Consider the following 57,671-nt stretch of genomic DNA (forward strand, 5'->3'; position numbering starts at 1 on the left):
GCGTTGCGCTCACGGTGGCGCGCAGGCCAGCGGCAGCAGCCTGGGCGCGCATCATCTCGACCATGCGCTCCAGCGCGGCCGGGTCGCTCGACGGCGATTCGCAACGCATCCAATCCGAGATGCCATCGACCAGTTGTTGGGTGGTGGTTTGCATAGTCTTGTTTCCTTGGTCTTTTCTGTTTTGACTTGATCTGATCAGGCTGTAGTACGCCCAGCCCATTGCGCCAGCCAGGCAGCGTCGGGCATGCGCCCTTCAAACCACCAGTGCGCGCAAACATGGCTCATGGCTTCGCCGTCGTGACCAATGCCGGCCACATCGTGCAATTGCCAGGCCAGCGGCACGCCCAGTTGCGCTGCAGCTTTTTGGCCGGCTTCAAAGTAGTGGTGCGCACGCGCAAAGCGGTGCGGGCCTTGGCGCAGGGCGGCGGGCTCGGCCGGCAAATTGGGATCACTGGTATCAGTGTCCTGGTCGCCCGCCAGAATGATGAGCGGCGTGGCCAGCAAGCGTGCCAGTGCATCGGCTGGCAAGCCGATATTGGCCAAGCCTTCGGGAAAGCTCAGGGTCGCATCGGGCAAGGTGTACCAGCCCGGGTTGCCCGCCACGACGCCGGCAAAACCTTGCGCACCCAAGGTGCTGACAAAGCGGTGCACAAACTGGCCGCCCGCTGAATGGCCGAACAGGTACAAAGGCTGGCTGCGCACAACGCCCAGCTCGCGCAACCGCTGCGCCAGGGTTTTGACGGCCTGGTACGACCAGTAAGCGCTGTCGCGCAAATCACCATCTTCAGTCCAGACACTGCCGTTGTTATAGCTTTCCACACCCGGCCAATGCTCGTTGCCGAAAGTGGGCGCAATGATCTGCAGGCCATAACGGTCTGCAGCGGGTATCCAGAAATCGCGGTAATCGTCGCCATTGCGCAGCACGCCATGCTGCACCAGAACGACGGGCGCATCGGCCGCTACGCCTTGCGGGCGATAGCAATGCAGCGTGATGGGCAGGTAGAGCGAGCCATTGCCCGCCTGCCAATCCAATGCAAAGCGGCCTTGCTGTTGGCTGAAATTTTGCAGAGTCATTTCCATGGATGCTTCTCAAACCGGGTCTTGCAAATGGCAGGCGCTAACGTGGCCGGGCGCAATCTCACGCAGCTGCGGCACTTCTTGCTTGCAACGCTCCATGGCGTGCGGGCAACGCGGGTGGAAAGTGCAACCCGAGGGCGGGTTCAGCGGCGACGGGATCTCGCCCTTGATGGGCACGAACACCCGCTTGCGCCGCGCCACATCGGGCACCTCGGCCAGCAAGGCCTGGGTGTAAGGGTGCTGTGCATTGCCAAAAATTTCAGCCGTAGGCGCCATCTCGACAATCTTGCCCAGGTACATGATGGCCACGCGGTCCGAGATGTGGCGCACCACGCCCAGATCGTGGCTGATGAACATGTACGTCAGCCCACGCTGTGCACGCAGATCCATGAACAGGTTGATCACCTGCGCCTGGATGGACACGTCGAGTGCCGCCACCGGTTCGTCGCAGACCAGAAAATCCGGCGTCACCATCAGCGCGCGGGCAATGCCGATGCGCTGGCGCTGGCCGCCCGATATCTGGTGCGGGAAGCGGCTGCGGTATTCGGTGGCCAGGCCCACTTCGGCCAAGGCGGCATCCACGCGAGCCGGGATTTCGCCCGCTGGCGCCAGCCGGTGCACCTGCAATGCCTCGCCCAGAATCTGCTGCAATTTCTGGCGCGGGTTCAGCGATGCCTGCGGATCCTGGAACACCATTTGCACGCCCAGCGTGTAGGCCAGGTGGTCCTTGCCGCCCAGGGTTTTAACGTCGCGCCCCTGGTAGAGCAGCTCGCCTTCGGTAGCAGGGTGCAGGCCGGCGACGACGCGGCCCAAGGTGGATTTGCCGCAGCCCGATTCGCCCACCAGGCCCAGTACTTCGCCTTTGGCGATTTGCAAGTTGACGCCGTTGACGGCGTGCACGGTGCGGGTTTGCGCCGGTTGGCGCGCCACCGCGCCGACAATTTTCTGCAGCAGATCGGGCGTGCTGACAAAGCGCTTGTGCACATTGCGCAACTCGATCACGGGAGGGGTATTGGTGCTCATGCGGCAGGCGCTTCCAAAGGATCAAAGCAGCGGAACTCGCGGCCCGGAATGGTGGTAACAGGCGGCTGCTCGGCCACGCACTGTGGCGTGGCGCGTGTGCAGCGCGGTGCAAACGCGCAGCCCGGCACGCGGCCCGAGAGGCTGGGCGCCATGCCATTGATTTGCGCCAGGCGCGCGCCCGGCGTGGCCTGCGCGGGCAGCGAGTTGAGCAAGCCTTGCGTGTAGGGGTGGCGCGGCGCATCCAGCACCTTGGCCACGGTGCCGGTCTCGACAATGCGGCCGGCATACATGACGGCCACGCGATCGGCCAGCTCGGCGATCACGCCCAGATCGTGCGTGATCCAGATGAGCGCCGTGCCTTGCTCCTGGCAGATTTGCTGCATGCGGTAGAGGATCTGGCCCTGGATCGTGACGTCGAGCGCCGTGGTGGGCTCGTCGCAAATGATCAGGTCCGGCTTGTTCAGCATGGCAATCGCAATCGCCACGCGCTGGCGCATGCCGCCCGAGAACTCGTGCGGGTAGCTGCGCAAGCGCTTTTCCGGCGCCGGAATGCCCACCATGGCCAGCGCCTCGACACAGCGCTTGATCGCGTCGGCCTTGGGCATTTTCTGGTGCGCGTTGATGGCTTCGAGCATCTGCTCTTCGATGCGCAGCACCGGGTTGAGCGTCATCAGCGGGTCTTGGAAGATCATCGCGATGCGGTCGCCGCGCAGCTTGCGCATGGCCTCGGGCGGCAGAGCGCGCAAGTCCTGGCCCTTGAACAGCACCTGGCCTTGCGTGACTTCGCCGGGCGCGTCGATCATGCCGAAGATGGAGAAACCGGTGACCGATTTGCCCGAGCCCGATTCGCCCACCAGGCCCAGAATCTCGCCCGGTTGCAGGCTGATATGGATGTCGCTGACCGCCGGCCATGCGCCCTCTTCGGTGTGGAACACCGTTTGCAGGTTGTGTACTTCAAGCAAAGGGGTAGTCATTACTTCCTCGGGTCCAGGGCTTCACGCAGACGGTCGCCGATCAGGTTGATCGACAAAATCAAGGCCAGCAAGGCGAGGCCGGGGAACATGCTGATCCAGTAGTCGCCCGACATCAGGTACTGAAAACCATTGGCGATCAGCAGGCCCAGCGAGGGCTCGGTGATCGGCACGCCCACGCCCAGGAAGGACAGCGTCGCCTCCAGCACGATGGCGTTGGCGATCTGGATGGTGGCGAACACCATCACCGGGCCCATGCAGTTGGGCAGCAGGTGGCGCGTCATGATGCGCCAGGCCGGAAAGCCCAGGTTCTTGGCCGCTTCGATGTATTCCTTTTTGCGCTCTTGCAGCGCCCGGCCGCGCATGATGCGCGCGTAATGCGCCCACTGCACCAGCACGATGGCGATCACCACTTTGTCCACACCGCGGCCCATGATGGCCAGCAGCACCAGCGCCACCAGAATGGTGGGAAAGCCGAGGATGAAGTCGACAATGCGCATCAGCACCGTGTCCACCCAGCCGCCCATGTAGGCGGCCACCAAGCCGACCAGGCTGCCGATGATGGTAGCCAGCGCCACCGCGCTCAGGCCCACCATCAGGCTGATGCGCAGGCCGTGCAAGATGGCCGAGAGCATGTCGCGGCCCTGGTCGTCGGTGCCCAGCCAGTAGGTCATGCCCGAGGCGGCTTTGGAGGCTGGTGGCAAGCGCCCGTCCATCAGGTCGAGCGCGCCCAGGTCATAGGGGTTTTGCGGCGACAAAAACGGCGCCAGCAGCACCACCGCCAGCAATACGATGAGCGCAATCACCGCGCCTTTGACGGACGGTTTGCTGCGCAGTTTTTTCAGAATGGCGCGGCGCTGCGGCGTGTCTTGCAAAGGCTGCGCGCGCGGGCTGCTGTCGATGGTCATGGGCGTTTTTTCCGGCTGCATCATTGCGCCTCCTGCAGCTGTACGCGGGGATCAAGCACGGCGTAGAGCAAGTCCACCACCAGATTGATCATCACAAAGATAAAAGTCACCAGCATCACGTAGGCCACGATGACCGGGCGGTCGAGCTTGTAGATGCTGTCGATCAGCAACTTGCCCATGCCGGGCCAGGCAAACACGGTTTCGGTGATGGTGGAATACGCCAGCAGGTGGCCGAATTCCATGCCGATGACCGTGACCACCGGGATCAGGATGTTGCTCAGAATGTGGCGCGTGAGAATGCGGCGCTCGCTGATGCCTTTGGCGCGGGCGAACTTGACGTATTCCTGCGTTTTGGCTTCCATGACGCCGGTAGCCGTCAAGCGCAGCACCAGCGCAATATTGGCCAAGGCCAGGTTGATGGCCGGCAGCATCAGGTGACGCCAGCCATCTGCGGTGAACAGCGAGAAAGGCACGCCAAAGACATCGACCGTGTCGCCCCGGCCCGAAGCGGGCAGCCAGCGCAGCCAGACGGCGAACATCAAAATCAGCATCATGCCCTGCCAGAAATTGGGCAGCGAGAAGCCGAGCACCGAGCCGCCCATCAAACTGCGGCCCAGCGGCTTGTCGTTGTACAGGCCGGCAATCAGGCCGAGGGGAATGCCGATCAGGCAGGTCATGCCAATGGCCACCAGCACCAGCTCGAACGTGGCCGGGAAGCGCTGCACGATCAGCTCGATGGCCGGGATGCCATGCACGAACGAGGTGCCCAGATCGCCCTGGAAAGCACGCACCAGAAAGCTCCAGTACTGCGCCCACACGGGCAGATCCAGGCCCAGGCGCTGAATCATGGCCTGGCGATCGGCATCGCTGGCCTCGGCGCTCACCAGCAGCTCGATGGGGTCGCCCACGGCATAGACTGCCATGAACACCACCAGCGACACCGCCAGCAGCACCAGAAAACTTTGCACCATGCGGCGCAGGATATAGACGATCACGTTGCGTCCTTCGTGGGCAGCGCCCAGGCAAGCCCGGGCCGCTGCAATAGAAAATCACAAGGCCCGCATTCCCACCCTTGGGCGCATGCGGGCCGTCAGCGCCATGGTGTTTGCCTCGGCGCGGCTGGTGGCGCTTACTTGGCCGGTTTGACCGAGGTGGCCAGCGTGTACTGGTCGCGGCGGCCTTCGTAGCTCAGGCCCTTTTTGAAGGCCCAGATGCTGCTCTCAAAGTGCAGCGGAATCAGCGGTACGTTGTCCAGAGCGATCTTGGTCGATTGCTCCAGCATCGGCTTGCGCTTGGCGGCGTCCACCGTCTTGGCGGCGGGGATGTAGACCTTGTCGAACTCGGCATTGCTGAAGCCGCCGTAGTTGCTGGTGCCCAGGCCCTTGGGCGAATCGGTCGAGGCCACCCACAGCTGGAACAGGCCCGAGGCTTCGCCGTTTTCCGACGGCCAGCCGCCCATGGCAAAGCTGAACTCGCGCTTGGCACGCTTGGGGAAGTAGATCGAGGCGGTCATCGCGTCGACCTTGGTCTTGATGCCGATGCGCGTGAGGTACTGCGCCACTGCCTGGGCAATGGCGGCATCGTTCATGTAGCGGTCGTTGGTGGACGACAGCGTCAGCTCAAAGCCGTTGGGGTAGCCGGCGTCGGCCAGCAGCTTCTTGGCGGCCTCAGGGTCGAACTTGATCTCGGGCACCTTGGCCAGGCCGCCGAACATGCCGTCGGGCATGTACTGGTTGGCGGGCGTGGCCATACCGTCCATCAGGCGCTGCACGATGGCCTTGCGGTCGATGGCCATGTTGATGGCCTGGCGCACGCGCAGATCTTGCAGCGGGTTCTTGCCATCAGGGGCGGTAACGAAAGGCGATTTGTCGCGGCCGATATCAGGCTGGAAGAACACCAGGCGCGTGGAAGGCGTGGCCACAAAAGCCAGCTTCTTGTCTTCCTTGATGCGTGCCAGATCGCGTGCAGCGGGGTTTTCGATCAGGTCGTAATCGCCCGACATCAGGCCGGTCAGGCGCGGGCCGGCGTTGGGCACGGCCACCATCTTGACGGTTTGCCAGTGGGCCTTGGGGCCCCAATAAGCGTCGTTGCGCTCGAGCGTGATGCCCGTGCCCTTGACATAGGACTTGAGCTTGAACGGGCCGGTGCCGATAGCCATCTTGCCGCTGTTGAAATCAGCCACCGTGGGCCAGGCGCCCTTGTAGCCGCAGCCTTCCTTGGGCGCGAAATGCAGCTTGGCGTTCTGGATGATGCTGCTCGAGATGATGGGCAGGCTGCGCGCAAACTCGGCCGGGATCAGCGGCACGGGCTCGCCGGTCTTGATGACCACGGTGTAGTCATCGGGCGTTTGCACGTCGGTGATGAGCTTGGTCGTGTCCATGTACGACTGCGACACGTTGGTCTCGTTGTTGAGCGTGCGGCAGATGGTGAACAGCACGTCTTGCGCGGTAAAGGGCGCGCCGTTGGAGAACTTCACGTCCTTGCGCAGCTTGAACTCCCAGGTCAGGTCGTCCAGGTTCTTCCACGAGGTGGCGAGCGATGGCGTCAGCTCCATGCTGGCGGTGCGGCCGACCAGCGAGTCATAGACATGGGCCGAGAACGAATCGTTCGTCGTCATCTTGTGGTAGTGCGGATCGGCAGCGGTAGGCTCGGAAGCCAGGCCGATGGTGAGGGTTTGTGCGTGCGCAGCGCCGATCAGCGTTGCGCCCAGCAGGGCGAGCGCCCGCTTGCTCAGGGGGAAGTTCATTGTCTGTCCTTTGGATCTTGCGGCCCGAAGCGGCGCTCTGACTGGCACCGGTTTCACAGCCAAAACAGCCGGAGGTCGGTACGCAAGCGCCCGCTTCCTCCAACTGCTGAAAAAGCAGGCACATTCTTACATGAAAATGACGCCGATCCCGCGCTGCAGCATGGCCGAGACTGGGCATTTACCCCATGAAAACAAGCCCCTCGCGCGCCAGCACCGGGCTTTAGTGCATAAGCCGAACAATGTTATGCCAGCTGCGCAACAATGCGCTCCCGCAGCCTGGGAATCCGTCCCGCTGCTTGAGCCGCGGCAGACCCTGCTTGCCGCGTGCCCAGCACTTGCCCCGACATAAAATCGCACCACCATGCGCCGACGCCTTCTTCTTTGCTCCACTTTGTGCGCTGCCACCTGGCTGGCAGGCTGCTCACTGCTCGCCCCGCGCAGCTACACCCTGACGCAAGCCGAGCTGCAAACCATGGTGGCCAAGTCCTTTCCGCGCCAATACCCACTGCTCGGCCTGCTGAGCCTGGAGGTATACGCGCCGACGCTGCAGCTCAAGCCCGAGGCCAACCGCATCAACGCCACCATGACCGCGCAGCTGAGCGGCAAGGTGCTGCGCCACAGCTTTGACGGCGCGATGGACCTGGATTTTGCACTGCGCTACGAGCCCAAGGACCACAGCTTGCGCGCCACCCAGGTGCACGTGAATTCGCTCATGATGACCGGCCTGCCCGACGGCATGAGTGAGATGCTGCAAGCCTACGCCCCGCGAGCTGCCGAGCAGGCGATGAATGACGTCGTCATCCACACGCTGCGTGACGAAGACCTGGCCAAGCTCGACAAGGCCGACCGTCTGCCCGCCACCTTCACCGTCACCAAGGACGGGCTGCGCATCGATTTTGAAGAAAAGCCGAAGACAGGCTCGTAACGCGTTCTGCTTTATGCTCTGCCCATTAGCGCAACAACGCCCTTTTGGAGAGACTGCATGAGCACCCTTGCCAACTTCAGCATCACCCGCAAATGGCCTGCCACCCGGCCCGATCTGCTGCAACTGTATTCGCTGGCCACGCCTAATGGCGTGAAGGTATCGATCCTGCTGGAAGAGCTGGGCATGCCCTACGAGGTGCACCAGGTCAGCTTTGAGAGCAGCGACCAGATGAGCCCGGAGTTTGTCGGCACCTTCCCCAACAACAAGATCCCGGCCATCATCGACCCCAATGGCCCTGGCGGCCAGCCGATCGCGCTGTTCGAATCGGGCGCGATCATGGTCTATCTGGCTGAAAAGACCGGCCAGTTCCTGCCGCTCGACCCCATGCTGCGCTACGACACTTTGCAGTGGCTGATGTTCCAGATGGGCGGCATCGGCCCGATGTTCGGCCAGGTCGGCTTCTTCAACATATACGGCGGCAAGGACTTCGAGGACAAGCGCCCGCTGATGCGCTACGTGAACGAATCCAAGCGCCTGCTCGGCGTGCTCGACAAGCACCTGGCCGGCAAACAGTGGATGGTGGGCGACGAGTACACGATTGCCGACATGGCCATCTTCCCCTGGATCCGCAACATGATCGTGCGCTACAACGCCGAAGAGCTGGTGGGCTGGGGCCAGTACCCCGAAGTCAGCCGCGTGCTCAGCCACTGGCTGCAGCGCCCGGCCGTGCAGCGCGGCCTGCTCATTCCCGCCCGTTGATCCCCGTGCCCGGCCTGCCGGGCGCCCACCTCAGGAGAGATTTTCCATGGCCGATGCCACCGAATTGCAGCGTTTCCCAGCCCGCGTCACCGACGTGGGCGGCGTACCCGTGCTCCGCGCCCTGCCCAACCGCGGCAAGCGCATGGTGGGCGCCTGGTGCTTTCTGGACCACGCCGGCCCCTCGCACTTTGACGAAGGCCCGGGCATGCAAGTGGGCCCGCACCCGCACACCTGCCTGCAAACCTTCACCTGGATGATCGAAGGCGAGGTGCTGCACCGCGACAGCCTGGGCAGCGAACAACCGATCCGCCCCGGCCAGGTCAACCTGATGACGGCGGGCAAAGGCATCGCCCACTCGGAAGAAAGCCTGGGCAAGCCCGATTTCCACGCCGTGCAACTGTGGATTGCACTGCCCAAAGAGCAGCGCTTCATGCCGCCGCGCTTTCAGCACTACCCGGTGCTGCCCAAGCTGACACAGCAGGGCCTGCAAATGACCGTGCTGACCGGCGAATGGCAAGGCCACACGGCGCCCACCGAAGTGCACAGCCCGCTCCTGGCCGTGGACATGGAAAACGCCCAGCCCACCAAGGCCACATTGGCGCTGCGCCCCGATTTTGAATACGGCGTGCTGTGCCTCTACGGCGACCTGCAAGTGAACGGCCAACCCGCGCCCGCCAACGATTTGATCTACCTGCCCGATGGCGGCAACTCGGTCGAGGTGCAGTGCGGCCCCAACTCTCGCTTTATTCTGCTGGGCGGCGAGCCCTACGAAGGCGGTGTGCTGATCTGGTGGAACTTTGTCGGCCAGAGCCAGGAAGAGATCGAAGGCTTTCTGGACAACTGGAATCGCGGCGAAGGCTTTGGCAACCCCGTGGCGTCGCCTCTCCCGCCGCTGGTCGCACCCAAAATGGAAGGCAAGCTGGTGCGCAAAACCTGAGGCGGTAACACAGTGCTTGCGCACTGGGAACCCCTGCCGCCGCCTTTCTGCTTTGATTGCTGAAAACTATTCATACCCCAGGCCGTGTTCACCAAGGACACGGCCTTTTTTCGTGCCCGCAAACAAATGTCATCACCATCGGCGATAGGCATTCTCTGACCCTTGTTACACCTTGGACATGGTGAGCGCTCGCGCACGTAAAGTCATCTACGCAACCATAATTACCAATAGATACAAGCAAGGTGATGCTTTTCTTCGACCGCTCTCTCAGCGGTGCGAAGCTCCCCCGGGCCCATAAACAGCGACAACGGCTGCCAGTTCTGCACTGGCAGCTGCCATAACAACCGTCTCCCGCCACATCGCCGCTTGTCCGGCCGCAGCCCTGTTCTGCGGCGTGTTCCACCCGTCCGGCCCAGCCGGGCGCAAGCACGATTGTGATGAAAAACCCTTTACGCCATTCCCTGCTGGGCCTCAGCGCCCTGACGTCTATATTGAGTGTGAGCGCTGGCGTCAGCGCGCAAACCGTGTTTGTCGACAGCTTTGGCGACAGCATAAGCCGCGTCAGCTCGCCCTACGTGCCCCAGGTCTACGTGCCGGCCAGCGACATGGCCGACAGCGGCGCCAACTTCAGCCACGGCAACAAGTTCTACCTGTTTGGTGATGTCGCCACGCCCGAGAGCAACAAAGACTGGCGCAACGCCCGCAACATCGACAACGGCTACTACGCCGTGGCCAACCCGGCCCACTTTGTCGACGGAGCGCCCGATGCCAAACAAGGCTGGTACATGTTCAAAAACCTGGCCATCGGCGACTACTCCGGCACTGACGCGGGCGCCACACCCGGCAGCCACGGCGCCGTCATGGCACTGAACGCCGGCCGCGTGAAAAACGAGTTCTACCGCCGCCCAGTACAACTGGACGCAGGCGCCAGCTACCGCCTGAGCGCTGCCTTTTACGTGACCAACCCCACGGTCAGCGTACGCTTTGAGGCACAGGAAACCAGCCAAGGCACGGTGCTCGGCCACAGCGACCCGATCAGCAAATATGCGCGCTCCACAAAATGGGAAGTGAGCAGCTGGAGCTTTACCGTGCCCGCCAACTGCGGCAGCGACGGCAACTACAGCGTATCGCTGCGCAACCTGAGCCAGGCCGACAGCGGCAACGATGTGTATGTGGACGATGTGAAGCTGGAAAAAATCGCCAGCGCCGGTGATGCGGTGGATTGCTCGCCTGAACCGGCCGTCACCATCAGCCCCAACAACGACAGCTACCGCTTTGGCGCCGAAGGCGGCAGCCAAGGCAGCGTGGTGGACAACGACGACAGCAATGGCCAAAAAGCCGTCATCGGCAGCAATGCCACACTGACCGCCTTGGCGCTGAACAAGACGCCGGCCAGCGGCTCCATCGTGATGAATGCAGACGGCTCGGTGACCGTGGCCCCCAGCACCACGCCCGGCATCTACGAATACCGCTACGAGCTGTGCAGCTTGCCCGCAACCACGCCCTTCGCCACCTGCAAAGAAGCAGTGGCCACCATCGTGGTGGACGAGCCCGCAGCCGTGCATGACCCCGATCCTGTTCCAGAACCCGACCCCACGCCCGACCCCGCGCCCGAAGAAAAACCGGACCCAACGCCTGAACCAGAGCCCGATCCAACGCCGGTGCCCAGCATCACGATCACCGCGGATGATGACGACTACAGCAACACGCCCGTCACATCAACCACAGGCGGCAAGACCACAAGCATTGTCAGCAACGACAACGTGGACGGCGCGCCCGTGGTGCTGGAAGGCAAAAACCCCAATGCCAGCCTGACACCGGTGAGCGTGCCCACGCCGGCCAGCGGCGGCTTCAGCATCAACACCGACGGCAGCATCACCGTACAACCCGGCACGCCTGCTGGCGACTACAAGATCAGCTACCTGCTGTGCGCCGTGCCCGCCACCGAGCCAGCAACCTGCGATGACGCGACCGTCAGCCTGAAAGTGCAAGACCCGGCCGTCGAGCCCACGCCTGAGCCAGAGCCTGAGCCTGTGCCGGAACCCGAGCCAACGCCCACCCCGGTGCCCGATCCTGAACCCACACCAGAACCAACGCCTACGCCCGTGCCACCGAGCATCAGTGCCGACAACGATGGCACTTTTACCGTCACCACCGGCAGCAGCCAAACCACGCCTTCGGTGCTGGACAACGACAAGCTGGATGACAAGCCCGCCTCTTTGGGTGATGTTACGTTGAGCGTAGTGACCGGCGCCACGCCAAGCACACCGGGCGCTGCCGTGCCCACGCTGGACGTGACAACTGGCCAAGTGACCGTGCCCGCAGGCACGCCCGCAGGCGACTACAGCATCCGCTACCAAATCTGCGCCAAGGCCGACGCCACGGTCTGCGCTCAGGCCCAAGTGACGGTGAAGGTGGACGCTGCTCCCACTGTTGTGCCACCCGCACCTGGTGCCACACCTGTGCCCGCCAACAGCAGCTGGATGCTGTTGCTGTCTGCCTTGGCAGTGCTGCTGAGCGCTTTCGGTTTGCAACGCAAGGCGCGCTAAGCAGCCCGCCCCGGCTCTCGAAAAAACAAAGCCTGCAGCGCGGTGTCGCTGCAGGCTTTGTTGTATCGGTTTTTGCTCTTACGCTGAACGCTAGCCAGCATTCGCCATGCGCTTGTGCAAGCTGAACGGCGGCAAACTGGCCAACAGGCGTTGACCGTAGCCGGTGCGCACCAGGCGCTTGTCGTAGCAATAGACATGGGCTTGGTCGGCCTCGGTGCGGATGGCACGCCCTACCCATTGCGCCAAGCGAATGGCGGTGGCAGGCACCACGATTTCGCTGAACGGATCGCGGCCCGAGTTCTTCAGCCACTCGGCGCGGGCTTCGTCGACCGGGTCGTCAGGCGGCGCAAACGGCAGCTTGGTGATGAACAGCGATTCACACAGCGCGCCTGGTAAATCCAGGCCTTCGCCAAAGCTTTGCATGCCGAAGATGATGGACGGCATGCCCGCAGCAACCCGCTCGCGGTGCTGCTGCAAAAGCTGGCCTCGTGGCAAAGTGTTTTGCACCAACACGTGCTGGCGCATGGCGGTTGGCAAAGCATCCACAGCCAGACGCATTTGCTCGCGCGAGGTAAAAAGCACCAGCCCGCCCGATTGCACCTGGGCCAGATCCTCCAACAGCGCATCCACCATCTCGCTGGCAAAGAGCTGCGGCGTGCGCGGATCGGCCTGGGTTTCTGTCACTACCAGGCTGCCTTGCTCGGCATAGTTGAAAGGGCTGGCCACTTCGAGCGAGGTTACCGCCGCATCGTTGTTCAAGCCGGCTTCGCGCAAAAAATAGTCAAACTGGCCGCCGCTGGTGAGCGTGGCCGAGGTCAGCACTGCGCCGCGCACCTGGTTCCACAAATGGTGGCGCAGGGTGGAACCGGGCATCACCGGGCTGGCGTAGAACTTGATGGCGACGAACTCGCCCACCACATCGAGCGTGAACCACTTGGCCGCAGGCACGGCGCCTGCAGGCACTTCTTGCAGCAACAGCTGCGTGGTGTTGTGCACGGCTTCCAGGCGCGGCGCCAAAGTGCCGACTTGCGCGTACAAAGTGGACAGGCGCTTGGCCTCTTCCGGCTGCTCGCGCATCTGGGCCCGCAAGGCTTTGGAGATGGCCTGCAACACATCGAGAAAACCGCTGGCATGGTGCGCCGCCTGCGACAAAGGCTCGATCAGCGCAGGCGGCAGCTCGCCGCGCGGCAAGCGTACCCGCGCCGGGCCGCGGCTGCCCGACTGCAGCTGCTGGCGCATGCCTTCGCCATACTCGTCCATGATCAGACGCGCAATGTCTTGCAAATGCTGGCGCAATTGGGACGAGTGGCGCGGAATATCGGCAATTTCGGACACCTCGACCAAGGCGCCCACGCGCTGCGCGCGGCTGGCGAGCTTGTCGATCCAGGTGAGCTGGCTCAGGTTCATCTCGCAAGCGAACTGGTCAAGCGCCGTGCCAGGCAAATGGTGCGCCTCATCGAGAATCAGCAAGCAGTTGTCCAGCTCAGGCAACAGGCGCGCGCCCAGCGACGAGAGCAATAAATCGTGGTTGGCCACCAGCACCTGGGCCTGCACCAGCTCTTTGCGCCGCTCGTAATAAGTGCAACTGCCAAACAACGGGCAGTGTTTGCCGGTGCAAGAGCTGCCTTCGGCAGCGACGGGGCTCCAGACTTCGGGCTCAGGCGGCGTATCGAGCATGTCGCGGTCGCCATCCCAGCGCCGCGTGGCCAGCGCATCGGCCATGCTGGTGTAGAACTGCAAGCGCGCCGCATTCTCTTGCGGGCTGCGCTGGGCGCTGCGCGCCTGGGCCGCTTCTTCGGGGAAGAAATCGTCGTCGATCGCCTCGGTGTCTGCACCCGCTTCGCCCTGCGCTGCGCCTGCCAGCCTTTCCAGCTTGAGCTTGCAAACATAGCGCCCGCGCCCTTTGGCCAGTGCATATTTGAAAGGCTGGTCCATCTGCTGCGCCAGCGCCGGCAAATCCTTGTTCACCAATTGCTCTTGCAGCGCCACCGTGGCCGTGGAAATCAGCACCCGCGTGCCGCGCTCCAACGCCATCGCAATGGCCGGCACCGCATAAGCGAGCGACTTGCCCACGCCCGTGCCGGCTTGGATCACCGCAATTGCGCGCTGTGGCTCTTCGCCTTCTTCCAACTTGCCCAGCTGCGCGACCGCAAAAGTTGTCGCCACCTGCTCGGCCATCAGCCTTTGCCCCGGGCGCGAACGAAACCCGCCCTCGGCATTGACGATGCGATCAAAGGCGGAAACAGCGTTACGAGCCCATTCGGAAGAAGACATAGCCAGCGAGTGTGGCACGGATTGCCGCCTGCGGGAGGCACTGGGGTTTTATGCGGTGGTTTGAGCCGGCTCAGGTAAACGGAAGGATTTCTACCAATTGTTACCACAATGTATCGTTAGGCCATCGAGACATATCTCCTGCACCTCCTCCAGCCCACCCGGTAGAATCTCGGGGTTTCTTTACCCAATAATTTTATTCCGGGTAAAAATAAAGGATTGACGGCACCGCCCAAATCCGGCTCTGGATAGCAGCATCCTTGGCACCCCGTAAGCGGGCTTAGCTGCGCTACGCCAGCCGGCACACTGCTATGGCAACTTTTCAAATCACTACCGCTGCACTGGGCGTGCTCTTTGCCGCGGTTATTCTGTTCCTCATCCGCGGAGATCGGCTGTACCTGCGCTTGGGCCTGTTCTGGTTCGTGCTGGCCGTACTCGCCGTATTGCTGGGTATTTGGCCTCGCTTACTGGATGGCGTTGCAGATCAGCTCGGCATTCGCTACTCACCCACCCTGTTATTGGTCTGTGCAGTTGGCGTACTGTTTGTCAAAGCATTGCACGCAGACATGGTCAACACTCGGATTGAACGACAAGTGCGTCGTCTGAACCAGAGTTTGGCGCTGCTGAACATCAAGAGGCAGCAAGCTGACAATGACAATCTCTGACTACATCACCCCTCAGACCATCAATACGCTTATGCCAAAGCTGACACCCGTCATCCTGTGCGGTGGCAGTGGAACCCGTCTGTGGCCGTTGTCACGCGAACACTACCCAAAACAATTTCTCAGTCTTGACGGCAGTGGCATGTCCATGCTGCAAAGCACGGTCAAGCGTCTTGACGGGCTCAATCCCACCATCGAGCGCACCGATTTCATTCTGATATGCAATGCCGAACACCGCTTTCTGGCTGCTCAGCAATTAAAAGAAGTCGGGATCAACACTGCGAAGCTGGTGCTTGAGCCTGAAGGCCGCAATACTGCCCCGGCACTGACATTGGCAGCATTGGCTGCGGAGCCAGATGCCGTACTGCTGGCCATGCCAGCTGACCATGTCATGACACGGCCCGCACTACTGCACAAAGCAGTGGAGTCTGCCTGGACCCTGGCGCATGAAGGCGCCATGGTCACCTTTGGCATCGTCGCCAATCGACCCGAAACCGGCTATGGCTACATACAAAAGGGCCAGGAAGAAGCATCTGGCGCCTTCAGCATTGCCAGCTTTGCCGAAAAGCCGTCGCTGGCGATTGCCGAGCAATATGTCAGCAGTGGTCAGTACTTGTGGAACAGTGGCCTGTTCATGGTGCGCGCCGACCAGTGGCTCAAGGCCATGGCCGCCCTGCAGCCCGCCATGCTTGACGTCTGCAAACAAGCCATGGCCCAAAGCGGTAAAGACATGGACTTCACCCGCCCGAACGCCGAATTGTTTGCAGCCTGCCCGGCAGACTCCATCGACTACGCCGTAATGGAAAAATTGCCTGTGCGCCCAGAGCTAGGCGTACCAGCGCGCGTGGTCCCGCTGGATGCCGGCTGGTCCGACCTCGGCGCCTGGGACGCACTATGGGATGTACTGCCCCGAGACCCTCAAGGTAATTCCAGCAATGGCGAAACACTGGCTATCGATACCCGCGACAGCTTGCTGTTCTCAGAAAATCGTCTGATTGCTGCAGTCGGGCTGGATAACGTAGTGGTGGTCGAAACAGCCGACGCAGTGCTGGTGGCGGACAAACGCCGCACACAGGACGTGAAAAGAATCGTGGCCGAGTTGAAGACACAAAGCCGCAGCATAGCTTCGGCTCATCGCAAAGTACACCGTCCTTGGGGCTGGTACGACAGTATCGACAGCGGCAGCCGCTTTCAAGTCAAACGCATTGTCGTCAACCCAGGCGCTCAACTGAGCCTGCAAATGCATCACCACCGCGCCGAACATTGGGTGGTCGTCAAAGGAACCGCACAGGTCACGAGTGGCGAGCGGGTTTTTCGCCTTCAAGAAAACGAATCGACCTACATTCCTATCGGCCAAATTCATCGGCTAGCAAATCCCGGCGATACACAGCTCGAGATCATTGAGGTACAAACCGGCCTTTATCTAGGCGAAGACGACATTGTGCGACTGGAAGACAAATATGGCCGCACCCCACTCCAAACAAATAGAAAAACATAATCACCTTTTACAGCCTTCGCTGCATCACATAAAAAGGTCAGACAGGCAATTATTTGCAGATTAATTCCATATGAAAATACTCGTTACTGGTGGCGCCGGATATATCGGATCACATACCTGTGTTGAGCTACTGCAGGCAGGGCATGATGTTGTTATTGCCGACAACTTCAGCAATAGCAAAACCGAAGCAACTCGTCGAATTGAAATTATCACCAACAAAAAAATTCCTGTAGTCAACTTGGACATTCGCAATCAAAGTGATGTTGAAGCGGCATTGCGAAACCATAAATGTCAAGCCGTTATTCACTTTGCAGGCCTCAAAGCAGTGGGTGAATCTGTCAAGAACCCCTTGGAGTATTACGACAACAACGTCAATGGCACGATCAGCTTGCTAATCGCCATGAAAAAATGCCAGGTTGACACCTTGGTATTTAGTTCATCTGCCACCGTCTATGGTGAGCCCAAATACCTCCCCCTTACTGAAAATCATCCATTATCCGCATCCAACCCTTATGGCCGCAGCAAGCTGATTATTGAAGACATATTAAGAGACTTTTATCAATCTAGCCCGACATCAAAAATAGCAATTTTGCGATACTTCAACCCGGTTGGAGCACACGCGAGTGGATTAATTGGCGAAGACCCTCAAGGCATTCCCAACAATTTGATGCCCTTTGTCGCGCAGGTTGCAGTTGGCGAGCGTGAGTATTTAAATGTTTGGGGTAACGATTACCCCACTCCTGATGGCACCGGCGTCCGGGACTATATCCACGTGACTGATTTGGCGATCGGTCACGTGAAAGCTCTCAACTATCTCAAGCAACCACAGTGCGTTGAAATCAACCTTGGAACCGGCATTGGATATAGTGTTCTCGAGGTTATTAAAGCATTTGAAACTGCAAGCGGAAAAAAAATTGCTTACAAACTTTCTGAACGACGCAAAGGTGATGTCGCATCCTGTTATGCGGAAACCAGGCTCGCGCAGCGGTTATTAGACTGGACAGCCCAGCGCAACCTCACTGATATGTGCAATGACCATTGGTATTGGCAAAAAATGAATCCTAAGGGGTATCTGTGAACCCACACGCAAATCCTTCCACGTCCCCATTACATTTAGTAAAAAACCTGTACAAAAACAGAAGACTTATTATTGATTTAGTCAAACGTGAAATCATTGGTCGCTACAAGGGATCGGCCATGGGATTGCTGTGGTCATTCTTCAATCCTTTATTGATGTTGGCCGTTTATTCCTTTGTGTTCGGCTTTGTCTTTAAGTCTCGCTGGCAAGGTGGTACCGGCTCAAATACTGAATTTGCTCTTGTACTTTTTGCTGGACTGTTGATTTTTAATTTTTTCTCTGAAATATTAAACAGAGCACCCAGCCTCATCCTGAACAATGCCAATTATGTAAAAAAAGTTATCTTCCCCCTGGATATCCTCCCTGTAGTTGCCTTGGGATCTGCTTTTTTCCACATGCTGATTAGCTTGCTGGTATGGCTGATATTTTATTTCATATTTTTTGGCGCGCCTTCCCCTAATATATTATATTTACCACTGGTCATCATTCCGCTGCTGTTTTTAACGCTCGGTCTCGCTTGGTTTTTTTCATCCCTAGGGGTTTACTTGAGAGATGTTGGCCAATTCATGGGCATCGCCACAACAGTTTTGATGTTTCTGTCGCCGATCTTCTATCCGATTACCTCCCTGCCCGAGAAGTATCAACAAGCCATGTATTTCAGTCCTTTGACTTACGTTGTCGAAGAAGCACGCAATGTCATGCTTTGGAACAAAGGCATTAACTGGGCAGATTGGCTCATGTGGACATGCATTTCAATCGTTGTGGCACTGATGGGATTTATCTGGTTCCAAAAAACAAGAAAAGGTTTTGCCGATGTCCTGTGAACTCGCCATCTCAGTTCAAAATCTGGGAAAATGCTATCTGAGTTATGAGAAGCCTCACCAGCGGCTTCTACAGATGCTTTTCCAAAGATTCGGAAAAACCTATCACCGCGAATTTTGGGCTCTTAAAGATATAAACATCAGCATCCCCAAAGGCAAGGTCTATGGTATTTTAGGTAAAAATGGTGCAGGCAAGTCCACTTTGCTTCAAATTATTTGCGGCACCCTGACACCAACGCACGGGAATGTGGTCATTCATGGACGTATTGCAGCCCTATTAGAGCTCGGTTCAGGCTTCAATCCAGAATTCACTGGCATTGAAAATATATATCTCAATGGGCAAATCCTTGGACTGACCCGAACTGAGGTAGATGCCAAGTTGCAATCGATATTGGACTTTGCAGACATTGGAGACTTTGTTAATCAGCCAGTCAAAACATACTCCAGTGGCATGTTTACACGCTTGGCATTTTCAGTCGCAGTTAATGTTGAGCCTGATATTCTCATAGTCGATGAGGCATTGAGTGTAGGAGATGCCTGGTTTCAACACAAAAGCATGGCCAGAATGCGCCAACTCATGGAAAGTGGATGCACTGTTTTATTTGTCAGCCACTCCATTGATGCCGTCCGTGCTTTGTGCGACGAGGCCATTTGGCTGGAAGGCGGTACTATAAAAATGCAGGGAAATGTCACTGATGTCACCAACTCATATATGAATGATGTCTTCATAGAAAACAATCGCATCACTCTCAAAAACACAGACAATTCATCGCATTCTCAGCAACCTATAGAAAAGGAAAGCACTTCTGAATTGCTACAAGAAAGCAATAGCAATGCACCCGCAGACCACATCGTCCCAGATCCACAGCAAAATATCGGGAAAATTCTTTCTCTTCATACTAAAAAACTGAAAAATTCAAGTGATGAAGAGGTTGAGTTTCTACAGCAAGGGGAGCGCTTTAAACTGGAATTTAAAATCGATATCCACCAGTCAATTGAAAATATTTCAGTCGGGGTTATATTAAAGGACCAATTCGGACAAGACTTGACTGGGGAGAGCTATTTCAATACCCATCGCCACAGTCTGAACTTTACGGCCGGGCAGCAACCGACTTTTTCTTTTGAATCAAGCATGATGCTGAGAGGAGGGCAGTCCTACTCTGTTGCGTTGCGTGTTAACAAGGTCAGCAAATGGGACCGAAGTGACAACGTCGTCATATACGCCGATGAGCTTGCAATGGTATTCGATGTGCTGACGAACAATGACAACCCCATGTGGTTCAAATTTCAAATGCCGTTCAAGGTGGAGTGCCAATGAAAAAAATAGATGTCAGCATTGTCCTTAACATGCACAGAGAGGCTTTATATCTGCAGCCTACGTTGCATTCATTGGAGGCTTGTGCACATGAAGCGAGAAAACAAGGCATCACTGTCGAACTAGTTGCAGTTTTTGATCGAGCAGACACTCCTACTATTGAAGTTTTCAACTCCAATAATTTCGAGAACTTTGAAAACATCCAAGTGACACAAGTAGATGTGGGATCACTTGGCCTTGCACGTAACGCAGGGATTGCACTCGCGCAAGGTGAATATGTCTGGACATCTGATGCGGATGACCTGGTGTCCAGCAACTCAATCACATCGCTGATCAAAACTGCTAGAGAATACGCCGACGAATCTATCGCCATTTTTCTGGAGTACCTGATCGCCTTTGGCAATCAGTTTCACGTTGTTCGATACTTTGATAGCAATTGGCTGACTGCTGCCGATTTCGCTTATCAACACCCTTATGCATCAAGGATATTTGCAAAAAAATCCATCTTTGATGCCCATCCATACAAAGATCTTAAAGTCACAACGGGTTTTGCTTATGAAGACTGGGATTTCAACTGCCGTTTGATCGCTGCCGGTGTAAATTTCAAAATTGCAAAAGACACTATTATTTTCTACAGACAACGCAGCAACAGTTTGCTGCAGCAAGCCAATGCACAGTCAGCGAAAATAATCCCTCATTCACCCTTATTCTCACCACAGACTTTAAGAAATAACCTAAAAAAAGCCAAACAAACGAGAGGCGATTGGAAGACATTTCTAAAAGAGAGAAAAGAACTCCACTCCATAAATTTTGCTGCAGAGATTTTTAAAGATCGAACACTAATTCAGTATATCCTGGACGCCAACCATTTAGATCCGGAAGTGCAGCCTAACCTTATTGAAACTGCGCATAGTTACAACCCAATCCCCTGGAACCAACAGCACTGGGGAATGAGTCTGGAACGATTTTTTGATTTGGTTGGATTTGATTATTTTTCCGACATCATTCTTCTACCATGGCTGAAGCCAGGTGGTGCCGAAAAATATATTCTTCATATACTTGAGCAGTTAAGCAGGCAGGGCTTAGCAAAGCGCATCTTAGTCATCAGTGGTCAAAGTGCAGATCGACACCAATGGGTATCTAAACTACCACCAGGATCGGTTTTTATTGACTTGTACAGTACCTTTCCGTACCACAATGAAGAAGAGCGGCGCATGCTGGCCACTCGCGCAATACTAGCGCTATCGGATAAAAAAAGCCGCCTGCACCTGAAGGCCAGTGAGTTCGCAGACACCATGATGGATCGATTTGGTACTGCATTTTCCACTAGCATGGAAATTATTTATTACCGCTTCAGCAATGGAAGATATTCATGGCATGGAGAAAATATAACAGGCCCATGGACTATAAATTTTCTCCGAAATAATATAAATAAAATTGATACGATCATTAGTGACTGCGAATACATGGTATTCAAAGACAGCCACTTATTTCCCAGCGAAGCAAAGAAATATTCAACAATTTATACGTACTGCAGCCTTCCCACAGTTGCAAACAGGTGCAAAAGCCCGCATTATAAATTAATATGGGCATCTCGTATTGCTCCTGAAAAACGCCCCGAATTGTTACCATTGATCATTTCAAATGTTCGAGAAAAAATACCAAATTTACAGATAGATATCAGGGGCAGTTTTGAAGAAGGTTATTCAAAAACAACTTTCTCAGAAGCAGGCCTTTTCTACCAAGGAATTTTTAATAGCTTCTCAGAAATTGATACTGTAAATTACGATGCATTCATCTATACCACTGCTTATGATGGTCTACCCAATGTCATTTTGGAAGCAATGAGTGCAGGGTTGCCGATAATTGCACCCGATGTCGGAGGTATTTCTGAAGCGGTGATTGATGGTGAAACAGGCTATTTGATTCCTAATCATGCAAATGATACAGCACTGATACAAGCCTATACACAAGCGATCATTGATTTGTATGAAAATTGGAATGCCTCTCAGGCCATAGGAATCAATGCACGATCATTGATAGAAAACCGCCATAGTGCGCAAGCGTTCGCGCAACGCATCGACCAAACTTTTGGCCCAAAGGACTAGATATATTCATGCCAGATCTATACTTCTACGCCACCCCCAACTGCTTAGATACTCTTACAAATTCCCAAAATAAAACCCTCCTCATCGGCAGTGATTTTGGCTATGGAAATTTTGGTGACATATTGCAGCACACCAGTACAGTACTGCATTCGAAAACCAAGAATGAAGGCTGTGCGACCATCTCTGTCATGGCAGCTAATGCAATTGAACGCATTGGCTACCCGGAGTGGCTGCAACAAGGATACGGCGTAGATGCCATTCTTTTTGTATCAGAGCAGCCGCTCGCATTGGATGCGGCATCCCCTGCCCTTGTACAAGTACGGGAGATTCACAATGTCGCCGCACTGCATCTTTATGGCGGTGGTTTTCTCAATCATATGTGGGGCGACTACATTTTAAATGTAGTGAGCTATTTTTTGCGCTTGGCACCGGAGATTGAGTACTTCGTCTCAGGACAGCAAATTACTGCACCGTACCACCATCGTGTGCTTGAGCATATCAAAGAGTTTCAGCCGAAAGCGTTTGCCGTTAGAGACGACCTATCTCAAACCTGGCTGAATGATATCGGCTATAGCTCGGACTTTTCATTTGATGATGCAACAGAAGCATTGCTCTCTTTTACCAACTCCGTGCAGCTAGAAAAGGGCTCAGGAGTTCTGGTACATCTCAATTCGTCGAACTACACAGCTGACAAGCCCCCCGAGCAAGACATATGCAATGATTTATTCCTTTTGCGCAGAAGCATAGGTTTTCAAAAATTGACACTGTGTCAAGCATATCGTGATCCCCGCCACGAAGTTTTAGACACTACTGAAACTATCAAAAAATTAGGATCACTTTTACCTTTCCATGACGCCAGACTGTTAGATCTAGTGGGTTTGATTTTTTCGAATCAACGTAGCACATCCGTTCAGCCGATTCAAGCGGGCATTGGCTACTCATGCTCCTATCACGTGGCACTCTGGCTGCAATTGGCAGGTATCCCGTGCTGGCTACGAAGTGAAAATTCGTTTTACAGCCAAAAATCGAGAGCACTTCAAGTCACGCAAACATTCGATGAGTTTATATCCGAACCAAAATTGGCAGATCACCGCCTGAACTTGGAAAGGCGATCTGCTTGGCTGGAGCAATTGGGCTGCCTTTTCCAGCAAATTCCACGCCAAAAAAATATCCTCAAGTTCGTATATTCTGATGATACTTCACCCATTCCATTTATCTTCAAAGGAAGATCTCAACAACAGTTCCAGGCACCTGAGCCAAGCGGCATACAAGAGCTAAAATCCAGCATTAACTCACTAAGCAATAATGTTTCCTTGATTGAAAAACAGGTGACCCAGAAATTGCTAGTTGCAGAATCATATTTCACTGAGCAACTCCATTCTGCGCAAGAAATTGCAAAAAAAGAAAATCAAGAGAATCTAGAGAAACAGCATTTGCTGCGGAATGAAAATCAAGTTTTAAACGACAGACCTTACTCGACTTTGCAACAGTTAACTGATATCGGCCAAGATGCTCACAAGCTGCAGTTCCGCAATCACGAGTTGGAAATGTTGCTTAAAAACGCAATGAATGAAAATGCGATATTGAACTCACGCATCGAAACCATGTCAATACAAATAACCGATATTGGCCAAGAAGTTCACAAAAGTCAAATTCAAAGCGAGCAATCAATAAATTTAGTGACCGCCATGCAGAAAAGCTGGTCATGGAGAATTACCAGGCCGCTCCGAACTGTTCTAGATTTAATAAAAAAATAGTGTCTTCTCCATCTCAACAGAAAAGGTACGATCTATTACTCGTACCTCATTTTTTTAACAATGAAATTTGATGCTAGTGCTATTGTTACCTTCCATAAAGAAGGTATCTTAGGCCATCAGACACTTCTTGCTGTCGAGCGCTGCAGAAAGCATGCGGAAGGGCGAGGTCTTGCTGTTGAACTTGTCATTACCCTAGACAATGCCGATTCAGAGACGTTGCGGGTAGTACATAATCATCCCGTCATCCGGGAATACGATCAAATATACCAAGTCGCATTCAAAGATCTCTCATCCTGTCGCAATTTTGCAGTCAGCAAGAGCCATGGCGACTACATTGGCACATTCGATGGAGATGATTATTGGAGTAAAAATTGGATTTCACACAGTATAGAGATGATTAAAGCCGAGGGAGAGCATAATATCATCCACCCTGAAATAATATTTGCTTTTGGTGAAATCAATAACTACTGGTGGCAAATTGATCAACTGGGTGAATACTACAGGCCTGCGACGCAACTGACAACCAACTACTGGAATGCCTGTGCGTTTGCAGCAAAATTTGTATTTGAAAAGTGTCCCTACCAAGTTTCACGGGTTGGCGAGGCAGGCTTTGGCTATGAAGACTGGCATTGGAACTGCGAAACCATAGCTGAAGGCTACATTCATCGCACGGCGAAAGAGACGATACGCTATGAGCGGCGCAAGGGAAATGGGTCTCTAAATATTGCCCATCGACATGCAGGCGCCATCATAAAGCCCAGTAAATTTTTTGATAAAATTTGCAATGCGTAAATTTTTAACGAAATTATTTTTTTCAATAGATCGTTTTCTGAAAAAATTACTGCCTTCTTCGGCATTGCATATTTTTCACTCTTTTGTGGCTAGATTTGCTAGACGCATCTACCCCAATACATCGATCAATGCGAACTTATTGGATGCACTTTCAGAATCAACATTAGGCAAACTTTCTCCACCACCGTTACCCACTTGGGTTTATCAAGACTTAGAGGAACTGAAAGAACTGGATGCAACTCTGCACCCAAAAGGACAAGTGGTATCGTCCGCATCGTTTTTAGAACATCCCTGGACATATGATTTGCCTGGAACGATTTATTTTGACCTGATCAACAGCCTTCCCGATAATATTGATTTCATATTAATTGTTCCTTGGCTAAAAACCGGCGGTGCGGATCTGGGTGCCATTCACTTTGCAAATGCACTCGCAGATAAATTTTCCAAAAAGGTACTGCTCATTAGCACAGAGGATTCACCTTCACCATGGAAAACGAGACTTTCATCAAACGTATGCTTTATTGAATTAGGCAGTCGACTGAGCGGTCTATACTTCGAACATAAAATAGACATATTAGTCAGATTGCTCTTGCAAATCAAGCCGAAAACCATGCATGTCATGAATTCCCGGTTAGGCTGGGAATGCATTAAGCGCAATGGAATCGCCATTAAACAATATACGAAAATTTTTTCAAGTTTATATTGTGATGATATCAGTCCGATCGGTCAAAAAATCGGGTTTGCGCAAAATTATTTAATGGATTGTGCATCGCTATTGAGCGGCGTCATCAGCGATAATAAAACATTGCCTAGAAATTGGGTTGAGGGATTTGGAGTCTCCCCAGACATCTTTCATACTGTATATTTCCCGGCCCCCGAGGGAAGTTCCAACCTTCAAAATCAACCCTCGAAACGAATTTTATGGGCAGGTCGTATGGACCGACAAAAACGGCCTGATATTCTGGCAGAGGTTGCGATGCTTTTGCCAGATTTTCAATTTGATGTTTATGGCACTTCAGTGCTCAACGACAGCAGCAAGCGACCTGGTACATTCCCCTCCAATGTCAATCTGAAGGGCCGCTTTGATTCCTTTACCAGTTTGACTCAGAAAGAAGACTATTTTGCCTACTTGTACACATCTCAGTGGGACGGACTACCCAATGTGTTATTAGAAGCAGCAACTGCAGGAATACCTATTGTAGCCTCCAATGTCGGAGCTGTTTCTGAATTTTTAGAACAAGAGCAGTTGGTTACCCCTTTTGACAAGGCTGAAAATTACGCAAAGCTTTTGAACTACTTGCATGCACACCCAGAAGTTCGTTCAGCGTGGAGTAAGCGCCAGTTAGACAAGATTTCCAGCAATCATTCATATGATAGTTTCATAAGCGCTATTGAGAATATTCCAAACTATCTCCAATCAGCAGACATTTCACAAATAAACTGAATTAATTGCATTGGATTTTGGATGCATCGACACCTTATAGCCGATCAATCGCTATCTTTTGCTCCATTTGCCTTTTCTTTAAATCGCCTTGATGAAATTTTTAGGATGCCATGAAGCTTCTTGACCTCATACTTGGCGCGGATCCTTTGCGCCCCCCACTAACAGGCATTGGCCGTTATACCTATGAGCTGGCGCGTCGATTAAACAAGAGTGACGATATTGCCAGATTGCGTTATTTCTCCATGGGCCAGTGGCTTGAAGACCCTCTGAGTGTATTGGAGCAGGCAGATCAGTCGGCTTCAACTCGACCACACCAAGTTCAAGCATCATTGCGCGATCAGCTATCTGCAAATCGAGCCGCCGTTTTTGTTTTTTCTCAACTATCTCCTCATTTTTTTAAATGGCGCTTGAGAAATAACCGCAACTCTATTTATCACTCACCCAATTACATAGTTCCACCATTCTCCGGAAAGACGGTTGGCACAGTTCATGATTTATCGCACATTTTTTATCCTAAATTTCACCCACAAGCCAGAGTCGATTATTTAAGGCTTACGCTCAAAACGAGCTTGAAGCACACAGATATGGTTATTACTGTCTCTGAAACTGTGCGTCAGGAAATGATCGATAGAAAACTATTGGCAGCTGATCGCATCAAGGCAATACTTCTAGCCGCGGACACAATCTATCAGCCATACTCCGATCTGGCGCTTGAGCCTGTGATGCAGGCATTGAATTTACAACCCCATCGGTACACCTTGTTTGTCGGAACCGTTGAGCCTCGTAAAAATGTAGAACGCCTGATTGAAGCCTATGAGACCCTGCCTAGAGATTTACGCTTTGAGTACCCTTTGGTCATTGCAGGCGGGAAGGGTTGGAACTCTGAATCAATTCACCTGCGAATGGCCCAAGCTCAGTCAGAAGGATGGCTGCACTACATATCGTTCGTAGAACAGAAATGGCTCCCCCAGTTATACGCTGGCGCTCGACTTATGGCCTACCCATCGCTCTACGAGGGCTTTGGTCTTCCTATTGTCGAAGCGATGGCCAGCGGTGCGCCCGTGCTGACATCGAATACATCCTGCATGCCCGAAGTCGCCGACGGCGCAGCCTACTTGGTTAATCCTCTCGATGTGGATGACATTCGCCATGGACTGGAGCATTGTCTGAGCGACAGTGCTTGGCAGGCAGAGGCACGTGCCAAAGGCTTGCTCCGGTCGGCTCAATTGTCATGGGACCGCTGTACCAGCGAAACTATTGCTGTCTATAAGCAATTAGCATGATTTTCAAGCAGCAATGCAATTCGAATTGGTCTTTTGGGGCCACAGCCTTGTTGGTTACAGCATTGGCCTGGATCATACGTACCTATGGTCACTACCCTGTCTGCCACAACGATGAGGTCAATTGGATCGACATTGCACACCAATTGGACCTCGGTGTGCATTGGCCTGTTTCCGGACCTGCTTTTATTCAAGCAGTGCGCCTAATTTCCGAGGAGGCGCAGATCAAGCACGCTCAAGCCCTATCCGCACTAGGAGTCTTTGGTGTTTTTCTCTCGGTCCTCTTGCTTCTCTGGGGCTACCGCAAATTTGCACTGTCCGCACCGGGCCTGGTGCTGGCAGCGCTGGCGCTATCCAGTTACTTCTGGGCCCCTCTGATCGAATCGCGCCCTCAGCAATGGGGGCAAATGCTGGTATTTACCGGGGTCATCTGCGCTTGGCTGTGGCTGCACCGGCAAGGGGGCTGGTTGTACTTTTTGATCGTGCCCTGCATTGCGGTGACGCATATTCTCAGCCACGCCATCCTGATCTTTTTATGCACGGTCTTGGTGTTAGCAGATTTTATGGAGCGGCGCCCGGTGACGCTGCGACACTTGGCGGTCTTACTGACGCTCTTCTTCAGCCTGGGAATCTACCTGCTGCCACAAGGCCCGTACGCAGCCATGCTGGCCGATCTCGAGCATGCCCAGTTCAAAAAATTACTGGCAAACAGCCGCTATCTGCTGCTGCTTCCGGTGGTTCTCGGAATAGGCTTGGTGCTTGCCCTGCGCCGCTTTCAGTGGCGCCCCAGTTGGACAGATGCCATCTCCCGTACGCTGGAGCGGCAACGCACGGCGCTGGCTCTGAGCCTGCTGTGCATCGTGTTTACCGCCTTATCCATGCAAGCGTATTTGCTGCCTGCCGAGGCTTGGCTGCCCTATAAAGGATCATGGGGGCGCTTTGTGCTCGTGCAATCAGGCAACCTGATGTTTGCCGCTTTCTTTGTACTCGGCATTTTCGGGTTGGTCAGTGGCATTCGCTCCGGCGTTTTCCATCCCAATATGGGCCGTTTGCTAATTTTGTTGTTGATCGCCCTGGGCTTGCTGTCATCGCTGGCGATCGGTGCATCTTGGTGGATGCTGCACACCAATTGGTTTCTACGCGTGCTGAACTATGGCATTTTCTTTGCTGCTATCGTCAGCGCTATTGGCATACAAACAAGTACCCAACGCTGGCCGCGCTATGCGCGCTGGAGCTTGCTGGGCTTGGGCACATTGGCGAGTGTGATAGCTGTAGTGCGGCCTCCAGAGATACTGGGTTGCTAAGCTGCTTGGCCATTACCTGCGTCGCAGGCCAAAGCTGAAAACATGCATGCCCATGGTGGCATGTTTCGCTACCTGCCAATCCGCCAGCGCTGCGCCCTGCAGCATCCACGAATCCCGAGTCAGGCTGTGGTGCCGAATACCCAGGCGCTGCAAGAGTTTTTGCCACCACCGCTGCATGGAGTTGCTGCTGGACTGCAGCTTGTCTGCACCACCGACGGACATTTGGGCTGCCGGAAAGATGCACAAGGCACTATAGCCTTGCTCTGCCACCAGGCGTTGGAGCAACTCCAGCATGTCCGACCAGGGCATCGCCTCAACCGACAATTGCAACACGGCGCTTGGGGCCAAGCGCTCTGCTACATTGCTCTGCCCGCTGCCGTCTATACACAGCAATTCCTGACCAGCAAAATCGGGGTGCCAATGCTGCAGCAAGGCGAGTTCGCTCTGGTCACGAACTATCGCCACGCACAATTGCTTACGCTGCAACGACATGGGCGGCAAAGCGCTATGCGAGTGCGGTAACGCACTGGTATAGATCTCACGGATGCGTTGCTCGCACTGTGAAATGGTGAACTGTTCATCAGCCACTTCTTGCGCCACTTTGCCTTGCTGAGCCAGTTGCGCCTTCGCCTCCAGTGCTTGGCGTATGGCACCTTTCCAAGCGAGCACCTGGTCGGGTGCATAGCACTGCCCGGCACCACTTTGTCCCACGACCCAAGACATGCCCGAGCCATCCAAGTCTGAGGCAATGCAGGGCTTTCCATGTTGCATGGCTTCAATCAACACCAGGCCAAAGGCTTCCGTGCGCTCACGCGATGCCAGTGCAAAGATGTCACAACTGTTGAACAGCGCGTGCTTTTTGGCTTCGCTCACCGAACCCAGCAGCAGAACATTGGCGCAGCCGTGAGCCTCACGCTCTTTCGCCACCAATGCTTCCAACTCGGCTCGCTGCTCGCCCTCCCCGGCGATGATCAATTGCACTTTAGGGAAACCTGCGACCGCAGAAATCAGCGTGTCGAAGCCTTTGTAATAAGTGAGCCGGCCAACAGACAGAACCCGCAGCTCGGCATCGCCCCATTCGTCGACCGATTCTTCGCGCGCCAGCTCCAGCACTTCGTCCTGCAAGGGCTTCAGGCCCAAAGGAATGGCAACGGTTTTGAAAAGCCATGGTTGCAAGGCCTGGCTGGCCGCCATATAGGGCGGTGAGGTTGCCAAAATGGCATCGCTTTTGCGCAGCAGCTTGGTCTCGAAGGGCTTGTAGAGCTGATAACAAGCCTTGAGCAAAGTATCCCACTCCGCAATCAACACATCCGAATGCCAATGAACCACCCAGGGGATGCGCCGCGCACTAGGCATGATAAGTGGCCAGAACGCTGCATTGTTGGGCATGTGCAGATGCAAGACATCCGGTTCGAAGCGCTTGATGGCTTTCCACAACGCAAACGGGAAGCCCAACGCGATCGGTGCAAACACCAGCGTCACTTCCACTGGCACACGGATCAACCATTCCGGGTCATCAGGCAGCGGGTCACCGTGCACTACCGCATAAGCGTCGATGCCGCTCGCACGCTGTTGCTCCACCAAGTCGGCCAGGAACGACTCCATGCCACCGCGATAAGGCGGGTAATACTTGCCCACATGCAGCACACGCAAAGGCTTCGCACCGGATGTTCTGGGCGGTTGTTGACGCCCCGCGTTAAAAAGCCATCCCAGCACCTTAGCGACCTGACTTGAGCTGAGCCAACAAATTCTTGTAGACAGGGTTGGCGGGATCCATCTCGCTGGCGCGCTGCATGTTCTCTGCCGCTTTGGCGAGGTCGCCTTGTTCGCGATACACCAGCGCCTTACCGTAGAAAGCCGGCGGGTTGGGGCGGCGCGCCAGGGAAGCGTCAAAAATCTGCATCGCACCGGTAAAGTCTTTTTTGCCGATCATGGCAATGCCCAGCCCCACTTCCAAACGCGGATTCTCCGGCGTGGCTTTGAGCAGCTCGCGGTAGTTGGCGATGGCCGTGTCGTAATGTCCGGTGGGGATCGCGACCTCGGCTTGCTCCAGCTTGATCACGGGCAACAGCGCCGCATCAGGGTTCAGGGTCAAAGCCTTGGCATAGCTTTGGTAGGCCTGCTCCAACTGCTGGGTTTGCTTGTAGGTGATGGCCTGGTGGAATGCCAGCGCAGCATTCTTGAAGCCCAGCTTCTCCGCCGCCAGATAAGCCTGCAATGCTTCGGGGTAACGCTTGAGCATTTCCAGCGCCATACCCCGGTTGAACTGTGCCGAACCCAGCGGTTCTTGCAATGCCACGGCTTTTTCAAAATCTTGCAGGGCTTGCTCGTAGCTCATGTTTTCCAACAGATACACGCCTCGGCTATTAAAAGCACGCCAACGACCGAATGCATTGAAAGGGGCCTGCATATCTGCTTTTTGAATGGCGTCCGACCAGACGGTGTAGGAATTTTTTAGGCTCATATTGCGCTCTACTGCCAAAACGGTGAACAGTAAGCCCAACACACATGCGATCAGTACCATGGCTTTGCGTGGGAATAGCAACAGCCCCAAGGCCAGCAAAGCTGGAAGGAACATAGCCCAGATATAACTGCGGTACAGTACAAACGGGTCTTGCAACCAGGCAGTTACGAACTCAGAGCTAAATAACAGACAGGTGCACAGAAGCGCCAAACCCACCAGGCTCCAGGCATCACGCTTGCGCAACAACAGATAAAAGCTGCCCAGCACCAGAGCCACATAGCCGAACGCGCCCAGCCAATGCGGCCAGCTGGTGAAAGATAACGGGAACGCGGGCCGCAGATCAATGGCCATCCACTGCACATTCGGCACCAGCCACAGCAAGCCATAGTGGAAGAACAAGGCAGCCTGGTTCATCAGGCTCAACGGGTAAATTGACCGAGTGATTCCTGGGTACGCAGCCTCCAGTTGGTGCACATAGGCCCAGGCGTTGTCATCTGTTGCCACTGCGCCAACGAAGGCGCCCACGTGCTGCCACAATGCCGCCGCAAATACGCCCATCAGCACCGCGATACCAACGACGATGGCTACCACCGTCTTCCAGTGCGGTCGCTTGACGTAGATATACAGCGGCAACGCCAAAGCCGGCAGCACCACGGCGTGCTCTTTGCTCATCAGCGCCAGCACCATGCACAGCACAGCCAGAACGCCCCATTGGATGCCGCGGCCAGACAAAGCCGTGACGTAACTCCAGCAGGCAAGCGCAGCAAACAAGGTCATCATCACCATGCTGCGCTGAATGAGATAGCTCACCGCATAAACGCCAACGGGATGCACCGCAAACAAGGCCACGGCAGCAAAGATGGCGATCTGGTGATTGGTGGCAAAACCTGGTTCTGCTACAACTTCCTCGCCAAATTGCACATGCTTGAACAGCTCGGTTGTCAACAGCCAGAGCACCAGGCAAACCGCCAGATGCAGGAGCACATTGACAATGCGCTGCACCGCATAGTTCTCGCCGAACAACGACTGCACCCAGACGAAACTGCCATAGGAAAGCATTCGCACTTTCAGCTGCGCCAGGCTCCCATAATTGCCGAAAATCGTACCGTCACTGAATGCGGAGTCGTCAAATACCAGGCCATTTTGCAGGCCCACGCCGTAAATAACACCGACGGCCAACAGGCTGGCGATGATTCCCAGCGTCCAGAACAGTATTGTCTTTTGCATCATCTATACGGCTAAAAAAATACCCCATGAGCAAGCCCAGGGGGCATATCGAGCCAGCGCTCATTACTTTCGACCCATTTTAGGGGAGTTCGGCGCCAGCTTCCCAGCGGGTTAGCCAGCGTACGCTGGAGCAACTAACTGTGATTTTTGTTGCCGTAGGCACAATACCCCGGTTTCGGGCCTTTTTTCGGGTGCAAGCGGCAGGTTTCCGGCCTTTTGTCGTAGACCGTGCACAAACGGGTTTTCGGGTCGAGAAAATTGCAATCCCCGCTGGCTCGGCGCGCCATGGTGAAAATATTGTGCTTGGGGTTGTAGTGGTCGATCAGCTTGGCTTTGAGCAGGCGCTTGGCAATCAGCTTGGGCTCGATGTTCTCCACCTCGAAAGGGTCCACCAGCTCCAAGCGCACCAAATCAGCCAGTTGCACCTCCAGCGGCATGGTGCAGCAGTTGGCCGCGCAAGTCTCGCACAGACCGGGGCGGTACTTGGTCCAGGTTTCCAGTCGGTCGACATCGACCACGCGGATGGGGGATTTCATGGTGTTGGGGCAAAGGGTGGCGGCAGGCCAGTCTGAACGGACCAGGACGCACGGTGGCTACGTGGCCTGCAACCACTCATGCACAGCTTGTGCCACCAAAGACCCGGGTAAAAATTCCTGCTCCAGACGGCCCAGTTCTTGGGCCCGCAAGTATTGCGCCAATGCCAATTCTTGCGGGGGCAGTCGGGCATAAAGCGCTGGGTCGGCCGGTGCAGGCTCGGCCACTGCCTGGCTTTGGTGGCTGTCAAACACCGTTTGCTCCATCAGCAGCGCCTGCAATTGCGGCAAATAACCGCGTGCCGTGGCCAGCATGGCCAGGCCCCAGGTGTCCAGATCGCCCCAATAGGCCACCTGGCAGTTTTGCAACCAGTCGGCACTGAGCCACTGCAAATCCAGGCCCGAACCCAGCACCGCAATGCAATCAGCCAACGGGCTGGGCAACTGGTGCAGGCTGCTTTCGTTCTCCACCAGCAAGATCCGCCTGGCTGGCAAAGCCGTGTGCTGCAACTCCTTGGCCGTCACACGCAGGCGGGCAAACGGCAGCAGGCCCGGCGCCATGGGCACGACCAGCAGCCAATGGTCGCCTTCGTGCAGCGCGCCCAAAAAACCGATCAGCCCTTGGCGGCTGGCTTCGCCGGCAAAGCGCAGGTCGAGCAAGCTCGTCAACAGAGCGCCATTGCGCTCCCAGAACTTGCTGTCATGCGCACCCAGCGCCAGCATGCGCAAAGGTTTTCCTTGGGCGCAGCCGGGCTCCAGCTGGCCCGCCAGGCGCAAAGCGGCTTGCACCTCGGCGTCTGGCAGATCACGCCAAAGCGCCAGGCGCCGCACCAGCAAGCGCTGAAAGGCTGGGTCGGCGCCAGCGATGTTCCGCCCCAGCCGCAGGTACAGGCCTTTGATCTGGGCATGCTCGGGCGCCTTGAATTGCTCGATGCCTGCCAAGAACTCCGAGGGGCGGCCCAACTGCCAATGGCTGGGTACAGACACCGCGCTGCTGCTGCCTCGGTAGCGGCGCTCTTGCCAAAGTACCTCACCAATCCCCAGGTTTTCCACCTCGCGCCACTGGCGCAGATGCGCTTGGAGCGCAGCGGCATCGTGCAGAAAAATCTGGGTATCCGGCTGGCCGATGGGCAGGCTCAGCGGCCAGGCGGCACTGCCGCCCAGCAGTTGGTGCTCGCGCCAATCGGCCCGTGCCCATTGGCGAGCCAAGCTGGTGGCCAAGTGCTGGGGCGATTTCATACGGAGTTATTCGTGGGAGCGCTCGCCAAGCTTGGGCGCTTGGCGTCCAGCTCTTCCCAGCGCAGGCAAACCATGCTGGCTTGCGGGCCACGCCGGTGCACCACCACGGCCGAGCGCGTATGGTTGCGCAGCAAGCGCACCTCTTTGTTGGGTGTGACAAACAACGCGTGCAGCCCAAACTCGCGCAGCGCCTGGATGATGCGTGCAGCCACGGCCTGCGAGCTTTTGGAGAAGGCCTCGTCGAGCACAATCGTGCCAAACACCGGGCGGCTGCTGCCATCGGGGCACAGCGCATAGCTGAGCGAGGCGGTCAGCACGTAGCTGGCGATGATTTCTTTCTCGCCGCCGCTGCCGCCTTGCGATCCGGTGCGGCGCTCCAGCAACTCACCGCTGGCGCGGTCAAGCACCAGCACCGCAAACTGCAGGCGGTAGCGCGCATCAAGCAAAGCCTGCGCGGCCTTGCTGCGGCGGTTGCCCGCATGCTCTTGCAGCATTTCAATCACCGCCCGCAGCGCACGGTAGTGGCTATGCCCGCCGTCGTCGCGCAAACGCTCGGTGCGCAGTTGCGCCTGCGCGCGGGTGAGCTCTTGCAGGCTTTGGTGCACCACCGTGCGCGGCTCCAGCTGCAAGTAGCGGCCTGGCTGAAAATCGACGCGGCGTAAGGTCTCGTTGAGCTTGGCAATGCGGTCTTCGATGTCGGCCACCTGGATGGCAATGCCGTTGAGCAATGCGTCCACGCCCTGTTGCGAGGTCTCGTTGAGGTATTCCTGAAAACGCTGGCGTTTTTGCGGCAGCGCCTCTTCTTCCAGCACCCGCAAGCGCTGCAGATAGTGGGGCAAAGCCTCGATCTCTTGCGTATGGTCGGCCAAGGCGCCGCGGTCTTCAGTCTGCGCACGGCCCATCTGCCGCACCAGATCGTTGATGACCGTGGAGTGTTTTTTGCCAATGTCGTTAAGGCTGATTTGCACCTGGCTGCCAGCCTCGCGCTCTTGCGCATCCAGGTTGTCGCCATCCAGCACCGGCAAGCGCTTTTTGCCGCTTTGGCGCAGCCATTGCTCGGGGAAATCCGCATCAGGCGGCGCCGCCGTCTCCACCCGCGTCTGGTAAGCGCTTTGCTTGCGCCCAGCTTCGGCCAGCAGCAGCTCGTCGGCCACCTGCTCGGCTTGCAAATCGCGCTCCTGCTCCTGCGCTTGCTGTGTCTGTGCCAGCGCTTCTTCCCAGCGCAGTTTGGCCTGGGCCGTATCCGATTGCGGGTTGAGCAGCGCTTGCAGTTGCTGCTGCTTGTGTTCCAGCTGCTCGGCGATTGCGGCCGTGTCTATGTCTTCCAGACGCAGCGCCTGCAGCGCATCCCACAGTTGGCGGCGCTCCCGCGCCAGGTGCTGGGCCTGGAGCTTGCCGGCCTTGAGGCGATCCAGCGTGCGCCAGCTCTCGCCCGCCTCGTTTTGCAGCTGCAGCAGCTGGGCCAGGCGGTCGCGGTTGTCAAAGCCGGTCATCCAGTCCTGGTCAATGCGCTTTTGGTCCTGCTTATCGAAATGCTCAGCCCGGCCCGACATCAGCCCCTGCGCCGTCATGGCGTGCGGTGTACGTTGCAGCGCCTCCACATCGGCCACGCAGTGGCGGTCCAGCTCGTGCAAAAGCTGCTGCAGTGCCGACACCGTCTGCGCCGGCACGCCGGGTTTGAGCTTGAGTTTGCGCACAAAGCCATCTGACCAAGTGGCGCTGGCCGCCGCACTGGCCTCGCGCACTTCCAGTAAGCGCACATGCAGCCGGTTGTTGCGCTGGTTCACCCAGTGCAGCGCCTCGCGCATGGCCTGCGGCGGCACGAGAATGCGCAAGCGGTGGCTGCCCAGCGCCCGCTCGATGGCGCCGCGCCAGTGCTGCTCGGCAGGTGGCACCTCCACCAGCTCGGCCACAAAGGGCAACGCTGCTTCCGCCAAGCCCAGGTGCTCAGCCAGATCGGCACGAAAGCGCTGAAATTCCAGCGGCAAATTGGAGCCCGGGCGCAGGCGTACCGCTTCGTATTCGGCTTCCAGCTCTTTCCACTGTTTGTGGGCGTTGCGCTCTTCAGCAATCGCGGTTTCGGCCTCGGCTTGCAGTTGGGATTGTTCGTTCTCCAACTGCTGTACTGCCGCTGCCGCATGCGCCTGGTGTTCGGCCAGGTTCTCTGCCTGCGCGGGCGCGGCCTGGGCAAGGCCGAGATTGCGCGCCAGCGTCTGGTACTGCACCAGGTTGTGTTGTTTGCGCGCCAGCTCCTTGGTCTCCAGCCGGATATTGGCTTCCAGCGTAGCGATGTCGCTGCCGCCGGCTTGCAGATACAGCGCATGCAAGCCTTGCTCCTGCTCACGTGCCGCTTTTACACGCTCTTGCGCACTGTGCAAAAGGGCGCGACGCTGCTCCACTTGCGCCTGCAGTTGGTCATGGCGCTGGCGCCACCAATGCAAGCCCTGCGCAGCAAACCAGCCGGGCAGCTGTGTTTGCAATTGCTGCAAGCTCGCCAGTTGCTGGCCCAGTTGCTGCTCGCGCGCGGACATTTCGCGCAGCGGCAACAAGGCCACGAGTTGCGCGTTGGCCAGCTCCAGATCGGCATGGATGGAGGCCAGCTCGGCAAAGCCGTCTACCAATTTTTGTGCGTCGGCAAAGGCCGATTGGTCTTCGAGCACCAGCTCGCGAAAAATCTCGTCAATGCTGTTGAGCTGCTTGAGGCCCGCGGCCCGGTTGAGCAAGGTAAAAGCGTTGCTTCCTACTTCGAAGAAGCTGTGCAGCTTGGCCAGGTAGGTCTGTTTGCTGGTATAGATCTGCAGACCGTCGCTGTCCTTGGCCAGGCGCGACAGCGCACGGGCGCCGCCGCTGTGCTGCTCTTCGAGCCACAAGTCCAGGCTTTGGCCCTGGTCGGGCGCAAAAAACCAGCGCTTTTGCATGTCGCTGGCCGATTGGCTGGAGCCGTCGAACCAGAACACCGCCCCGAGCAGCACGGTTTGTGAGAAAGGCGCAGCGCCACGCACCAGGCGTGCGGCAATGCCGCTGACGCATGGGCCAGGCCGGGTGATGTGGTCCCCACTGTCATTGCCCTGGCCGCTGGCGCCGCGCACGTAGCTGACCAGATCGCGGTCGCTCTCGTGGCCGCCGGTCGACGCCAGGTTGTAGCGTGGGCTGGCGCACAGCAAGGTCATCAGCGCATCGACCAGCGTGGTTTTGCCGCTACCCGTGGGGCCGATGATGGCGCTGTTGCCCGGGTCGATATCGGCCTGGTGGCGGCCGGCAAAGGCACCCCAGTTGTAGAGATCGAGCGCCTGCAGAATGAACGAGGTATCGGTGCTCAAGCTTCACCCTCCTGGGCCGGCGGCAAGCCTTCTGCCACGGCGCGCAGGCGTGCGAGCAGCGCCTGCAGGTTTTCCGGGTTGAGCAGGTGCACGATCATGGGCCGGATGCTGATGCTGTCTTGCGCATCCACTTCCGAGACCAGGCCGTGGCCGCGCAGGTTTTCCAGCAGTTGCAGCAGGCGCTTGCGCTCTTGCATGTCGCTGCCGGTCGAGCCCAGATAGGTTTCCAGCTGCGGCAGCAAGCCGTCCACGCTCAGCCGCACAGCCACCCCCACGCCGCTTTCCTGCTCGCGCTGCAAAAACTCGCGCCGCAAAATCGCCAGCAGCAAAGATTGCTCCAAGGTCAGGCGCTGGCGCCGCATCAGCGGATGCGTCCACTCGCCCGCTTCGCTCTCGTCGGTATCGTCGCTTTCGTAGTCGCTGCGCACAGCCAAAAAGGCAAAGCCGCGCACGTCGTCGAGTTGCACGCGCAGATCGAGTGGCTCCAGCAGACTGTCCAAGACGGGCAGATGCGCTGCAATGTGCTGGTACAGCCGCGGCTTGTTACCAGCTTCTACCCAGCCATTGGCCAACAGATATTGAAGTGCGGCGCGCTGCTGCGCGGGCGTGCGTGCTGTTGGGCTGGCTTCTGCAACGGGCTCATCCAGCGTCTCGGCCTCTGGCACAGCCGTCTGCTCCGCCAAAGGCTCTGTGGCCTGGCTGGCGATCTGGTCAAAGATATCAGGGGTGTCTGGCATACAGCGCCTGCGTCCATGGCTTTGAAAAGCCGCTCATTGGGTGGTTCATCACAGCTCCCAGTCGATCTGCGCCAAACTCGCACTGTCAAGAGCGACCTGCGGCACGGTAAATCGCCAAGTCTGCTCGCCATCGCGTGTGGTCAATTGCTCTTGGGCTTGCGGCGCCATCGCCAGGCCCGCCTCTTGCGCCATCGACAGCCACAGCGCCAGCGTCTCCAGGTCGTGCTCGCCCGGTGGCAAAGCTTGCGCCAATTGCGCCAGGCTCATCGGTTCGCCGCGCTCTTGGAGCAAAGCCAAAGTCTGCTGCAACAGCGCCTCGCGGTCCAGCCCTTCAAAGGCTTGCCAGAACTCGCTCTCCATCTGGCTCAAATCCGCGTGCTGGGTGGTCAGCAGCAAAGCGGCCTGTGCGCCCTCTTCCAGCGATTTGATGCGCAGCCGCTCCACCAGCGGCACGGCGCCCAGTGCAACACCCATCGGCGGCAAAGGGCTGGCCTGGCGCCGCGTGGCCTGGCGCTGCCAATCAATGCGCAAGGCCTGCTCCAGCACATCGTTGAGCAACTGGCCCACGCGCTGGTTCTCGGCCGCCTGCCCGGTTTTCATGAACTGGCTGACCTCGCGCTCGCTGCGGGCGCGCACATCCTGCACCACCTTGGCTTCCTTGATCAGCTGCTGCACCAGCAACTGCATGGCGCTGCGCTGCAGGCCGTCGAGCGCCTGCTCGGCGGCCGGGTGGTTCAGAATCTGGCGAATGCGCTGGCGCATTTCGGCCAGCTCGGTTTGCTGCGACAGTTGCTGGTGAAAACTGTCGAACACCCGGCCCTCTTGCGTGTTGAGCAAGCTCGCATGGCCATCAAGCAATTGGTCCATGACCACGCCGCGGTGGTGGCGCGCGCTGATGATGGCCTCGCGCAGCATGCGATCGGCCTGGCGCCATGAGTCTTCCACCCGCCGAAAGTCAGCGCGCAAGCTGGTGGCCAGCGCATAGACCTCGCGGATGCCTTCCACCGCCTGCTCGGTGTCCAGGCTGGAAATGTTGCCGGCCTGCACCTGGGCCAGCTGGGCCTGCAAGTCGTCTATGCGGCGCTGCAAATGGGCGCTGCGGGTTGCGGGATCGGGATCGAGGGCTACCGCCAGGTTGTCGATTTCACGCTGCACCACGGCCAGGCGCGATGCGGTCGATGTCATCATGCGACCGTCGAGCTGGGCCACAAAACGCAGCGCGGTTTTGAGCGCATCGGTTTCGAACACCTTGCCCTCGCGCTCGACCACCAACGCCCGCCGAATCCAGTCACGCAAATCGCGGCGCGCCTGGTTCAATGTGTCATTGCTATCAATTTCGTAGTCGCTGTCGTTGGCGTGCGCCGACAGCATTTCCGACAACGCTTGCACCGCCGCATCAAAAGGCACGCCATCGCGCTGGTGCTCGAACAGCGCATCGAGGCAGCTGAGCATCAGCGGCGCACGGCGCGAGGCCAACAACAGCCAGGCCGGGTGCTGCTGGCGCGCGGCTATGTATTTTTGCGTGCGTTGTTGGCTGAGACTGGGCATGTCCAGCCGATTGTAGGAGAAGCCTCGCTACGCGCCGTCTCGTGGCTTACTCGCTGGCGGCCCACCAGATCTGCCCGTCGCGCTCGGCCACCGGAACGGCATCCAGATTGGCGCCGCGGCATGGGCCGCCCACGCATTTGCCGGTGTTGGGCTGGTAGATGGCGCCATGGTAAGGGCACAAGATGAACTGGCGGCCGCTTTCCAAAATATCGCCGTCAAAATCCATGGGCACGCTGGCGTGCTGGCATTCGTTGATCCAGCCATGCAACTCGCCCTGCCAGCGGATGACAAAGGCTTTCTGCCCATTGGGCAGTTCAAAAAACAGCGGCTTGCCGTTGTCGACCAGGGCCGCGCTGGGGCCGATAGGGTCGGAGGCATCCATCAAGATCGTGGCTTCGCTCATGGGGCGGTGGGTTGGGGCTTTGTTCGTGAGCTGCCAGCGTGGCGAACCAGCGCTGGCAGCAGATGAGGCAGGCTGAGCGTTGCTCAGGCCGGCATGCTGGCGATCACTTGTGCCACAGCGGCCGTCAGCTTTTTGGCGTACGGCACATGCAAAAACTCGTTCGGGCCGTGGGCGTTGCTCTTGGGGCCGAGCACGCCGCAAACCATCATCTGCGCCTTGGGGAAACCGGCGCTCAGCATGCCCATCAGCGGGATGGATCCGCCCTGGCCGATAAAGCCACAGTCCGCGCCAAAGTAGGCTTGGCTGGAGCGGTTGAGCGCGTTCAAGAACCAATCGGCCGTGTCTGGCGCGTTCCAGCCGTTGGCACCGCTGGCGCCTTGCCAGGTAACCTTGGCTTGATAAGGCGCGTTGTCTTCGAGCAATGCCTTCAGCTCTTGCATGCACTGCGTGGCATCGACCAGCGGCGGCAGGCGCAGGCTCAGCTTGAAAGCGGTGTAAGGGCGCAGCACGTTGCCGGCGTCTTTGAGCGCGGGCAGACCTTCGGCGCCGGTGACCGACAAAGTAGGCTCCCAGGTGCGCTTGAGCAAAGCCTGCGTCGGGTCGGTGGTGGTGGGCAGCGCAAACAGCGTTGAGCCGCTGCAGTCGTAATGCGCCCAGGGGAAGCGCTTGAACAGCTCGTCACCCAGAATGCCGGCCGTGGCTTGCGCTTGCGCCAGACGCTCGGCCGGTACCTCGCAGTGAAAGCTTTCGGGCAGCAGGCGGCCGGATTTGCTGTCTTCCAGGCGGTCGAGCACCTGGCGCATGATGCGGAACGACGAGGGCACCACGCCCGAGGCATCGCCCGAGTGCACCCCTTCAGTCAAGATTTCCACCTTCAAAGTGCCAGCCACCATGCCGCGCAGGCTGGTGGTGAGCCACAACTGGTCGTAATTGCCAGCGCCGCTGTCCAGGCAAATCACCAGGCCGACATCGCCCAGACGGGGTTTGAGCATGTCGATGTAAACCGGCAGGTCGCCCGAGCCGCTTTCCTCGCAGGTCTCGATCAGACCGACGATGCGCGGGTGCTCCACGTTCTGGCGCTTGAGCTCCTGGATGGCGGCAATGCTGGCGTAGGTGGCATAGCCATCGTCGGCGCCGCCGCGGCCATAGAGCTTGCCGTCTTCGTACTTGGGCGTCCAGGGGCCCAGGTCGTTGCGCCAGCCAGAGAATTCGGGCTGCTTGTCCAAGTGGCCATACATCAGCACGGTTTGCTGGGTGTTGGCTTTGGTGGCGGGCACTTCAAAAAACAGCACTGGCGTGCGGCCGGGCACGCGCACCACTTCAAGCTTGAGGCCGGCAACCTTTTGCGCCTCGACCCAGCTGGCCGCATTGCGCACCACGGTGTCGATAAAGCCATGCTTTTCCCAATCGCCATCAAAACCGGGCGACTTGGCGGGGATGGCGATGTAATCGGTCAGCTGGCGCAGAATGTCCTTGTCCCATTGCTCGCTGATGTGGCTGAGCGCGGGGTCGGCTTGCAAAGTGGTGGCGTCAATGCGGGCGTTCACGGCGGGTCTCCTTCTGGGGTGGCGCCCCAAGGCGCACGAAGCCCCAAGCGTACCAGCCCTGCCCACCGCTATCCAGCAGCCGGCGGGAAATCCCTGCCGCCCTTGTCAGAACGGGTGGACAGTCTCAGAGCGTGTTTACGATCTCAGGCGATGCTCTCGCGCCAAGTCTGAGCGGCGACAGGCGCAGCCTCCGGCAGCAACTCGCGCAGCATGACGACCCGGTCGCGCCCGGCCGCTTTGGCGCGGTACATGGCCGCATCGGCCACCTCCAGCACATCTTCCCAGGCCATGCCTGGCTGCACCATGCCGGCGTAACCGCCAATGCTGGCCGTCACCCGCAAGGCCTGGCCTTGGATTTGCACGCTGGACGAGCGCACCGCCAGGTTCAGGCGCTCGGCCAGAATCTGCGCGTCTTCCATGCCTGCGCCGGGGCAGACGACCACAAATTCTTCGCCGCCAAAACGGCCCAGGTAGGTGTCGTTGCGCACATTGCTGGCCAGCACCCGGCTGATGTGGCGCAGCACCTTGTCGCCCGAGATATGGCCGTAGGTGTCGTTAACGCGCTTGAAATGGTCGACATCCACCAGCAACAGCGCCAGCGGCCGCTGCTCCTGGGTAGCCCCTTTGATGCAGTGCTCCAGCACCCGCTCCAAGGCGCGCCGGTTGAGCATGCGCGTGAGCGGGTCACGCAGCGCGGCACGGCGGCTGCGGGCTTCGCGCCGGTCCTGCGCCATGCGCATGAAACCCAGCGCCAACAGCAAAACCGCCAAGGGCAGCCACAGCAACTGCAGCGCGTAAACCAGCGCCGGCTCCCCCTGTGCTTGCGGGCCGAACCCGAGCTGCAACAAGGCCATGCCCAACACCAGCAAGGGCAGCGCCACACTCAGCATGTGGTAGCCCAGACCCAGCTGCATCTGGTGCATGGGCTTGAGCTCCAACGCCAGCCATGCGCCTTGTAATGCCAGCACGGCGACCGTGGCATAGACACGCCATGGCGCTATGTCCAGGCCCAGCGCCAAAACCGCCAACGGTGGCAGCAGCAGCCAGCTCCAGGCGATGTCCAGCTGGCGGAACTGGCGCAAGGCCACCGCCATGGCGGCCAGCACCAGGCTGAAGCACACGCTGCCGAGCAGCGGGCCATTCCATTCCGGTAGCGCCAGGCGCGGCAAGGCCAGCAGCTGCGTTGCCGCTGCCAAAACCATCAACAACAAAGCGGCCAATACCGCCACCAGGCCTTTGCGCCCCAGCACCACCAAGGCGGCAGCCGACGACAAACTGACCAGTGCCAGCACCAGCCATACCAAGGCAACGCTTAACAAACCCCAATCCATAGATGCAACCATGTTTTCGTTGTTTTCCATAGATTGTATAAATGGATTCAAGCAAGCCTGGTGTTAAACCCTGTCACGCGACAAAAGTGAATGTCCGCCTTACCAACGGCAGGTGCTATAGGCGGAACGCCTGCCACCGGGCACCGCGCAAGCCAACGCTTGGTGGCTGCGGCAGCTCCAGTAGCGCTTCAAGCGTGCTCGAAGTGGAACACTGCCGTGCTCGCCAGCGCATTGGGCAGCAAACGCTGCACCTGGCCGTTTTGCAGACCAAAGCTGTCCAGAATGCGCAGCTTGTTCTTGAGCGCCAGCACCTCAAAGTCTTTGAAGGTACCGACGCGGATATTGGGCGTGTCGTACCACTGGTAAGGCAGGCGCTTGGTCACCGGCATGCGGCCTTGCAAGATGGACAGGCGGTTGGGCCAATGCGCAAAGTTGGGGAAGGCCACCACGCCTTGCTTGCCGATGCGGGCGGTCTCGCGCAGCATCACCTCGGCATTGCGCAAGTGCTGCAAGGTGTCGATCTGCAGCACCACGTCAAAACTGTTGTCTTCGAAAATCGCCAGCCCGTCTTCCAGGTTCAGCTGCAGTACGTTGACGCCACGGCGCACGCAAGCCAGCACATTGGCGTCGTCAAACTCAATGCCGTAGCCCGTGCAGCCGCGCTCTTGCTGCAGATGGGCCAACAAAGCGCCGTCGCCGCAACCGAGGTCGAGCACGCGCGAGCCCTGGGGCACCAGCGCAGCAATGGCGCTCAGAGTGGATTTTTCGGTCATGCGGCCTCCTGGGTCAGCTCTTGGGCCATGTTGTCAAAGTACGAACGCATCACGCCCATGTAGCGTGCGTCGTCCAGCAAGAAAGCGTCGTGGCCGTGCGGCGCGTCGATCTCGGCGTAGCTCACGGTGCGGCGGTTGTCGAGCAAGGCTTTGACGATCTCGCGGCTGCGCGCCGGCGAAAAACGCCAGTCGGTGGTGAAGCTGATGAGCATGAACTTGGCCTTGGCCACCGCCAGCGCCTGCGTCAAATCGTTGCCCGTGGCCTTGGCCGGGTCAAAGTAATCGAGCGCGCGGGTGATCAGCAAATAGGTGTTGGCGTCAAAGTAGTCGCTGAACTTGTCGCCCTGGTAGCGCAGATAGCTCTCGATCTGGAACTCCACATCCTGCGTGCTGTATTTCAGCTCCATGCCCTCGCGCAGCTGACGGCCGAACTTCTGGTTCATCACGTCATCGCTCAGGTAGGTGATGTGGCCGATCATGCGCGCAATGCGCAGGCCGCGCTTGGGCACCACGCCGTGTTCGTAGAAGTGGCCGCCGTAAAAATCCGGGTCGGTCACGATGGCGCGGCGCGCTACCTCGTTGAAGGCGATGTTCTCTGCGCTCAGACAAGGCGCGCTGGCCACCACCACGGCGTGGCGCATGCGGTCGGGGTACTGCAAGGTCCACGACAGAGCCTGCATGCCGCCCAGGCTGCCGCCCAGCACGGCAGCCAGTTGCTGGATGCCCAGACGGTCGAGCAACCGCGCCTGCGCATTGACCCAGTCTTCCACCGTCACCACGGGAAAATCAGCGCCATAGACCTTGCCGGTGTCGGGGTTGGTATGCATCGGGCCGGTCGAGCCAAAGCAGGAGCCCAGGTTGTTGACGCCGATGACGAAAAACTTGTTGGTGTCGACCGATTTGCCCGGGCCGATCATGTTGTCCCACCAGCCTTCGCTCTTGGCCTGGCCTTCGTATACGCCAGCCACGTGGTGCGAGGCGTTGAGCGCATGGCACACCAGAATGGCGTTCGACTTGTCGGCGTTCAAGGTGCCATAAGTCTCGAAAGCGAGGTGGTAATCGCGGATGGAAGCGCCACTTTTGAGGGGCAGCGCCTCCGGGAAATGCATTGTCTGAGGGGTCGCAACAAATGACATAAAAAAGCCCGGCAACGCTAAAAACGGGGCCGGGTCGATGCTTGTCTGTCGCCTACCGAGTCTTTAGCTGAATTTATAAAGCGCCCGCAAGCTGAAGCAAATCGGCGCCGTGAAGCACAAAGTGTACTGCAAATCCTTGCCGCAGGGTGCTGGTCAAAAACCACCCAAATACAGCCGGTTGGAGCTCTTGACCTCTTCCATCACCGCGTAGGTGCGCGTCTCGCGCACGCCGGGCAATTGCCACAGCACTTCGCCGGCAAAGGTGCGGTAGTGGTTCATGTCGGCCACGCGGATTTTCACCAGGTAATCAAAGCCACCGGCCACCATGTGGCATTCCATGATTTCAGGGCGCACCTGCACGGCGGCCTTGAACTCCTCGAACACGTTCGGCGTGGTTCGGTCGAGCAGAATTTCGATGAACACCAGCATGGCCGCGCCCAGCTTTTGCGGGTTCAAGCGCGCCTCGTAGCCGGCGATATAGCCGTCTTTGGTAAGGCGCTGCACGCGCGCCAGCACCGCCGTGGGCGAGAGCGCTACCGCCTCGGCCAGCTTGAGATTGGAGATGCGGCCGTCGCGCTGCAACACGGCCAGGATGCGCAAATCGATGCGGTCCAACTCTTCGGGCGGGGCAATCATGTCGGTCATAAGCCGCTACTCACAGAATTTTTCACTACTGACAAGCCACATTATGGAGAGAAATTCACCAGACAAAGCTGCACACTGCGGATATTCACTATCTCTTTCTTGCCCGAGGCCACCATGACCGCTTCCGCCTTGTTGACCGACCGCCCTAGCTTTCTTGAACAAAACCCTGCGCAATCCCGCAACGGAAAAGCGCCAGCAGCTAGCATTTTTGCTGCTTTGACGCCGGCTTTGCAGCCCGCCACGCCACTGCGCGCCGCCATCACCGCCGCCTACCGCAAGAGCGAGCCCGAGGCGCTGGCCGATCTGCTGCCGCAAGCCACGCCGCCAGCCGCCATCACCCAGGCTGGCGACGCCTTGGCGCTGGAGCTGGCCAAGAAGCTGCGCGAGCGCAAGGCCGACGCAGGCCGCGCCGGCCTGGTGCAAGGCTTGCTGCAGGAGTTTGCGCTGTCGTCGCAAGAAGGCATTGCGCTGATGTGCCTGGCCGAGGCCCTGCTGCGCATTCCCGACACGGCCACGCGCGACGTGCTGATCCGCGACAAAATCTCGCACGGCGAATGGAAAGCCCACGTGGGCAAAAGCCCGTCGATGTTCGTCAACGCCGCCGCCTGGGGCCTGGTGCTGACGGGCAAGCTGGTGGCCACGCACAGTGAAGGCTCGCTCGGCCAATCGCTCACGCGCCTGATCGGCCGTGGTGGTGAGCCGCTCATCCGCAAGGGCGTGGACATGGCCATGCGCATGATGGGCGAGCAGTTTGTGACCGGCGAAACCATTGGCGAAGCGCTGCAAAACGCCGAGCGCCTGGAGGCCAAGGGCTTCCGCTATTCGTACGACATGCTCGGCGAAGCGGCCATGACCAGCGACGACGCGCAGCGCTACCTGCGCGATTACGAAAACGCCATCCACGCCATTGGCAAAGCCAGCAAGGGCCGCGGCGTGTACGAAGGCCCGGGCATCTCGATCAAGCTCAGCGCCCTGCATCCGCGCTACAGCCGCGCCCAGCACGAGCGCGTGCTGGCCGAGCTCTACCCCGTGGTGCTGCAGCTGACGGTGCTGGCCAAGCAGTACAACATTGGCCTGAATATCGACGCCGAAGAGGCCGACCGCCTGGAGCTCTCGCTCGACCTGCTGGAAAAGCTGTGCTTTGCGCCCGAGCTGGCCGGTTTTGCCGGTATCGGTTTTGTGGTGCAGGCTTACCAAAAGCGCTGCCCCTTTGTGCTGGATTTCATCATCGACCTCGCTCGCCGCAGCCAGCACCGCCTGATGGTGCGCTTGGTCAAGGGCGCGTACTGGGACAGCGAAATCAAGCGCGCCCAGGTCGATGGCCTGGAGGGCTACCCGGTCTACACGCGCAAGGCATATACCGATGTGTCGTACATCGCCAATGCGCGCAAGCTGTTGGCCGCGCCCGATGCCATCTACCCGCAGTTCGCCACGCACAACGCCCACACGCTGGCCACCATTTACCACCTGGCCGACCCGGCCAAATACCAGCCAGGCCAGTACGAGTTTCAGTGCCTGCACGGCATGGGCGAGCCGCTGTACGAACAAGTGGTAGGCCGCAACGCCGCAGAGAACCTGGGCCGCCCTTGCCGCATCTACGCGCCGGTGGGCACGCACGAAACGCTGCTGGCCTACCTGGTGCGCCGCCTGCTGGAAAACGGCGCCAACACCAGCTTTGTCAATCGCATTGCCGACCAGGACATTCCGCTGTCCAAGCTGGTGGAAAACCCCGTCACCACCGTGCAGCAGTGGGCGCAAAGCGAAGGCCAGCTCGGCCAGCCCAACCCGCACATCGCGCAGCCGCGTGGCTTGTATGGAGCCAGCCGCGCCAACTCCGCAGGCCTGGATCTGTCCAACGACGACCGCCTGCGCCAGCTGCAAAGCGATCTGCAAGCCAGCGCCCAGATGAACTGGGTGGCCGAGCCCCTGCTGGCCGATGGCGCGCCCGCATCGAGCAACCCGGCAGAGAACGTGATCAACCCTGCCGATCACGCAGACATCGTTGGCCAGGTCACCAACGCCTCGGCCGAGCAGGTTGAATTTGCGCTGGCTGCCGCACAAGCCGCTGCCGCCCGCTGGCAAGCCACGCCGGTAGCACAGCGCGCCGATTGCCTGGCCAAGGCCGGTGATCTGCTGGAAGCGCACATGCCTACCTTGATGGGCGTGCTGGTGCGCGAAGCGGGCAAAACCTGCTCCAACGCGATTGCCGAAGTACGCGAGGCGGTGGACTTTTTGCGCTTTTACGCAGCGCAAGTGCGCAACTGGAACAACAGCGATTACCAGGCGCTCGGCCCGGTGGTCTGCATCAGCCCCTGGAACTTCCCGCTTGCCATCTTCACCGGCCAGGTAGCCGCTGCGCTGGCCGCAGGCAACACCGTGCTGACCAAGCCGGCTGAGCAAACCCCGCTGATCGCCGCCGCCGCCGTGCAAGCGCTGTGGCAAGCAGGCGTGCCGCACGACGTGCTGCAACTGCTGCCCGGCACCGGCGAAACCGTGGGCGCCCGCCTGACCGCCGATGCCCGCGTACAAGGCGTGATGTTCACCGGCTCCACCGAGGTGGCGCGCATTCTGCAAAAAACCCTGGCCCAGCGCCTGGACGCACACGGCAAGCCCGTCACCCTGGTGGCCGAAACCGGCGGCCAGAACGCGATGATCGTGGATTCATCCGCGCTCGCCGAGCAAGTGGTGGTGGACGTACTGTCTTCCGCCTTCGACTCCGCCGGCCAGCGCTGCTCGGCCCTGCGCGTGCTGTGCGTGCAGGAGGAAGCGGCCGACCGCCTCTTCCACATGCTGCGCGGCGCCATGCAAGAGCTGAACGTGGGCAACCCGGCGCAGCTGAAAACCGACGTCGGCCCGGTGATCGACGCCGAGGCCAAGGGCATCATCGACCGCCACATTGCGCAAATGCAAAGCAACGGCCATCAGGTGTGGCAAAACACCGGCAGCCAGGCGCCCGGCACCTTTGTGCCGCCCACGGTGATCGCCATTAATCAGCTGGCAGAGCTGAAGCGCGAAGTGTTCGGCCCGGTGCTGCACATCCTGCGCTACAAGCGCGAGAACCTGAAGCAACTGGTGGCCGACATCAACGCCACCGGCTATGCGCTGACCCTGGGCCTGCACACCCGTATTGACGAAACCATTGCCCAGGTGATGGACGCTGCACACGCTGGCAACATTTACGTCAACCGCAACATCGTCGGTGCCGTGGTGGGCGTGCAGCCTTTTGGTGGCGAAGGCCTCTCCGGCACCGGCCCCAAAGCCGGTGGCCCGCTGTACATGTTGCGCCTGCTGGCCAGCATGCCCGCCACCGCTACGGCTGACGCACTGGCCCACCTGCCACGCATGCAAGGCGCAGAAGCCAAGACGGCTGCCACACCCGGCAAGCGCGGCAATGCGCACGGTTTGGAGTTGGCCGACGCCGCACCAGCGCCAGCGCTGGCCGCACTGCAAACCTGGGCACAGCAACAGGGCTCGAACACGTTGCCCGCGTTGTGCCGCGCCTATGCAGCGCACACAGGCAACGGCTTTGCGGCCGAGCTGCCTGGCTCCACCGGCGAGCGCAATCTCTATGTGTTGAGCGGCCGCGCGCGCATTGCCTGCCTGGCCAGCAGCGCCGAGCAACTGCTGGCGCAACTGGCTGCCGTGCTCGCCGTGGGCGCCACCGCCGTCTGGCCGCAAAGCAGCGCCAACGCGGCTTTGCTGGGCCAATTACCAGCCGAAGTGCGTGCCCATGTGCAGCTCTCGCAACACAGCGGCACGGCGCTGCTGCAATCTGAGGCCTTTGATGCGCTGCTGGCCGATGCGGGCAGCGACTGGCTCACCACCGGCACGCAACTGGCAGGCCGCACAGGCGCCATCGTGCCCATCACCGCACAAAACGCCGACGGCAGCGCCCCGCTGTTCCGCCTGCTGGCCGAGCACGCCATCAGCATCAACACCGCAGCAGCAGGCGGCAATGCGAGCCTGATGACGCTGGGTTAAAACCGCCCGGGCACAAAAAAGCGGCTGGCGCCCCGACAAGGAGCGCCAGCCGCTTTGCTTTGGCTACATCACTGCGGCATCAGTCGATGTGCGTCACCAGCGCGGCAACGCCCAGCAGCAAGAAGATCACGGCGCAAACGCGGTGGATCCACTTGATCGGCAGCTTCTTGGTGATCTTGTCGCCAAACCACACCACGGGCGCGTTGGCCAGCATCATGCCCAACGTGGTGCCCGCCACCACCCAGTAATACTGGGACGGATATTTGGCGGCCAGGCCCACGGTGGCCAGCTGCGTCTTGTCGCCCATCTCGGCCAGGAAGAACAGCAGCACGGTGGTACCAAACACGCCCCAGCGGCCGCTGCTTTTGCCGGCTTCGTCCTCGTCGATCTTGTCGGGGATCAGCATCCAGCCGGCCATCAAGATGAACGAGACGCCCAAAATCCAGCGCAACACATCCGGGCCCAGCATGGTGGTGACCCAGGCGCCTACCGCGCCAGCCAGCGCATGGTTGACGATGGTGGCGGCAAAAATGCCCAGCACGATGGGCATGGGTTTGCGGTACTTGGCCGCGAGCACGAGCGAGAGCAGCTGCGTCTTGTCGCCCATTTCGGCGAGGGCGACGACAGCGGTCGAGATGAAAAAGGCATCCATGGTGTGGGGTGTTATAGCGCCGGATGGTTGCAAGACAGCATCGACCGCGTCGCGACTCCGGCTTTGGATCGCAACGAGGTCAATGGTCTCGCCAAGCATGCTGAATTGCTCAGATGCCGTGTACGCCATAGGCCCGATTGTTTGCACGCTCGCGGCCCAAGTCTGTTGACGCACACTCCGCGACGCTTCAGGCGCCCGGCAGGCTACTCCCCATAGACAGGCCGCCATCATAGCGGTTTTGCCGTGCGGCGGTGCAACAAAAACCCACAGAAGGGAAAATACCAAGCCCTTACAGGCAGAATTGTCAACACGCAGTCAGAGACTGCACCCATAATGTCGGAGCCTTTGTGTGCAGCAGCATGCTGGGCACGCGCGGTGATCCGTCTTGGAAGTTGTCACAGGTTTGTTGATTGCGTCAGGCTCCATCGCATCTTTTCTCTTTTTTCGGAGTCCTTTCATGGGCAACAAACTGTACGTGGGCAACCTGCCCTATTCTTTCCGCGACGGCGATCTGGAAAGCACCTTCAGCCAATTCGGCTCGGTCTCCAGCGCCAAGGTCATGATGGAGCGCGACACCGGCCGCTCCAAGGGTTTCGGCTTTGTCGAAATGGGCTCGGACGCTGAGGCACAAGCTGCCATCGAAGGCGTGAACGGCCAAGCTATCGGCGGCCGCAACCTGGTGGTCAACGAAGCCCGTCCGATGGAACCCCGTCCTCCCCGCAGCGGCGGCTTCGGCGGTGGCCGTGGCGGCTTTGGCGGCGGCGACCGTGGTGGCTTCGGTGGTGACCGTGGCGGCTTCGGCGGCGATCGCGGTGGTTTCGGCGGCGGCCGCAGCTACTAAGCAGCTGATTGCGCAAGAAACCAAGCGCTTTTTAGCCGGGGGTTTCCTGGTTAAATCCCCAAAAAAGACCTCTTCGAGGTCTTTTTTTATGGAAATTGCAGCATTCCCGCCACAAACAGCGCTAGACAAATACCCGTTCGACATCTTTATCCCAGAAAATCATGGGTGGAGATTTCTCTCCAATGGGCTATTGCGGTGAATAATTGGTTTCGTCGTGACGCATTTGATATGAACAGTGATCAGGTTTTGCGTTTTACGGGACTCCATCGCGTTATTTAAGAGTTATCAGGAGTCCCTCAATGGGCAACAAGCTTTACGTTGGAAATTTGCCTTATCAGGTTCGCGACAACGACCTGGAACAGGCTTTCGGCCAGTTCGGCAGCGTCACCAGCGCCAAGGTCATGATGGAACGCGACACCGGTCGCTCCAAGGGTTTCGGTTTTGTGGAAATGGGCAGCGATGAAGAAGCCCAGGCCGCAATCAACGGCATGAATGGTCAGCCTCTGGGCGGCCGTAATCTGGTCGTGAACGAAGCACGTCCGATGGAGCCCCGTCCTCCCCGCAGCGGCGGTGGTGGCTTCGGCGGCCCCCGTGGCGGTGGCTTCGGTGGCGGTAACCGCGGCGGCTTCGGCGGCGGTGACCGTGGTGGTTTCGGTGGTGGCGGCGGCTACGGTGGTGACCGTGGCGGTTACAACAACGACCGCGGCGGCTTCGGCGGTGGTCGTGGTGACGGCGGCTATGGCCGCGGCGGCAATGACCGTGGCTTCGGCGGCGGCGACCGTGGCGGTGACCGCGATGGCGGCTTCCGCAGCCCTTACGGCAACGGTTCGCGCAACCGTGGCGGCAACCAAGGCTACGACAACAACGACGACTATTGATGCGCACCAGGTGCGTCGCCTTCTGGCAGGCGCACCCGCATGATGGTTCCAGCCCCGCAAGGGGCTTTTTTATTGCCGTTTCATGGGTAGCCGGGCCGGAACAAGAGCTGTATTGACCGTATTCAAGCAGCATCGCTTTGCAGTGAAGCGGTCGCTTGGTCCGGTCACCTCCGCAAAACGAAGACTCCCAACACCGGCATGGCAATCGGTCTCGTCACCGCACTTGCGGCCCACTGAAACCCCAAAGCTTTATTGCCCGCGCTCGTTGTGGCGGTGCTTGCGCTTGCGGTTGGCCACTGCCCGGTCGTACACCGCATTGGGCAACATGCGCAGCAGCTTGGCCACCCAGCCCATCTGCCAGGGGATCACGCGGTAGCTGCAGCCTTTGCCAATCACCTCAAAAGCCCGCTCGGCAAAGGCCTCCGGCTGCATCAAAAACGGCATGGCGTAGCGGTTTTCGCGGGTCAGTGGCGTGGCGACAAAACCGGGGCAGATGGTGACCACGCGCACGCCCGCGCGCTTGAGCTCCACGCGCAAGGTCTCGCAGTAGCTGATGACGGCAGCCTTGCTGGCGCAATACGCACCATGGCCAGGCAGGCCGCGGATGCCGGCCACGCTGGCAATACCCACCAAAGTGCCCGAGCCACGCGCTTGTATGGGGCGTACAAAGGCATGAAAGGTAGCAGCCATGCCGATCACATTGGTGGCGTAAGTCTGCGCCAGAACATCCAGGTCTTCGCGCTCAGCCGTATCAATGCCGTAGCTCACGCCAGCATTGGCAATCACCACATCGGGCAGGCCTTGGGTTTGCAAGCAGTGCTCACAGGCGGCAATGATCTGCGCTTGCTGCGCCACATCGGCACCATAAATTTGGTAGCGCTCTGCGCTGAGTGAATTTTCCGCTGCCCAGGCCTGCATGCGCTCGGTGCGGCGGGCCACCAAGGCCAGGCGCCAGCCGGCCTGGTAGTAGCGCAGCGCCAGCGCCTGGCCAATGCCGCTGGAGGCGCCAGTGATCAGCACCAGCGGTGCCTTGCTTGCTTGCGTGCTGACCAGCTCGCCCATCGCTTAGCGGCTGGGCACCAAGGTGCCGCGCACCCGGCCCTTCAGCTCAGCCACCTGGTTGAGGTTGTTGAAGGTCATGCTGTCGGCCGTGAAGCGGTTGTTGCCGCGGATGATCTCGACCGGTTTGTTCGAGCTGACCCGCTCTTCGTTGACGAAGGCGTGCAGAAAATCGCCACGAAACTCCATCTGCGGCGCGCCCGGCTTGTTGGCCTTGCGTACCACGCGGGCATTGCCGAACAGCTGTACTTCCGAGCCATCGGCGTTGGACAGCGCGCGGTCGGCGGTGGCCACGGTCTCCGAGCCATCCGGGCGCACAGCGCGCAGGTTCGCCTGGTCGATCTCCAGCGTTTCGTTGTCCATGAAATGGCGCAGCGTGGTGCCGCGGATCTCGCTGGTCAGCTGGCCGGCCACATCAAAGCTGCGTACCGAAAAGTCGCGCATGTAGTAATCCACGTCGTGCGCCTTGCTCGCCGCCTCTGCCACCGTCTGCGGCTTGGGGGCATTGCGCACCAGCCACCAGCTGCCCAGTGCCAACAGGCCCATCAAGATGACAGGCAGGTAGATGGACGTCCAGTCCCAGACGCGTCGGATGCGGATATTCATTGGCCGTACCGATCAAGCAGTTGCACGTAGGCGCCGCTGGCGGCCAGCAATACGTCGCAGAATTCACGCGCCGCGCCAGCACCACCACGCTGAACGGTGCTGAAGTGGGCCACACCGCGCACTTCGGCATGGGCATTGGCGGGTGCGCATGCGAGCTGGCAGCGGCGCAGCACCGGCAGATCGGGCCAATCGTCGCCAATGGCGGCCGCCTGCGACCAATCCAACCCCAAAGCTTGCAGCATGTCTTGCGCAGCGGGCAGCTTGTCTTCGGTGCCGTAGCGCACATGCTCCACGCCCAAGGCCGCCAGGCGGTGGCGCAGAGCCCGGGAGTCTCGGCCGGTGATGACGGCAGGCGTGATGCCGGCCTCGCGCAGCATCTTGACGCCGTGCCCGTCCAGCGTGTGAAAGCGCTTGAGCGTCTCACCCGCTTCGCTGATGTACAGGCCGCCATCGGTCAGCACGCCGTCCACATCAAAAAATGCGATCTTGATGCCTTGCGCACGCAGCAGCAACTCGGCTGGCCACTGCTGGGCCGGCGTGATCGGGCCGGGAGAAATCGAGGTCACCATCAAATCACCTTTGCGCGCATCAAATCGCCAATATGCACGATACCTACCAAGTGCTGCTCCGTATCCGTCACCAGCACGCTGGTGATGCGGTGCTCTTCCATCATTGCCGCTGCATCGGCAGCCAAGGCATCGGGGGCGATGCGGCGAGGCGAAGCGTACATCACCTCGGCCGCCGTGGTGTTGCGCAAATCCGCGCCCGCCTCGATGCGGCGGCGCAGATCGCCATCGGTGAAGATGCCTTGCAGCACGCCTTGTGCATCTACCACGGCTGCTGCGCCCATGCCCTTGGCGCTCATCTCGCGCATCAGCTCGCTGAAGCTGGCCGTGGGCAATACCTGCGGCAGCTCGTCGCCCGAGCGCATGACGTCGGCCACGTGCGTGAGCAAACGGCGGCCCAAGGCGCCGCCAGGGTGCGAGCGGGCAAAATCTTCGGCCTTGAAGCCGCGCACATCCAGCAAAGCCACGGCCAGCGCGTCGCCCATGGCCATTTGCGCCGTCGTGCTGGCTGTGGGTGCCAGGTTCAGCGGGCAAGCCTCTTTGTCAACATGGGTGTCGAGCACCCAATCGGCGTGGCGCGCCATGGACGATTCGCGGTTGCCCGTCATCGCCACCACGGGCACGCCCAGGCGCTTGAGCACCGGCAGCAGCACCGAAATTTCGGCGCTTTCGCCGCTGTTGGAGATGGCCAGCACCACGTCATCAGCGGTCACCATGCCCAGGTCGCCATGGCTGGCTTCGCCGGGGTGCACGAAAAAGGCCGGCGTGCCGGTCGAGGCCAGCGTGGCTGCAATCTTGCGCCCCACATGGCCGCTTTTGCCCATGCCGGTGACCACCACACGCCCACTGGTGTTCAGCAAGCGTTGCACCACCTGCACAAAATCGTCGTCCAGGCGCTGCGCCAGGCCGGCAATGGCCTGCGCCTCAATCGTGAAGGTGGATGCAGCCAGCTCGCGGATATGGGCCGCGTCGAACTGGCGGGTGGCTTGAATAGTGCTCATTGGCGCAATTTTATCGGAGCAGGCCAGCCGCACGTGCCATAGGCACAAATGCCGCGCGCCCTGGTTTGCCTTGGCGTTTGGACTACCATGCTGGCTTTGATTGCCCTGCGCCCCCTCTGACCATGCAAGCCCCAGACGTCAACGCCTTTTTGCGCCACCACATCCGCACCGTGCCCGATTGGCCGGCGCCAGGCGTGCAGTTTCGGGACATCACACCGCTGCTGCAGAACCCGCAGGTCTTCCACGTGCTGATCGACGCCTTTGTGCACCGCTACATGGGCCGCGACATGCGCCCGGACGTGGTGGCTGGCCTCGATGCGCGCGGCTTCATCATCGGCGCCGTCATTGCCTACCAACTCAAGGTCGGCTTTGTGCCGATCCGCAAAAAAGGCAAGCTGCCCTTCACCACGGTCGAAGAAACTTATGAGCTCGAATACGGCAGCGCCACCGTGGAGTTGCATGCCGACGCCGTCAAACCCGGCGACCGCGTGCTGCTGGTAGACGACCTGATCGCCACTGGCGGCACCATGATGGCCGGCAAAAACCTGTTGGAAAAGCTGGGCGCCACGGTGATCGAAGGCGCCGCCATTGTGGACCTGCCCGAGCTCGGCGGCTCACAGCGCCTGCGCGATGCCGGCCTGCCGCTGTTCACCCTGGTGGATTTTGCCGGGCATTGAAGCCCGGCCGCGCTACGCCGTAGCGCAAGCCGTCAGTTCAAATCGCCGTACTGGGTGGCGCTGAGGCCGCCAAAATTGGTATCGGAAGTGGGCGCTGGCGCGCCGCCTTTGCGGGCCGCTTGGCGGGCGCTCTCGTTGTTCTGCGCAGCCGTGGCACTGCTGCTGCGGGCCGGCACAATCGGCGCGGGGCGCAAGGCTTCGCCGCCTTCCAGGGCAGGCACGGGGCGCATGGCCGCTTCGAGCAAGGCCTTCTTGAAAGCCTCGATCTCGGCCTCTTCCACCGGATCCACGCCTGGCGTAGCCGCCACCGCTGGCGGCTGCGGAGCCACTACGGGAGCAGCGCCCATCACCACAGGTGCCGAAGCTGCCACACCGGTAGGCGCATTGGCTACGCCTGTACGCACCGCTGCTGGCGCCCCAGCCTTGCTCTTGGCCCCTGGCACTCCCAGCTGGGCATTCAAGCGCCAGTAGACTGAGGTCACCAGAATCTCGAAACGCGATTTGGCCGAATAAGCGATCAAGGCCTCGATCTGGCCGAGCTTGTCGGGGCTGGCACAAAACTGTTCGGCCAAGTCCACCATCACGATGAACTGCGTGGCCCGTTTGTCGAGCGCCAGCACCTTGAACTTGTAACCCGACGACAAAATGCCCGAGCGCACCATCGACTCGCGCACCGCCGAATACACCATTTCGCGCCGTGCCGAGCGCTCGCCAGGGCGCGGAGCGCCATCGGTCGCATGCGGGGCCACCGAAGATTTGGACGCCATCATCGAAGGCCGGCCGGCCCCCGGGTCGTGCTGCACCGTGTGCAGGGATTCGGCAAACACAGAGTGCTGCGCTGCCGAAGCAGACGCAGGTTTTTTACTGGATTTGCCAAGCCATCTGGCAAAAAAAGACATGCCGATTTCCCTACCTGAAAGTGCCAGGCTAGGCCTTCTCCTCGGTCACGCAGAGAATGGCCACACCTATTTGAGCGAAACGAATACCCGTTTCATGACGCAACAGGCGTTCGCAATTGTAGGGAGTCAGTATTGCACAAACGGCTGAAAAATATGCAGAATTCTTGAGCCTAGACAAGCTTATGTTGTGGCGACGCGGCGTTTGCGGTTGCCCAAACGTTTAGCCAATACCGAGCCGGCCGCCATGGCTACGGCGACGGCCACCGTAGGCTGGCGGTTGCACAATTCGGTAAAGCGAATATTGGGCAGGCCCCACAGTCGCGTTGCCGCTACCGCTTGCACGGTGGCGCTGCGCGGTCGGTGCGAAAAGAATGCACCTTCGCCCACCACCGAACCCGCGCCCACAATGGCCAGGCGAATACGTTGCTGCTCGTCCTCAAAATGCACGCTCAGGCTGCCGCTCTCCACAAAAAACAGCGTGCGCTCCTGGCTGCCCTGCTGGAACAGCACCTGCGAAGGTGCCAGATGGGTGGGCGCCAGATACGGTGTCAAAATCTCCCACTGCGCCTTGGTCAGCGGGTTGATCATGCTCTCTTCGTCTTGGCAGTTGTTGATGGCCTCTATCAGACCATTGATATCGCTGGATGTGTTCAACATGGCTTTCTCCTCCGCAATCATCGTTGCATCAACACGATGATCTTTCAGGCATTTTCTCTATCCCGACCAATCTAACCGACGGACTGCCTATTTATATGGCAGCCAAGAAACAATTTGTAAAAATTATCGCCTGCCTTTGGAACACCGCACAAGCCCTCGCTTGCCCGGTGTTGGCAAGCCCACCCAGCCATGCAAGCCTTGTTAGACACCATCGCCACCCTGCCCGCATGCCAAAGCGCACAGCGCCTGTTCCACGGCCGCGGCGGCAAATTCCCCGGATGCGAACATTTGTCGCTCGACATCTACCCGCCCGCTCTCGTGCTGACCAGCTTCGCCCCGCTGGCCGATGAAGAGCTGCAAACCATTGGCGACGCCCTGCAAGCCCGCTGGCAGCAAATCCACCCAGGCGAGCCGCTCCACTGGGTCTACCAATGCCGCGCGCTCGGCGCTGCGCAAACCCGGCTGGTGCAAGGCGAGCTGCCCGAGCCGCACATCGTCAGCGAAGACGGTGCGCAATACCAGGTCCATGTGTTGCGCGGCCAGAACCACGGCCTGTTCCTCGACATGGCCGAAGGCCGCCGCTGGGTGCGCCAGTTCATCGCACGCCAGCCCGAGCCAGAGCGCTGCAAGGTCTTGAATATGTTTGCCTACACCTGCGCCTTCTCAGTGGCCGCGTTGCAGGCGGGCGCGGGCCAGGTGGTCAACATCGACATGAGCAAAGGCGCG

General features: G+C 58.7%; 49 protein-coding genes and 1 riboswitch (2 of these 50 running past the window's edge). Of the genes, 21 read left to right on the forward strand and 28 right to left on the reverse strand.

Going from position 1 to position 57,671, the window contains the following annotated elements:
- From ACFIQF_RS16235 to ACFIQF_RS16265, 7 genes are all read right to left on the reverse strand, one after another.
- Positions 1 to 154: the beginning of a M20 family metallopeptidase gene (locus ACFIQF_RS16235; protein WP_393944443.1), read on the reverse strand. Its footprint begins 992 nt before the window's first position; only the first 154 of its 1,146 coding nucleotides appear in the window; its start codon is at positions 152 to 154; its stop codon lies off the left edge, out of view.
- A gap of 41 nt (positions 155 to 195) precedes the next feature.
- Positions 196 to 1,080, reverse strand: a complete 885-nt coding sequence (locus tag ACFIQF_RS16240; RefSeq protein WP_393944445.1) for an alpha/beta fold hydrolase — start codon at positions 1,078 to 1,080, stop codon at positions 196 to 198.
- 9 nt (positions 1,081 to 1,089) lie between these two features.
- On the reverse strand, positions 1,090 to 2,100 hold the full coding sequence (locus ACFIQF_RS16245; protein WP_393944446.1) for an ABC transporter ATP-binding protein: 1,011 nt from the start codon (positions 2,098 to 2,100) through the stop codon (positions 1,090 to 1,092).
- Positions 2,097 to 3,074, reverse strand: coding sequence for an ABC transporter ATP-binding protein (locus ACFIQF_RS16250; RefSeq protein ID WP_393944448.1), 978 nt, complete (start codon positions 3,072 to 3,074; stop codon positions 2,097 to 2,099). Before ACFIQF_RS16250 ends, ACFIQF_RS16245 begins: the two co-directional genes overlap by 4 nt.
- Positions 3,074 to 4,000, reverse strand: coding sequence for an ABC transporter permease (locus ACFIQF_RS16255; RefSeq protein ID WP_393944547.1), 927 nt, complete (start codon positions 3,998 to 4,000; stop codon positions 3,074 to 3,076). Before ACFIQF_RS16255 ends, ACFIQF_RS16250 begins: the two co-directional genes overlap by 1 nt.
- Positions 4,000 to 4,974 (reverse strand): ABC transporter permease, encoded by a 975-nt coding sequence (locus ACFIQF_RS16260; RefSeq protein WP_393944450.1) that lies wholly within the window; start codon positions 4,972 to 4,974, stop codon positions 4,000 to 4,002. The genes ACFIQF_RS16255 and ACFIQF_RS16260 overlap by 1 nt, the downstream gene beginning before the upstream one ends.
- 134 nt (positions 4,975 to 5,108) lie before the next feature.
- A complete protein-coding gene (locus tag ACFIQF_RS16265) occupies positions 5,109 to 6,725 on the reverse strand; it encodes an ABC transporter substrate-binding protein (RefSeq protein ID WP_393944451.1) in 1,617 nt (538 codons plus the stop codon).
- Between the two features lie 361 nt (positions 6,726 to 7,086).
- On the opposite strand from ACFIQF_RS16265, the gene ACFIQF_RS16270 reads away from it, so the two are divergent.
- The 4 genes from ACFIQF_RS16270 (at position 7,087) to ACFIQF_RS16285 (ending at position 11,895) form a co-directional block, all read left to right on the forward strand.
- Entirely contained in the window at positions 7,087 to 7,650 is a 564-nt protein-coding gene (locus ACFIQF_RS16270; protein ID WP_393944453.1) for a YceB family lipoprotein, read from the forward strand.
- 57 nt (positions 7,651 to 7,707) lie between these two features.
- Complete coding sequence (locus ACFIQF_RS16275) at positions 7,708 to 8,409, forward strand: glutathione binding-like protein (RefSeq protein WP_393944455.1); 702 nt, start codon at positions 7,708 to 7,710, stop codon at positions 8,407 to 8,409.
- A gap of 46 nt (positions 8,410 to 8,455) precedes the next feature.
- The gene (locus ACFIQF_RS16280; protein WP_393944456.1) at positions 8,456 to 9,346 is read left to right on the forward strand and encodes a pirin family protein; all 891 of its coding nucleotides are present in this window, start codon (positions 8,456 to 8,458) and stop codon (positions 9,344 to 9,346) included.
- Between the two features lie 437 nt (positions 9,347 to 9,783).
- Positions 9,784 to 11,895 (forward strand): hypothetical protein, encoded by a 2,112-nt coding sequence (locus ACFIQF_RS16285; RefSeq protein WP_393944458.1) that lies wholly within the window; start codon positions 9,784 to 9,786, stop codon positions 11,893 to 11,895.
- Positions 11,896 to 11,985: 90 nt separating this feature from the next.
- Here ACFIQF_RS16285 and dinG read toward each other — a convergent pair whose 3' ends face one another.
- Positions 11,986 to 14,169, reverse strand: a complete 2,184-nt coding sequence (gene dinG, locus ACFIQF_RS16290) for an ATP-dependent DNA helicase DinG (protein WP_393944459.1) — start codon at positions 14,167 to 14,169, stop codon at positions 11,986 to 11,988.
- Positions 14,170 to 14,477: 308 nt separating this feature from the next.
- Between dinG and ACFIQF_RS16295 the strand changes: the two genes are divergently transcribed.
- The 11 genes from ACFIQF_RS16295 (at position 14,478) to ACFIQF_RS16345 (ending at position 28,225) form a co-directional block, all read left to right on the forward strand.
- Entirely contained in the window at positions 14,478 to 14,831 is a 354-nt protein-coding gene (locus ACFIQF_RS16295) for a DUF2304 domain-containing protein (RefSeq protein ID WP_393944461.1), read from the forward strand.
- Complete coding sequence (locus ACFIQF_RS16300; RefSeq protein ID WP_393944463.1) at positions 14,818 to 16,326, forward strand: mannose-1-phosphate guanylyltransferase/mannose-6-phosphate isomerase; 1,509 nt, start codon at positions 14,818 to 14,820, stop codon at positions 16,324 to 16,326. Before ACFIQF_RS16295 ends, ACFIQF_RS16300 begins: the two co-directional genes overlap by 14 nt.
- 70 nt (positions 16,327 to 16,396) lie before the next feature.
- Positions 16,397 to 17,404 carry a UDP-glucose 4-epimerase GalE gene (gene galE, locus ACFIQF_RS16305; RefSeq protein WP_393944465.1) on the forward strand — a complete coding sequence of 336 codons (1,008 nt, stop codon included), beginning with the start codon at positions 16,397 to 16,399 and terminating at the stop codon, positions 17,402 to 17,404.
- Entirely contained in the window at positions 17,401 to 18,228 is an 828-nt protein-coding gene (locus tag ACFIQF_RS16310; protein WP_393944466.1) for an ABC transporter permease, read from the forward strand. Before galE ends, ACFIQF_RS16310 begins: the two co-directional genes overlap by 4 nt.
- Complete coding sequence (locus ACFIQF_RS16315; RefSeq protein ID WP_393944468.1) at positions 18,218 to 19,543, forward strand: ABC transporter ATP-binding protein; 1,326 nt, start codon at positions 18,218 to 18,220, stop codon at positions 19,541 to 19,543. The genes ACFIQF_RS16310 and ACFIQF_RS16315 overlap by 11 nt, the downstream gene beginning before the upstream one ends.
- Positions 19,540 to 21,648, forward strand: a complete 2,109-nt coding sequence (locus tag ACFIQF_RS16320; protein ID WP_393944470.1) for a glycosyltransferase — start codon at positions 19,540 to 19,542, stop codon at positions 21,646 to 21,648. Before ACFIQF_RS16315 ends, ACFIQF_RS16320 begins: the two co-directional genes overlap by 4 nt.
- Positions 21,649 to 21,656: 8 nt before the next feature.
- Entirely contained in the window at positions 21,657 to 23,405 is a 1,749-nt protein-coding gene (locus tag ACFIQF_RS16325; RefSeq protein ID WP_393944471.1) for a hypothetical protein, read from the forward strand.
- A gap of 60 nt (positions 23,406 to 23,465) precedes the next feature.
- Positions 23,466 to 24,197, forward strand: coding sequence for a glycosyltransferase (locus ACFIQF_RS16330; protein ID WP_393944473.1), 732 nt, complete (start codon positions 23,466 to 23,468; stop codon positions 24,195 to 24,197).
- Complete coding sequence (locus ACFIQF_RS16335) at positions 24,190 to 25,641, forward strand: glycosyltransferase family 4 protein (RefSeq protein WP_393944475.1); 1,452 nt, start codon at positions 24,190 to 24,192, stop codon at positions 25,639 to 25,641. Before ACFIQF_RS16330 ends, ACFIQF_RS16335 begins: the two co-directional genes overlap by 8 nt.
- Positions 25,642 to 25,751: 110 nt before the next feature.
- A complete protein-coding gene (locus ACFIQF_RS16340) occupies positions 25,752 to 26,924 on the forward strand; it encodes a glycosyltransferase family 4 protein (RefSeq protein ID WP_393944476.1) in 1,173 nt (390 codons plus the stop codon).
- Positions 26,921 to 28,225, forward strand: a complete 1,305-nt coding sequence (locus tag ACFIQF_RS16345; protein WP_393944478.1) for a hypothetical protein — start codon at positions 26,921 to 26,923, stop codon at positions 28,223 to 28,225. Before ACFIQF_RS16340 ends, ACFIQF_RS16345 begins: the two co-directional genes overlap by 4 nt.
- Before the next feature lie 12 nt (positions 28,226 to 28,237).
- Here ACFIQF_RS16345 and ACFIQF_RS16350 read toward each other — a convergent pair whose 3' ends face one another.
- Both ACFIQF_RS16350 and ACFIQF_RS16355 read right to left on the reverse strand, forming a co-directional pair.
- Positions 28,238 to 29,830 carry a glycosyltransferase gene (locus ACFIQF_RS16350; RefSeq protein ID WP_393944549.1) on the reverse strand — a complete coding sequence of 531 codons (1,593 nt, stop codon included), beginning with the start codon at positions 29,828 to 29,830 and terminating at the stop codon, positions 28,238 to 28,240.
- Positions 29,831 to 29,942: 112 nt separating this feature from the next.
- The gene (locus ACFIQF_RS16355) at positions 29,943 to 31,499 is read right to left on the reverse strand and encodes a tetratricopeptide repeat protein (RefSeq protein ID WP_393944480.1); all 1,557 of its coding nucleotides are present in this window, start codon (positions 31,497 to 31,499) and stop codon (positions 29,943 to 29,945) included.
- An 18-nt stretch (positions 31,500 to 31,517) separates the two neighbouring features.
- On the opposite strand from ACFIQF_RS16355, the gene ACFIQF_RS16360 reads away from it, so the two are divergent.
- Complete coding sequence (locus tag ACFIQF_RS16360) at positions 31,518 to 31,931, forward strand: hypothetical protein (protein ID WP_393944481.1); 414 nt, start codon at positions 31,518 to 31,520, stop codon at positions 31,929 to 31,931.
- Between the two features lie 119 nt (positions 31,932 to 32,050).
- On the opposite strand, the gene ACFIQF_RS16365 is transcribed toward ACFIQF_RS16360, so the two are convergent.
- The 11 genes from ACFIQF_RS16365 to ACFIQF_RS16415 all read right to left on the reverse strand — a co-directional run bounded on the left by ACFIQF_RS16365 (position 32,051) and on the right by ACFIQF_RS16415 (position 45,119).
- Positions 32,051 to 32,452 (reverse strand): YkgJ family cysteine cluster protein, encoded by a 402-nt coding sequence (locus tag ACFIQF_RS16365; RefSeq protein ID WP_393944483.1) that lies wholly within the window; start codon positions 32,450 to 32,452, stop codon positions 32,051 to 32,053.
- A 57-nt stretch (positions 32,453 to 32,509) separates the two neighbouring features.
- A complete protein-coding gene (locus ACFIQF_RS16370; RefSeq protein WP_393944485.1) occupies positions 32,510 to 33,688 on the reverse strand; it encodes a Wadjet anti-phage system protein JetD domain-containing protein in 1,179 nt (392 codons plus the stop codon).
- Positions 33,685 to 37,008, reverse strand: a complete 3,324-nt coding sequence (locus tag ACFIQF_RS16375) for an ATP-binding protein (protein WP_393944487.1) — start codon at positions 37,006 to 37,008, stop codon at positions 33,685 to 33,687. The genes ACFIQF_RS16370 and ACFIQF_RS16375 overlap by 4 nt, the downstream gene beginning before the upstream one ends.
- Positions 37,005 to 37,745, reverse strand: a complete 741-nt coding sequence (locus tag ACFIQF_RS16380) for a DUF4194 domain-containing protein (RefSeq protein ID WP_393944489.1) — start codon at positions 37,743 to 37,745, stop codon at positions 37,005 to 37,007. The genes ACFIQF_RS16375 and ACFIQF_RS16380 overlap by 4 nt, the downstream gene beginning before the upstream one ends.
- A gap of 48 nt (positions 37,746 to 37,793) precedes the next feature.
- Entirely contained in the window at positions 37,794 to 39,293 is a 1,500-nt protein-coding gene (locus ACFIQF_RS16385) for a DUF3375 domain-containing protein (protein WP_393944490.1), read from the reverse strand.
- A 46-nt stretch (positions 39,294 to 39,339) separates the two neighbouring features.
- Entirely contained in the window at positions 39,340 to 39,696 is a 357-nt protein-coding gene (locus ACFIQF_RS16390; RefSeq protein WP_393944492.1) for a Rieske (2Fe-2S) protein, read from the reverse strand.
- 83 nt (positions 39,697 to 39,779) lie between these two features.
- Positions 39,780 to 41,243 (reverse strand): M20 family metallopeptidase, encoded by a 1,464-nt coding sequence (locus ACFIQF_RS16395; protein ID WP_393944494.1) that lies wholly within the window; start codon positions 41,241 to 41,243, stop codon positions 39,780 to 39,782.
- 143 nt (positions 41,244 to 41,386) lie between these two features.
- A complete protein-coding gene (locus ACFIQF_RS16400; RefSeq protein WP_393944496.1) occupies positions 41,387 to 42,586 on the reverse strand; it encodes a GGDEF domain-containing protein in 1,200 nt (399 codons plus the stop codon).
- Positions 42,587 to 42,762: 176 nt separating this feature from the next.
- Positions 42,763 to 43,347: a methionine biosynthesis protein MetW gene (metW, locus tag ACFIQF_RS16405; RefSeq protein WP_393944497.1), complete on the reverse strand. Its 585-nt coding sequence runs from the start codon at positions 43,345 to 43,347 to the stop codon at positions 42,763 to 42,765.
- Positions 43,344 to 44,483, reverse strand: a complete 1,140-nt coding sequence (gene metX / locus ACFIQF_RS16410) for a homoserine O-succinyltransferase MetX (RefSeq protein ID WP_393944498.1) — start codon at positions 44,481 to 44,483, stop codon at positions 43,344 to 43,346. Before metX ends, metW begins: the two co-directional genes overlap by 4 nt.
- Before the next feature lie 153 nt (positions 44,484 to 44,636).
- Positions 44,637 to 45,119: an Lrp/AsnC ligand binding domain-containing protein gene (locus tag ACFIQF_RS16415; protein WP_489672291.1), complete on the reverse strand. Its 483-nt coding sequence runs from the start codon at positions 45,117 to 45,119 to the stop codon at positions 44,637 to 44,639.
- Between the two features lie 123 nt (positions 45,120 to 45,242).
- Between ACFIQF_RS16415 and putA the strand changes: the two genes are divergently transcribed.
- On the forward strand, positions 45,243 to 49,109 hold the full coding sequence (putA, locus tag ACFIQF_RS16420) for a trifunctional transcriptional regulator/proline dehydrogenase/L-glutamate gamma-semialdehyde dehydrogenase (RefSeq protein ID WP_393944502.1): 3,867 nt from the start codon (positions 45,243 to 45,245) through the stop codon (positions 49,107 to 49,109).
- Between the two features lie 79 nt (positions 49,110 to 49,188).
- On the opposite strand, the gene ACFIQF_RS16425 is transcribed toward putA, so the two are convergent.
- Positions 49,189 to 49,761, reverse strand: coding sequence for a TMEM165/GDT1 family protein (locus ACFIQF_RS16425; protein ID WP_393944503.1), 573 nt, complete (start codon positions 49,759 to 49,761; stop codon positions 49,189 to 49,191).
- Positions 49,762 to 49,797: 36 nt separating this feature from the next.
- Positions 49,798 to 49,985: riboswitch (yybP-ykoY riboswitch) on the reverse strand.
- A gap of 233 nt (positions 49,986 to 50,218) precedes the next feature.
- Between ACFIQF_RS16425 and rbp (ACFIQF_RS16430) the strand changes: the two genes are divergently transcribed.
- Positions 50,219 to 50,602, forward strand: coding sequence for an RNA-binding regulator (rbp, locus tag ACFIQF_RS16430; RefSeq protein WP_393944505.1), 384 nt, complete (start codon positions 50,219 to 50,221; stop codon positions 50,600 to 50,602).
- A gap of 299 nt (positions 50,603 to 50,901) precedes the next feature.
- On the forward strand, positions 50,902 to 51,480 hold the full coding sequence (gene rbp / locus ACFIQF_RS16435; RefSeq protein WP_393944507.1) for an RNA-binding regulator: 579 nt from the start codon (positions 50,902 to 50,904) through the stop codon (positions 51,478 to 51,480).
- 249 nt (positions 51,481 to 51,729) lie between these two features.
- Here rbp (ACFIQF_RS16435) and ACFIQF_RS16440 read toward each other — a convergent pair whose 3' ends face one another.
- The 4 genes from ACFIQF_RS16440 to ACFIQF_RS16455 are packed head-to-tail and all read right to left on the reverse strand — an operon-like array spanning position 51,730 to position 54,712.
- Positions 51,730 to 52,542 carry an SDR family oxidoreductase gene (locus ACFIQF_RS16440; protein WP_393944508.1) on the reverse strand — a complete coding sequence of 271 codons (813 nt, stop codon included), beginning with the start codon at positions 52,540 to 52,542 and terminating at the stop codon, positions 51,730 to 51,732.
- 3 nt (positions 52,543 to 52,545) lie between these two features.
- Positions 52,546 to 53,145: an LPS export ABC transporter periplasmic protein LptC gene (gene lptC, locus ACFIQF_RS16445; protein ID WP_393944509.1), complete on the reverse strand. Its 600-nt coding sequence runs from the start codon at positions 53,143 to 53,145 to the stop codon at positions 52,546 to 52,548.
- Positions 53,142 to 53,714, reverse strand: coding sequence for a KdsC family phosphatase (locus ACFIQF_RS16450; protein WP_393944511.1), 573 nt, complete (start codon positions 53,712 to 53,714; stop codon positions 53,142 to 53,144). The genes lptC and ACFIQF_RS16450 overlap by 4 nt, the downstream gene beginning before the upstream one ends.
- Positions 53,714 to 54,712 (reverse strand): KpsF/GutQ family sugar-phosphate isomerase, encoded by a 999-nt coding sequence (locus ACFIQF_RS16455; protein WP_393944512.1) that lies wholly within the window; start codon positions 54,710 to 54,712, stop codon positions 53,714 to 53,716. Before ACFIQF_RS16455 ends, ACFIQF_RS16450 begins: the two co-directional genes overlap by 1 nt.
- A gap of 122 nt (positions 54,713 to 54,834) precedes the next feature.
- Here ACFIQF_RS16455 and ACFIQF_RS16460 point away from each other — a divergent pair, with 122 nt between their 5' ends.
- Positions 54,835 to 55,389 (forward strand): adenine phosphoribosyltransferase, encoded by a 555-nt coding sequence (locus tag ACFIQF_RS16460; RefSeq protein ID WP_393944514.1) that lies wholly within the window; start codon positions 54,835 to 54,837, stop codon positions 55,387 to 55,389.
- Positions 55,390 to 55,421: 32 nt separating this feature from the next.
- On the opposite strand, the gene ACFIQF_RS16465 is transcribed toward ACFIQF_RS16460, so the two are convergent.
- Both ACFIQF_RS16465 and ACFIQF_RS16470 read right to left on the reverse strand, forming a co-directional pair.
- Entirely contained in the window at positions 55,422 to 56,216 is a 795-nt protein-coding gene (locus tag ACFIQF_RS16465; protein ID WP_393944516.1) for a hypothetical protein, read from the reverse strand.
- A 252-nt stretch (positions 56,217 to 56,468) separates the two neighbouring features.
- Entirely contained in the window at positions 56,469 to 56,945 is a 477-nt protein-coding gene (locus tag ACFIQF_RS16470) for a Crp/Fnr family transcriptional regulator (RefSeq protein ID WP_393944517.1), read from the reverse strand.
- A gap of 189 nt (positions 56,946 to 57,134) precedes the next feature.
- On the opposite strand from ACFIQF_RS16470, the gene ACFIQF_RS16475 reads away from it, so the two are divergent.
- Positions 57,135 to 57,671, forward strand: partial view of a class I SAM-dependent methyltransferase gene (locus tag ACFIQF_RS16475; protein WP_393944518.1) — the 5' portion only. Its footprint extends 390 nt past the window's final position; the window shows 537 of its 927 coding nt (coding positions 1–537); its start codon is at positions 57,135 to 57,137; the stop codon falls past the right edge of the window.

Origin of the sequence: Comamonas trifloxystrobinivorans (assembly GCF_043359985.1) — a bacterium.
Classification (GTDB): Bacteria; Pseudomonadota; Gammaproteobacteria; order Burkholderiales; family Burkholderiaceae_C; genus Comamonas; species Comamonas trifloxystrobinivorans.

What these genes read in the sequence shown, in the direction of transcription:
- ACFIQF_RS16240 (WP_393944445.1), bottom strand. Translation starts at nt 1,080, where the DNA reads ATGGAAATGACTCTGCAAAATTTCAGCCAACAGCAAGGCCGCTTTGCA.
- ACFIQF_RS16245 (WP_393944446.1), bottom strand. Translation starts at nt 2,100, where the DNA reads ATGAGCACCAATACCCCTCCCGTGATCGAGTTGCGCAATGTGCACAAG.
- ACFIQF_RS16250 (WP_393944448.1), bottom strand. Translation starts at nt 3,074, where the DNA reads ATGACTACCCCTTTGCTTGAAGTACACAACCTGCAAACGGTGTTCCAC.
- ACFIQF_RS16255 (WP_393944547.1), bottom strand. Translation starts at nt 4,000, where the DNA reads ATGCAGCCGGAAAAAACGCCCATGACCATCGACAGCAGCCCGCGCGCG.
- ACFIQF_RS16265 (WP_393944451.1), bottom strand. Translation starts at nt 6,725, where the DNA reads ATGAACTTCCCCCTGAGCAAGCGGGCGCTCGCCCTGCTGGGCGCAACG.
- ACFIQF_RS16270 (WP_393944453.1), top strand. Translation starts at nt 7,087, where the DNA reads ATGCGCCGACGCCTTCTTCTTTGCTCCACTTTGTGCGCTGCCACCTGG.
- ACFIQF_RS16275 (WP_393944455.1), top strand. Translation starts at nt 7,708, where the DNA reads ATGAGCACCCTTGCCAACTTCAGCATCACCCGCAAATGGCCTGCCACC.
- ACFIQF_RS16280 (WP_393944456.1), top strand. Translation starts at nt 8,456, where the DNA reads ATGGCCGATGCCACCGAATTGCAGCGTTTCCCAGCCCGCGTCACCGAC.
- ACFIQF_RS16285 (WP_393944458.1), top strand. Translation starts at nt 9,784, where the DNA reads ATGAAAAACCCTTTACGCCATTCCCTGCTGGGCCTCAGCGCCCTGACG.
- dinG (WP_393944459.1), bottom strand. Translation starts at nt 14,169, where the DNA reads ATGTCTTCTTCCGAATGGGCTCGTAACGCTGTTTCCGCCTTTGATCGC.
- ACFIQF_RS16295 (WP_393944461.1), top strand. Translation starts at nt 14,478, where the DNA reads ATGGCAACTTTTCAAATCACTACCGCTGCACTGGGCGTGCTCTTTGCC.
- ACFIQF_RS16300 (WP_393944463.1), top strand. Translation starts at nt 14,818, where the DNA reads ATGACAATCTCTGACTACATCACCCCTCAGACCATCAATACGCTTATG.
- galE (WP_393944465.1), top strand. Translation starts at nt 16,397, where the DNA reads ATGAAAATACTCGTTACTGGTGGCGCCGGATATATCGGATCACATACC.
- ACFIQF_RS16315 (WP_393944468.1), top strand. Translation starts at nt 18,218, where the DNA reads ATGTCCTGTGAACTCGCCATCTCAGTTCAAAATCTGGGAAAATGCTAT.
- ACFIQF_RS16320 (WP_393944470.1), top strand. Translation starts at nt 19,540, where the DNA reads ATGAAAAAAATAGATGTCAGCATTGTCCTTAACATGCACAGAGAGGCT.
- ACFIQF_RS16325 (WP_393944471.1), top strand. Translation starts at nt 21,657, where the DNA reads ATGCCAGATCTATACTTCTACGCCACCCCCAACTGCTTAGATACTCTT.
- ACFIQF_RS16330 (WP_393944473.1), top strand. Translation starts at nt 23,466, where the DNA reads ATGAAATTTGATGCTAGTGCTATTGTTACCTTCCATAAAGAAGGTATC.
- ACFIQF_RS16335 (WP_393944475.1), top strand. Translation starts at nt 24,190, where the DNA reads ATGCGTAAATTTTTAACGAAATTATTTTTTTCAATAGATCGTTTTCTG.
- ACFIQF_RS16340 (WP_393944476.1), top strand. Translation starts at nt 25,752, where the DNA reads ATGAAGCTTCTTGACCTCATACTTGGCGCGGATCCTTTGCGCCCCCCA.
- ACFIQF_RS16345 (WP_393944478.1), top strand. Translation starts at nt 26,921, where the DNA reads ATGATTTTCAAGCAGCAATGCAATTCGAATTGGTCTTTTGGGGCCACA.
- ACFIQF_RS16350 (WP_393944549.1), bottom strand. Translation starts at nt 29,830, where the DNA reads ATGGAGTCGTTCCTGGCCGACTTGGTGGAGCAACAGCGTGCGAGCGGC.
- ACFIQF_RS16360 (WP_393944481.1), top strand. Translation starts at nt 31,518, where the DNA reads ATGCACCGCAAACAAGGCCACGGCAGCAAAGATGGCGATCTGGTGATT.
- ACFIQF_RS16365 (WP_393944483.1), bottom strand. Translation starts at nt 32,452, where the DNA reads ATGAAATCCCCCATCCGCGTGGTCGATGTCGACCGACTGGAAACCTGG.
- ACFIQF_RS16370 (WP_393944485.1), bottom strand. Translation starts at nt 33,688, where the DNA reads ATGAAATCGCCCCAGCACTTGGCCACCAGCTTGGCTCGCCAATGGGCA.
- ACFIQF_RS16380 (WP_393944489.1), bottom strand. Translation starts at nt 37,745, where the DNA reads ATGCCAGACACCCCTGATATCTTTGACCAGATCGCCAGCCAGGCCACA.
- ACFIQF_RS16385 (WP_393944490.1), bottom strand. Translation starts at nt 39,293, where the DNA reads ATGCCCAGTCTCAGCCAACAACGCACGCAAAAATACATAGCCGCGCGC.
- ACFIQF_RS16390 (WP_393944492.1), bottom strand. Translation starts at nt 39,696, where the DNA reads ATGAGCGAAGCCACGATCTTGATGGATGCCTCCGACCCTATCGGCCCC.
- ACFIQF_RS16400 (WP_393944496.1), bottom strand. Translation starts at nt 42,586, where the DNA reads ATGGTTGCATCTATGGATTGGGGTTTGTTAAGCGTTGCCTTGGTATGG.
- metW (WP_393944497.1), bottom strand. Translation starts at nt 43,347, where the DNA reads ATGACCGAAAAATCCACTCTGAGCGCCATTGCTGCGCTGGTGCCCCAG.
- metX (WP_393944498.1), bottom strand. Translation starts at nt 44,483, where the DNA reads ATGTCATTTGTTGCGACCCCTCAGACAATGCATTTCCCGGAGGCGCTG.
- ACFIQF_RS16415 (WP_489672291.1), bottom strand. Translation starts at nt 45,119, where the DNA reads ATGATTGCCCCGCCCGAAGAGTTGGACCGCATCGATTTGCGCATCCTG.
- putA (WP_393944502.1), top strand. Translation starts at nt 45,243, where the DNA reads ATGACCGCTTCCGCCTTGTTGACCGACCGCCCTAGCTTTCTTGAACAA.
- ACFIQF_RS16425 (WP_393944503.1), bottom strand. Translation starts at nt 49,761, where the DNA reads ATGGATGCCTTTTTCATCTCGACCGCTGTCGTCGCCCTCGCCGAAATG.
- rbp (WP_393944505.1), top strand. Translation starts at nt 50,219, where the DNA reads ATGGGCAACAAACTGTACGTGGGCAACCTGCCCTATTCTTTCCGCGAC.
- rbp (WP_393944507.1), top strand. Translation starts at nt 50,902, where the DNA reads ATGGGCAACAAGCTTTACGTTGGAAATTTGCCTTATCAGGTTCGCGAC.
- ACFIQF_RS16440 (WP_393944508.1), bottom strand. Translation starts at nt 52,542, where the DNA reads ATGGGCGAGCTGGTCAGCACGCAAGCAAGCAAGGCACCGCTGGTGCTG.
- lptC (WP_393944509.1), bottom strand. Translation starts at nt 53,145, where the DNA reads ATGAATATCCGCATCCGACGCGTCTGGGACTGGACGTCCATCTACCTG.
- ACFIQF_RS16450 (WP_393944511.1), bottom strand. Translation starts at nt 53,714, where the DNA reads ATGGTGACCTCGATTTCTCCCGGCCCGATCACGCCGGCCCAGCAGTGG.
- ACFIQF_RS16455 (WP_393944512.1), bottom strand. Translation starts at nt 54,712, where the DNA reads ATGAGCACTATTCAAGCCACCCGCCAGTTCGACGCGGCCCATATCCGC.
- ACFIQF_RS16460 (WP_393944514.1), top strand. Translation starts at nt 54,835, where the DNA reads ATGCAAGCCCCAGACGTCAACGCCTTTTTGCGCCACCACATCCGCACC.
- ACFIQF_RS16470 (WP_393944517.1), bottom strand. Translation starts at nt 56,945, where the DNA reads ATGTTGAACACATCCAGCGATATCAATGGTCTGATAGAGGCCATCAAC.